Here is a 57,671-nt window from a genome sequence, read left to right as displayed (position 1 = left end):
GCAATTTATCCCCTCCAATGCAACTATACTCATTGTCGGCGGTGGCACCGGCCGCTTATTGGAAGAGATTGCCAAAATATACCCAAGCGGTTTAAACATTACTTACGTGGAGATATCTGCTAAGATGATGGCCATCGCAAAAAAGAAAAACCACGGTAATAACCGGGTAACCTTTATTAATGAGGCGGTTGAAAATGTACCCTTCAGTCTATCTTTTGATGTAGTGATAACGCCGTTTTTGTTCGATAATTTTACCGAGAAAACGCTTCAGACCGTATTCAATCACATTAATAGCTTGCTTAAAACCGATGGGATATGGCTCTGTAGCGATTTTCAAATAACGGGAGCATTGTGGCAACGCGCATTGCTCAAAACCATGTACATTTTCTTTAAGCTCCTTTGCAGGATAGAAACCACCACCATGCCCAACATCGAAGCGCAATTCAACGGCAAGGGGTACAAAAAAAAATCAGCGAAAACATTTTTCGCTGATTTTATAATCTCTACCGAATATCAAAAGTCTTGCCTCTTGATTCTTGCTTCTGATTTTTAGCTGCTGGTAAACTTATAACCAACCCCCCTTACGGTTTGCAGGTACAAAGGCGAATCGGGATTTACTTCTATCTTTTTACGCAGGCGCACAATGTGCATATCCAGCGTGCGGGTATTTACATCGGCATTATAACCCCAAACTTCCATCATCAGTTCGTCTCGGTTAATTACCTTGTTCTCGTTTTTAAGGAAGTACAACAAAATACGGTTCTCCAAAATGGTCAGCTCTACCCTTTTGCCATCGCGCAACAGCGTGTGGGTATTTGGGTGATGCTCCATATTGGCAAATTTGTATGATTCTGGCTTTTCGCTGTTGAGAGTAAATTTTATCTTATTGTCTATCATCGCCACCAGCACATCCATATTAAAAGGTTTGGTGATATAGTCGGACACGCCGAACTGGTAGGCCTCAATTTTATCGATGTCCTGTGCCTTGGCGGTCATCATAATCACCAGTTTATCAAAGCCTTTATCGCGGATGGCAGTACATACTTCCGATCCCTGCTTGCCGGGCAGCATCCAATCCAACAAAACAATATCGGGTTTTTCGTCGAGTATCATTTTTTCGGCGTCTTCGCCGTTCGATGCTTCCAATACTTTGTAACCTTCCAGTTCTAACCGTTCGGCAACTAAAAACCGCAGGTTTTCGTCATCTTCAACTAAGGCTATTTTAATTTCTTTGTTCATAATCGGTATCAATTAATATGGTAATACTATCTTAAATTCGGAGCCCTGGTTCAGTTTGCTCTTAACACTGATCTCGCCATTCATAAAATTAACCAGTTCTTTGCAAAAAGCCAAACCCAATCCCACGCTGCCATTCTGGTTATATTGGCTTTCTATCCTGTAAAACTTTTTAAATATGTTATCTATCTCATTTTTCGGAATGCCGATGCCTTTATCGGTAAACAAAAAAACGATGTCTTTTTTCGTACCCTCAATATCGATGTTCAGTTCTTTCCTGTCGGGCGGCGAATATTTATAGGCATTCTCGATCATGTTCTGAAAAATACTGCCCAATAGCACTGGGTCCGACTCGAACGAACCTACATTTTTTATCCTGCAAGTCAATTTAAACTTCGGATACTTAATTTTAAAGGTATCGATATATTTCTGAACAAATTCATCCAACACAATTTCTTCCTTTTTTATTTGTATCGATTTGTTTTCGAGTTGTGTAAACGAGAGCAGGCGGTTCATCAAGTCGTTCAGCTTATCAGCCTCTTCATCCAGTATTTTGCCGTAATGCCTTTGCTGCCTTTCGGTAATAGCAGTTTCGGCATTGCGCAAATTGGACCCGGCAATTTTTATCACGCTCACGGGCGTCTTAAACTCGTGTGTAAAGTTATTAATGAAATCGTACTGCAACTTAAACAGTTTATGGTTTACGTTCAGGTTACGGTAAATAAGCCAGCCGATGCAAACTATAAACAAATATACCACCAGCACGGCTGCCCCGATGGGCAAAAAGTTACGTATTACCTCGGCGGTAATAAAAGCTTTCGACGATTGAAAATACAGCTTATACTCTGAGAATGCACCGGGCAAGGGAATTTCACGGAATAAGTTTTGGTCATTGTCGTCCTGCAGGGGGTCGTAAATGATTTGCTTGATACTGATTTTTTGGTAAAGCTCGGGGCGGGTATTTCTGATAACCAGTTTATTGGGATCCAGGTAAAAGGTCATCATATCGTGCTGGTAAACAGACAATGTAGATGTATTTGATAGCAGGTCCTTCAATTCTTCGAGCCGCGGTATGTTGAGATAGCTTATTTTACCGGGTTTGATATCGTACGATATCCCGTAGGTTTCTTCGACCGAGTACAACCTTGAGGTATCCGCAGTTTTGATAAAACCACCCACTTTCGCCTTCATCAATTTAAAATCGTCGCTGCTTTTCGCTTCTACATTCGGACTGCTTTTTATCTTACCACCGCTATCAGGGCTAAAATGATAAGCCGAGCTTATCGCGATATCCTTCCCTTCCGCTTTTGCTGAATGGCCGTTGGTGTGGTTACTGATAGTGAAATGATAAAAGTCGACGCGTTTAACAAAAGGGTAATCGCTGAACACGGAATCAGCATACTCGGAAGCTGATTTTTTTGTAAAAAAACCTCGGTAGTTATTGATTTCGGGTATTTTATTTCTAAACAGGTCATCATATGGTCGCATAGTGCGCTCCATTACGGCGATGGTGCGGGTAGAAAATTCACTTTCTACAAATTTACGGGTAAGCCCAAAGGTAATGAGTAAGGCCGCAGCCAAAATACCCGACAATAGCACAATGAATGCAATAATCAGTAGAAGGTTTTTGCGGTATATATATTTTTGCTTGGTCATTCAGCAATATGCCTCACTTTTGGCCCAAGTTGGTTTCGAGGAATTTTTCTAGGTCCTTATACATATCAAGCCGGTGTTCGCGGGGTAAAAAGTTGCTGTCATTATTTTTTTTGCCGCTTATATCGGTTACATGCACACCATTCTTTTTCACTTCGCTGATAAAGGTAGCCAATTCATTGGCGTTAAGCTCTCGCGGGCCCGGAAAAACGATAAGCGGAACCTTGATTTTATTGGCATTAAAAATGGGGGATATGGCCCTAAACTGATCGGCATCCGTTTCGGGATTGCCCACCATTTCGTAAAGCATGCTCAACTTGGGTTTCAAAAAAGGCGGCACATCGCTAAAATAAGTGAACATATTAAGCAAAGGCGATTGTACCGCAACGCAAGCATACAAGCTTTGGTGGAAAGATGCGCCATACAATGCCGAAAATCCGCCAAAGCGTGAACCAAAAATGGCTATTTTTTTAGGATTGGCTATTTTTTGGGCAATAAGCCATTCTACGCCGTCGGTAATGTCATCCTGCATTTTACCTCCTACCTGTTTAAATCCGGCGCTATAAAATTCTTTACCATACCCGGTAGAGCCGCGATAGTTTACCTGGAAAACGGCATACCCTCGGTTGGCCAAAAATTGCACCTCTGCATTATAACCCCATTTGTTGCGGTTCCAAAAATCGCTGTGCGGCATTACCACCACCGGCAAGTTTACGGAGTCGGTGTTTTTTGGATAAGTCAAATACCCATTAATCAACGTTCCGTCGCCGGCCTTAAACGATATAGGCTTCATTTCGCACAGGTCGCCCTGGTTAATGCCCGGGTTCATATCGGCCAGTTTTACCAATTTTTTGGAGCCGGCGGTATAAAGATAAGTCGACCCCGGATTACGGTCGCTCGAGGTATTGATCAGGAAATTTTGTTCGGTTGTATCCCTGTCGGATATCCTGATCTCATCGCCGGGCAATTGCTGTTCCAGGTCCGCGTAGATGGCGTTCATCCGGGCATCTAAAATATGCCTTTTAGGTTTGGCCTCCTGCCAGGTAACCATTTCGAGTCGCTGTTTGTATTTCGAATAGCTCACCTCATCAATATCGGCCTTGTCGCTCGAGAATATCACTTTTTCCTCTTTCGCGTTATCGGCATTGATATCCACCAGGGCTATTTTATCACGGTTAACGTTTGATTTAGCGTAGAAATAATTGCCGACACCTGTAAAAGCTATCGGCTCAACCAGGTTCTTAAAATTATTACTTAAAATAGGTTTAAAATCACTATTGTCGTTCTGCCTGTACAAAATGGTTTCATTCACCCCATCTGATGATTTTTCGAGCCGTATGCCACCGTCCGGGTCGGTATAAAACTGGGTTACGTTACCGGGATTCTTGATATACATTTTCAACTCGCCGGTGGTGATATTCAAGCGGTAAACATCGAGGATGGTCGAATCGCGCTGATTCATAATGAACGTCAAAATATCGGGATGTTTAACACTACGGCCCAATAGCCTAAAACTTACCCGTTCATTATCAATGGAAAGTAGTGTGCGCGTTTTCAAAGTGGCCGCATCAATGGCAGATAGTTGAAAACCCCCGCGTTTGCGCGAGTATTTTGTGATGACGATTTGGTTATTGTAGGTCCAAAAGTGATCGCCGCGACTGCCCTGGTCAATAACCGACGTGTCTTCGACACCGGTAGCGATATTCCTTAAGATGAGGGTTTGCTTTTTTTTATCCCTTTTAAAATAAGAGATGTATTTACCGTTTGGCGAGATGTGAAAGTTGCTAACCTGCGCGTTAAAAAAAGCTTCAACAGGTATTTGTTCTTGCTTGCGATGGCACGAAAGTGCCGAGACGAGCATAACAGCAAACAATAAAATTTTAAACCGGTTTAACATCTTTGGTCAACAATCCCTCCTTGTAAAGTAGAATCAGGTTAAATTATGAAAACGTAGGTAATTAACAGCATTGTCACTACAATTTTACCAAGTCCCTTGATGATAAACGAAAGCATTAGGTCAGTTAATTCCACTTTAAATTTATAAAAATCGATGCATTATTGAAAACAGCTCATTCAAAAAAATTGCATTTAATATCATTTTTGGCAAAGTTAGCTTTGATAACGGCTAATGAGGCCGGCGAATTATCAATACCGACCCATTTCCTGACCAACTCATTGGCGATGTATAAAGTACTGCCCGACCCGGCAAAGCAATCTAATACCAGCGAACCGGGGTTTGAAGAATTAAGAATAATGCGCTTCAACAAATCGTGGTTTTTTTGTGTGGGATAGTCCACAAAGGAGAGCCCTTTATCTTTAAACTCCCATACGTCCTGTATTTTAATCCCTTTATGCTCTTTTGCCAACACAATTTTCCGTGGGTTACCTTTGTCAGACCATTCGATGAATCCCGATTCATTTAATCTCGTTAATTCCTCGCGACTATAGCGCCAGTGCCGGCCGGGCGGCGGCAACATACCGTTCCATTCTTTCCCGGTGTCGCCATCTAAAGTTACACCGGGGGCATGCAAGGGGTGAGTAGTGTATTGCCCGTGTACAGGGTGTGTTTTCGCGAATAGTTCGTCGCGTTTTTTATTTGTGAAATCGTCTTTCACATCGTTCCAAATATTTTGGTCCCTTTGCTTGGCGTAAAACAATATCATGTCCGAATAGTTGCCGTAGGCATTGCGGGCAAAGTTTTTAGGGTTACATTTTATACGGGTAATATCGTTGATAAAATTATCGAAGCCAAAAACCTCGTCCATTATAATTTTAACGTAGTGCCCTATTTTTTTATCAATATGGAGATAAATACTGCCCTTGTCCGACAAAAGTTCGCGCAGGATGATGAGCCTTTTCCGGATAAATTCTAAGAACTCGCCGTTCAATAATTTATCCGAGTAAGCGTGGTTTTGGTCGATACTGTTAAAATCCCTTCCGGTAGCAAATGGCGGGTCGATATAAATCAGGTCAACTTTGCCCTTTAGTTCAGGTAGCAGCGCGCGCGTCACTTCCAGGTTATCGCCAAAATAAACAGCATTGTACAGTTCATTGTGCGCATTAACAACTTGCTTTAACGCCGCATTAGCAGCCGTATTTAGTATTTCCTCTTCGGCATCCTTGTCGGGATACGTCAACGTGCAACCACGGGTCTCTTTCAAATAAGTATGGCTTAGGTCTTGCTTCGAAGAGTTTCGTTTAAAAAAATTCTCCAAAGCCTCACTTGGTATACGGTAACTTTTATTTATCTTGATGGCAACAATATCTTTGTTATTGATAAGTTTAGATAATGTTTGCCTTGTTATCTTTAAAGTTTGCGCTACTTCATCGATGGTGAGCAACTGATTCAATGGCATATAAGGATTTTTAACGCAAATTAACAAAAAACAACGAGTGACAAATGAAAATAGCGGCCACCATATTATTTGCGATACTATTTCATTTAACGGTTAGCGCCCAAACCGAAGACCTCCAACTTGCCCAACAGTTCTGCACCAACGGCGAGTACCAGAAAGCGGCTGACATTTATTTAAAGCTTTACAAGCAAAATAACGTGGCCTATTACAGTTTGTATGTAAAAAGCCTGCTCAACCTTAAAAAATTTGATGAGGCCGAAAGCATCAGCAAAAAAATGGTGAAGCAGCACCCGCATGAGTACCAGTACAATATTGCCCTTGCCCATGTTTATACCGAAAAAGGTGATAAGGACAAAGCCGAGGAAATTTACAACGACATTTTAAAAAACCTGCCGCCCGACCAAGGCGAAATCAGCAGTATTGCCACGCAGTTTTACCAATCGGAGAACCTCGACCTGGCCATAAAGGTATTTGAGCAAGGCCGCAAAACACTGCACAGCGATCAGGTTTTCAGCTCCGAACTCATCAGCCTTTATCGTTTTAAACACGACAAGGTGAATTTGGTAAACGAATACCTCAACTTGTTGCAAACCAATCCGGAGTATGTTTTCCAGGCAAAATCAATATTAGCCACTGTTTTTGAAAACGGCAACGATTACGATATGCTGAAAGTGGCTTTGCTAAAAGTAATACAGCAAAAACCGCAATTAACCGTATTTGCCGACCTGCTTACCTGGCAGTTTTTACAGCAAAAACAGTTCGACATGGCTCTAAACCAGGCCCTGGCATTGAGCCGCAGGCAAAATGATGGCGGCAACAGCATTTACGATCTGTGCCAAACCTTAACGGCTAATCAGGCTTATGATGAGGCCATCCGTGGTTACGAGTATATTGTAAACAAAGGCAAAGAACAGGACCTGTACATTCCCGCCAAGATGGCGCTGATAGATACCAAAGGACTCAAGATTACTTCGGGTAAATATGATCAGGCTGATTTGGTCGGGCTCGAAAAAAACTATACCGACTTGCTGGACGAAATTGGTCGTAACGAAAGCACAGCCTTTGCTATGGAAAAGCTGGCGAGGTTGCAGGCATTTAAACTCCACAAATTGGACGATGCGGAGAAACTATTGGAGCAAACCATCAACATACCGGGCCTTCGTTCCAATTTATTGGCCGAATGCAAACTTGACCTGGGCGATGTATACATGATGAACAATAAACCATGGGAAGCTACTTTGATTTACAGCCAGGTAGAAAAAGACAATATTGGCACCGCTATTGGTAACGATGCCCAGTACCGCAATGCAAAAATGGCTTACTATACCGGCGATTTTGTTTGGGCCAAAGGTCAGCTGGATGTATTGAAAGCGGCAACATCTGAACTGATAGCTAACGATGCATTAAACCTGTCGCTATTGATTTTCGACCATACCGCGAAAGATAGTGTGGGCAATCCGCTGAAAATGTATGCCCGTGCCGATTTGCTGATATTTAAAGAGGAGCCTGATAAAGCTATGATTACTCTCGATAGTATTGACAGGGTATACCCCGGCAACAATATGGTGAACGACATATTGATGGCCAAGGCCCGCATCATGATCCAAAAAAATGACTACGCGGGGGCTGTTATCGCCTTAAAGAAAATTGCCGAGGATGGTAAATTTGACCTTTGGGCCGATGATGCCGTGTTTATGTTGGGCGATATTTACGAAAAACACCTGGACGATAAAAAGCAAGCCCAAACTTACTACGAGAAAATAATTACCGATTACGCTTCGAGCTTGTGGATAAACGAAGCGCGTAAACGTTTTAGAACTTTACGGGGCGATTTGAAGCCGTCATCTTAAATAAATCGGTACTTTTGCCGCATGATCATTTTTAACGAAACCATCATTATCGACGAAAGTATAAACGATGAATGGCTTAACTGGATGAAAACCGTGCACATCCCGGCGGTTTTGGCTACGGGACACTTTAGCGATTACAGAATATTACATATTTTAAGTTCGCCAAACGAAGGGATTACGTACTGCGTACAATACACGGCCAATACCATGGAACACTACCAGGCTTTTGAAGCCAAACATTCGGTACATTTAAAAAATATCCATTTTAAAAAGTTTGAGAATAAATTTGTGGCGTTTGAAAGCGTTATGCAAACCATAGACTAACATGAAAGTAACCACACTGCCCATTGAAGGGCTATTATTGATAGAACCACGTATTTTCCCCGACGACCGCGGCTACTTTTACGAGAGCTATAGCGAAAAAAAATACCGCGATGCCGGTATTAATGTAACATTTGTTCAGGACAACCAATCCATGTCGTCAAAAGGCACCATGCGTGGCCTGCACGCGCAAGCGCCGCCATACGGGCAAGGCAAATTGGTACGGGTAACACAAGGCAGCGTGATCGATGTGGCGGTTGATATCCGCAAAGGCTCGCCAACATACGGGCAGCATTACGCCGTTGAACTGAGTGCCAAAAACCACCTGCAGTTTTGGATACCTGAAGGTTTTTTACACGGTTTTTTTACGCTGGAAGATGATACCGTTTTTGCCTACAAGATTACCAACTTTTATAATAAAGAATCGGAAATTGGAGCCAAGATAACCGACCCGTCATTTGGCTTTGTTTGGCCCGATTCGGCTAAGAATATTATCCTCTCGCCAAAAGATGAGGTATTACCCGATTTTAAAGATTTTGTGAGCCCGTACTAAGCAACCCGTAAATCTTTAGGCATACGGCCGTACAATAAGTATTTTGCCCAGTTATCGCTGCCATTGCTTTTAGCTGCTGCCGATGCGGCATGCCAGTCGTAAGTAACCAATACCTGCTCAATATTAATGTGGCTGCTTTCCGCAGTTACAATGGCGTATTTGGCGTGTGGCGTGTTCGATTCCATGGCAAAGCTGTATTCGCCTTTGTCCAAATAGGCCGGCAAGCCTACACTGCCCGGATTAAGGATGATCTTATCGTTCGATAGGTAAACCACCCTGTTTACATGCGAGTGCCCGCACAAAATAACGCGCTCTGCAATATGACGAGTCTTCTTAACCAGTTCCTCATCATTATGCACAAATACACCATGTGGGGTAACCTTTTCCAACAGGTACTCATTATCGCTTTCGGGTGTGCCGTGGCAAACAAAAAAAAAGTCGTCAACAGTTAGTGTTTGGGGCAGATTTCTCAGCCATTCAATAGTCTCGTCACACAACTGGCTTTTAACCCTTTCCATATTTTCCTTTTGGGATATTTGCCCAAGGCTTTCCAAAATCTCCCGGTCGGTATTGCCGCTAATACACAGCATCGGGTTTTCGCGAATGATCTCGGCAACACCTTCGGGCTCCAGCGCTCCAAAAAGATGGTCGCCCAGGTTAATAACGATGTCTATCCCGCGCGACTTGATATCTTTTAATACCGCAAGCAGTGCCAGCAAATTGCCATGTATATCCGAAATGACAGCGTAGGTTTTCATATCAGCATTAAATATCTCAATAACAAAAGAGCTCCCCGATAGTTCTCGGGGAGCTCTTAAATTTATTTTGAAATGAGGTTATACAACTCGTCGAGCTTTGGCGAGAGCACAATCTCTATCCTCCGGTTTTTGGCAAGGGCATCTGCCGTGGTTCCGGTATCTATTGGCTGATACTGCCCTTTGCCCGTTGCGGTTAAACGCTCGGGGGCGACATTCTCCACCTCGGTTAGGTAACGTGTTACTGAGGTAGCGCGCAATACGCTCAAATCCCAGTTATCTTTTATCTGACCAAGGCTCACCACCTTTTTATTGTCGGTATGCCCCTCTACCGAAATATTGATGTCAGTTTCCTTATTGAGCACCACAGCCAGTTGTTTGAGTGCGGCTTTGCCTTTCTCGTCGATGGTTATACTACCTGATGGGAACAACAGCTTATCGGTCAACGAAACATACACCTTTCCGTTACGGATATCCACCGTTAAGCCTTTTTCCTGGAAGCCTAACAAGGCTGCCTGTAGTTTTTCTTTTAACGCATTGGTCGCCTCATCGCGTTTACGCAAAATCTCTTCCACTTCCTTTAAACGGGCTTCGCGCTTTTGCAGGTCGCTGGATAGCTGACTCACTTTGCTGGTGGTAGTATTATAGGTGCTGTTCAGATCGGTGTATTTTTTGTCTAAGTCGGCGTATTTGGCATTTTGGTCGGCTATCTTTCCGTTCAGCGCATCAATATTGCCTTTCAGGTCAGCTATCTGCCGGTGTAGCCTGGCGGTGTCGGCCTGTAGTTTTGCCACCTGGTCTTCTAAGGAAACGGTGCGGTTACGCAGCGAATCTTGTGTGGCAAGCAGCGCTTTATATTTTTTGTTGGATAGTATCTGGCAAGAGTGTAAAGTGGCGCAGAGGAGCGCTAAAAGTAATACGTGTTTAAATTTCATATACTGTTAATATTGTGTGCCGTTTAAAAATTAACATCTTTAGGCGGCGATGGTTTTAGTTGACACTAAAGTTAAACAATTGCACTATTTAAAAACACCGTTAGCGGATAAATATTAGCTAACACGCCAGCCACCAGCTTTGGCGAATCCTTTTTCATCATATCTTCATCCGAAATTATATGTAATGCTGCAAAGCTTTTTAATTTTAGCAGGCTGATATTTTCGTTATCGGCATCATAGTCACGGGGCAAGGTCTTTAACTGCTCCTGATCGCGAAACTCACCAAACAGTTTTTTAAACGCGGGCGCATCGATTATTTTTTTTAGCTCTTCGGCATTATAATCAATTTCCTGCCTGATGGCTTTGAGATCGGCAGCTTCCGGCATCCAATATCCACCACCAGCCAGGCAGCGGCCGGGTTGTACTTGTACATAAAAGCCGATGTTTTCGCTTTTATTGCCCGGTTGAAGTTTGCCTATCCCGAAGTTGTTTTTGTAGGGTGTTTTATCGAGACTGAACCGGATGTCGCGGTATATCCGCATCACACATTTTTTGGGGTCGATGTCTGTAGATAAAGCCGGATTGATCGCTTTTAGTTCTTTGATCAGCTCGGCTGTAAAGTCAACAACATTGTCTTTGGCTTTATCAAACCGGGCTTTATTATCGGCAAACCACTCGCGGTTATTATTCTCGGCCAGATCTTTTAAAAAATCAAGTGTGGCTGATTGAATCATCGGTATCTAAACTTGGGTTATAGTGCACTTTGGGCGATAGCCAGTATAACAAAAACACCCGCGAATACCTGAACGAAACAGGGGCCAATATAAAACATCCACCCAAAATTACACCGATGTACAACCAGGGCGAAGTGGTGTTATGGGTTATCTGGTAGGTAAGCGTCCATAATATTCCGGCATACATTACATTCAGCGCGTAGCTTACATACATAGCTGCGTAAAAATAGCCCGGCTCAATCTCGAACTTCATGTTGCAATGCGGGCAGTTCTCGTTTATTTTATTGGTGCCGAAACTGTACATGCCGCCCTTAAACATATCGCCGCGGCGGCAGCGGGGGCATTTGCAATGGAGCATAGCCCATGATTTCGGAGTTTGGGGCATTTTATATGTATTACTGTCCGGGGTATACCGGGATGTTTTAATTCAGATGTATCTTGTCGTTGCGCATGTTAAGGCTCACATTTTTACGGCGGTATTTTTTGTACCATAAAAAGCCAATAGCACCTACTGCAAGGTAAGGTGCCGCAAGCAGGTAAACAATACCATTGTTTAAGCCTTTAGTTGTGTTAGCGCCGCTATGAGCGTTGGTAGCCACATTGGTTGAGCATACCGAACACTGCGCCATTGCAGGTAAAGCGCCCGATACCACAATGGCGAATACTACAAAAAGCACCAATATCCTTAGCAATTTCATAGGGCAAATTTACTCAAATTAAAGTTAAAAATGATAATAGGGTGATATCATCAGATACACAATTACACCAGTTACGGTAACATACAACCAAATGGGATATGCCCAATGCACCAGCTTTTTATGCTTTTCTACCTGCATTTGCAGACCGCGATAAAAGCTCAGTAAAATCAAAGGCAATACGGCGGCAGCCAGTATGATGTGTGAAATGAGGATAACATAATAAAAATATCGCATAAACCCTGCCGCATCAATCTCGGAGGCCGATAACACGCCATCACCGTCCAGGTCACCATATCTGGTTTCGGGGGCCAGGTAATGGAAAAGAATGTACGATACCAGAAACAACGACGACAAGATAAAAGCCAATATATTTACCCGTTTGTGCATGGCAATGTTTTTCTGCATGATAAAATAGAGCGATATCAGCAATAAAATACTGCAGGTACCATTCAATATGGCATTGAGTTTGGGCAAAAAGTAGGTAAACGAAGGCAACACCGCCGGTGCGGGGATGATTTTACGGTTCAATATTAAAACCACTAAAAAAACGAAGACGGATATGCCCGCCACAAAACGAAAAATAAATTTATCTGTCATAAAAAAATTGTAAACGTGTCTATTACATTTCGGGGGCTTTCACCTTCCGCAACTCTTCGGCTATTTGCACTTTTATTTCGTCGCTGAGCCGCAGCATGTCGGTTATCGATGTGCCCGAATAATAACCTCTAATCCGTCTGTCGGCATCAACTAACACCACTTTATCGCTATATATAAAATCGTCGCCCGTTTTAAATTCATTCACTAATAAACCGTTGCGTGCCAGGTTATAAACCTGTGTTGTATCGCCGGTTAAAAACTTCCAATGCTCCGGGTCGGCTTTTAAACGGGTGGCGTAATTACTGATTACCGGCACACCATCGCGTAGCGGGTCGATGGTGATGGATACAAAGCGCAGCAATTTGTTTTTCGCGTAATCCTTTGTCAGTGAATCGATGTTCCGGTTCACATTATCACACATCTGCGGGCCATGCGTATAAAAAAAGCTCACCACAAGTATCTTACCTTTCAGAGTTTCAAAGTTAACCTTTTTACCGTTTTGGTCTGTCAGCGTAAAATCAGGAATGGTGTGGTAAATGGTATCGTATATTACCTGCCCGTGAAATTTGTGAAAGGTTTTAGCCACCGCTTTTGGCCCGTAAACAGGCAGCGGTTTATAGCGGTTTTTACCTTTAACGGTGAGTAAATAATATAAAAATGCCGGTACTGCTAATATCAATACCAGGACTATAATCTTTTTTAGCGCAGCAATTGCCCGCGATGGTTTCATTGATTAACCAATTATGGCCTCCAAACGTCTATCCAATGATGGCTTTCGTTGGTCAATACCAAAATCAAACCGATAATGAACAGTATCGGTACGATGATGGTATAGATGAGCGCTACTTTTTCGAATTTTAAGTGCATAAAGTAGGCTACAATAAAAAACGCTTTAGCTAATGTTAAAACAATATAGATAGGGTTAGCGGCATGGTATGTAAAAATACCGTGCGGCACCAGGTACAAAGCGATGATAAACTCTACCGCCGTAATACCCAATAAGATGAAGAATACATTCCAAATTTTTGATTTGGTCATTGTTTCTTCGTGAACTTCGCCCTCGGCGTGTGTATGTGCTGCTTCTGATGACATAAATAAAATCAGATTAATAAATTAAACTAAATAGAAGAATGTAAATACGAATACCCAAACAAGATCTACAAAGTGCCAGTACAAGCCCACTTTTTCGACCATCAAGTAGCTCCCGCGTTTTTCATATGTGCCTTTTAACACATTGATAAGGATAACGATATTGATGATAACCCCGCTAAATACGTGGAAACCATGGAAACCTGTGATGGTGAAGAATAAGTTTGCAAATTGTTGCGAATAAGCAGTAGAAACAACCGCCTGCCCTTCAAAAAACTCTTTCAGTTTTTCCATATTAGGGATACTTCCCCACCAAAACCCTTCGCCATGTAGGTGCGTCCATTCGGCAGCCTGGCACCCCAGAAACATAAAACCACCAATGATGGTTGCCACCATCCACCAGGCTACTTCTTTCTTGGCATTACGGTGGCCGGCTTCAACGGCTAATACCATGGTTACCGAGCTCATGATGAGGATAAACGTCATGATACCAACAAAAACCAGCGGATAGCCTTTGTCAACTACAAAAGGTACAGATTGGAAAATTTTATCGGCAGCAGGCCACGCGTTCGAACTGAAACGTAGCGCACCGTATGCTATTAATAGCGACGAAAAGGTAAAGGCATCTGATAACAGGAAAAACCACATCATGATCTTTCCGTATTCCACGTTAAACGGAGAATGTCCGCCGGCCCATGGAGTTGTTTTAACTTCGTCGATTTCTGAAACTGCTGTACTCATTGCAATTAGTTTGTAATTTTTAGTATTGGTTCAAAAGTAAAAAAACATAGAGATAAATCCATATAATATCAATAAAATGCCAAAAAATACCGGCAAACTCCATGCGGAACAGATTTTTAACCTGCGGAATGTTCTTATAACTCCCCGAAAGGGCACGAAACAACAAACCAAGGCCTGCAATAACATGCAAAAGGTGCATCCCTGTAAACATGTAAATAAAGCTTTGCGAGGCATTGCTGTTTACCAGGTATACCTTCATATTCACCAAAAGAACCCATGCGTATATCTGTATGGCCAAAAAAGCGATGCCCAATATAGCCGTTAGCCATAAAAAGAGCCGTTGCTTTTCAAACTGCAATTGTTTGGCTGCCCGCGATGCAATGAACAACGTAACACTGCTGATAATGATGACGGCGGTGCTATACATAAAGGCATGAGGCAGGATAATTTTGATCCCCTTGCCCGACCCGCCCGAGTAAACGATAAAGCCGCTGGTTAAGGCCGCAAAAAACATAAATGAGGTGAAGATGAATAACCACATGTTAAATTTTTTGGGCGCAAGGTCAAGCTTGTCTTCTTGTTGTATTTGAGCCATAATCATGATTTAATTTTCCCCATAAAATCGAACAGTAAAACCAGTTGTACCAACGGTAAATAGAAGAATGAACCGTACATCAGTTTTTTTGCCGATTGGATTTCCAAAGTGCGCATTAAATTAAACGCGAGGTATAAAAATAGCAAACTGCTTATCAGCGAAACACCGCCTATTACATAACCGCCGAATCCCATGAACGTTGGCAACAGGCTTACCGGCACCAAAATTACGGTAATTATAAAAGTTATTATAGCGCTCACCAGGTTTCTTTTACCTGTTGGCAACAACCTGAACCCGGCCAGTTTATAATCATCGTCCAGCACCCAGGCAATAGCCCAAAAATGCGGGAACTGCCATACAAACTGTATACCGAACAATACCAGTGCTATCTCATCAATTTTTGGATGGGCGGCAACATAACCAATTAGTGGCGGTAATGCGCCGGGTATTGCGCCAACAAACACTGCGATAGGCGATTTACGTTTTAAAGGGGTATAAGCAAAGGCATATAAAAATATCGAAAAGATAGCCAAGTACCCTGCGGTTGGGTTGAGGTTGAACAACATTGCCGTGCCAGATATACCCATCAGCAAACCTAAGACCAATGCCTGCCCGGTCATCATGCGGCCGGAAGGGAGGGGCCTGTCGGCGGTGCGTTTCATCAGCTTGTCGAGGTCTTTTTCTATCATCTCGTTAAAACAATTGGCAGCGGCTGTAACCAAAAAACCTCCGGCAATCAACATACCCCAGCTTTTCCATTCGATAACGCCGTTTACTTTGCTTCCTATCAAAAAGGATATAGATGCCGAAAAGACCACCAAAAAGGTCAACCGGAATTTAATGAGTTTAGAAAAATCGCTCAACTTCATGCCGGTTCCCCCCAAACTTTAGCGCTGCGCCATAAATTAAGCAACAGGTAAAACTGCGCCCCAAAAAGCAAGCTTGCCAAAATAATATGTATGGCTTGCGCAGCGGGCGGCAAACTGAGGTGCTCCAAAACAACACCCGATACAATTTGCAACATAATAGCTAAAAAGCTGAAACTCATTACCTGTTGCTGCACCGAATGGCGACTAAAACCCCGGCGTATCAAAGCATACAACACCACATTGGCTATCATTACCCAAATGGCCAAATTGCGGTGGTTGTTAAAAATATTTCCGGCTTCGGTTATCCAGGTATCGCGACCCTGACCTTGCAGCCTGCCCGAAACAGTATCAATTACCTCGCGCACACCCGTGCCGATGGTGATTTGCACAATGCTTAATAGCAACACGATCACTGCCACAAAACGTACTATACCTTGAGTTTTAACAGGCACACTGTTACCCGCAATGTTTGCGGCATAGTAGGTGTATATGCTTAAAGCCAGTATAGCCAAAGCAAGCAGCATATGCACGGTAACTATCCACTCCACCAAGTTGGTAGATACCACGATACCACCCAGCCATCCCTGAAAACCAACAAGGAAGATATTGCCGACGCTGGCAAAAACGATGCGTTTTTTTTGTTTAAAATATGTGAACGAGAAATAGGCCGTAAGCAATAAAAATATACCCGATGTTACGCCCATCAAGCGGTTGATGTACTCGGTCCAGGTGCGGGCAGCGTTAAAATCTTCGGGTACTAAAATTGATTTGTCGTTACGGATACGAAGGGCCAAATCGGTAAAGCCAAATACATCGAGCGTATGCGCAAAACGCAGGTTTTTAGCTACCCTTTTTGCTACGTATTTCTCCTTGTAATCTTTGGGTATTTGCGATGCATCGGTTGGTGGTACGTATTGGTCAAAGCACTTCGGCCAATCGGGGCAGCCCATTCCCGAACCTGTACTTCGTACTACACCGCCTGCAAGTATCAATACAAACAGCGATAAAATAGTGAGCAGATTGACTTTTTGAAACCTCTTTTTCTCGGGCGATATATTCATCAGGTCCTTTCTAAAAATTTGGGGTACCTGTTCAGGAAATACATCCTTGGCCAGATACCCCAAAAAATCAGATTATTGTTATGTTATTTTACTTCTTCGCGGGGCGGATTGGCTATTTGCCATTTTTTGAATGCCTCCAGACCGGCCTCGTTATCCTCAAAATCGTGCGACAAATTCGAACTCATTGTTTCCGAATAGGGTACGGTTTGAGGGATAAAATCTTCATGATGTCCCGGCTTGCTGTAATCGTAAGGCCAACGGTAAACGGTTGGTATTTCGCCCGGCCAGTTCCCATGTAAATGCTCTACAGGGGCTGTCCATTCCAAAGTATTCGAACCCCATGGGTTTTGCGTTGTTTTTTTACCCCAGAATATCGAATAAACAAAGTTGAACAGGAAAGCTATTTGTGCCACTCCCGACATGATTGCTGCCCATGTGATAAATACGTTAACCGACAACCAGCGTGCCATCGACGGGAACTCCGTAAAGGCATAATATCTACGTGGCACGCCATCAAGGCCCATAAAGTGCATCGGGAAGAACACCAGGTAAGCACCTATAAAGGTTAACCAGAAGTGCAGGTATCCCAATTTTTCGTCCATTAAACGACCAAACATTTTAGGGAACCAATGGTAAACACCGGCCAACATACCAAATATAGCAGCCGAACCCATTACCAGGTGGAAGTGGGCAACCACAAAGTAAGTATCGTGCAGGTTAATGTCCAAAGCGGCGTTACCTAAAAACAGACCGGTTAAACCACCGGATATAAAGAATGACACCAAACCGATTGCGAATAGCATGGCAGGCGTAAACCTGATGTTACCGCGCCACAGGGTAGCCAAATAGTTGAATGTTTTTACAGCCGATGGTACCGCGATGATCAGGGTCGTTATCATGAACACACCGCCCAGGAACGGGTTCATACCCGTAACAAACATGTGGTGCCCCCATACTATGAACGATAGAACCGATATACCGATCAACGAGTAAACCATGGCATGATAACCAAAAATCGGCTTACGCGAGTTGGTCGAGATAATTTCGGATGATATACCCAATGCAGGCATAATTACGATGTATACTTCGGGGTGGCCCAGGAACCAGAATAAGTGTTCGAACAATATCGGACTACCACCTTCGAAAGGCATTACCTGCCCTTGAACAACAATTTCGGACAGGTAGAAACTTGTACCAAAACTACGGTCGAATATCAGCAATACTACACCAGCAACCAATACCGGGAAAGACAATACTCCTAATATAGCTGTTAAAAAGAACGCCCAGATGGTCAATGGCATTTTCCAAAGGTCCATGCCTTTGGTACGCATGTTCAATACAGTACTTACATAGTTGATACCACCCATTAGCGATGATGCTACGAACAATACCATACTGATGAGCCATAGGGTCATACCTTCGCCCGAACCCGGCATAGCTTTTGGCAATGCTGATAAGGGAGGATAAATAGTCCAGCCACCGCTTGCAGGACCTTTTTGTACAAAGAATGAGGATAGCATGATCACACTGGCCAAAAAGAACGCCCAGTACGAAAGCATGTTTAAAAATGGCGATGCCATATCCCTTGCGCCTAATTGCAATGGGATGAGCAGGTTACTAAAAGTACCGCTCAAACCGGCCGTTAATACAAAGAACACCATGATGGTACCGTGTATGGTAACCAGCGACATGTAAAAGTTAGGGTCGATGCGGCCTTCCGGAGCAAAACGCCCCAACAGGGTGTGCAATAAAGGGAATGTTTTATCGGGATAAGCCAACTGTATACGGAAGAGGATAGACAATGTCATCGCAATAAACGCCATGGTAATCCCTGTAATCAGGAATTGTTTGGCGATCATTTTATGATCCTGACTAAATACGTATTTAGTTAAAAAAGTATCGTGGTGATGATGTTCGTGATCGTGATCATGACTTTCAACCCCATGATCGTGAACTGCTAATGTTGACATAATCGCTATCTTAGTATATTAATTATTTAATGCTAATCTGTTTTGGGCCGGTGCTTGTGGTTGGTTTGCATCCACCATCTTTAGTTCCTTTTTCAAAGCATCGTTCAAATAAGGTTTTTGATGGGCAAGCCACGCTTCGTATTCCGACTCGGTAACCACACGCACAATTTTTTGCATGTTATAGTGGGCGCCTCCGCAAATTTTGTTGCAATATAAAAGGTACTCAAATTTACCGTCATCTAACCTGCTGCGCATATCCATTGTGGTAATGGTTGGTGTAAATTTAAAGTAGGTAGGCAAGCCCGGTACCGCGTTGATCTGCACGCGGAAGTGCGGCATGTACACGCTATGTATCACATCCTGCGCAATAATGTTTAACCTTACCGGCCTGTTAACGGGCAATACAATGGTATCGGCAACCAAATCGTCAAAGCTGGCCTGATCTTTAAAATCAACACCAATTTTGTTCGTGGCTGTAGTAAGTTTGTAATCCTTTGCACCCAATTTGCCATCCTTGCCGGGATAACGTATTTCCCATGCAAACTGATGGCCGGTAATATCAATGTTCATGGCGGGCATATCACCTTTTACATCATTGCTGTTGGTAATGGTTTTCCAGGTAAAAAAGCCGGTAATCACCAACACGGTCAAAACGATGGCCGGTATAACGGTCCATATTTTTTCGATGGTGTTGTTATGGGGGTAAAAGTAGGCTTTACGTTTATCCGACCCGCGGTAAATGAAAGCAAAACCGAACAGACATATCTGGGTAAGTACAAAAACGATTACCGTAATACCAAAGGTTACCATAAACATGTTATCGATATCAACACCGTGTTTAGATGCTGCTTCGGGCAATGTCATGGTGCCTTGTACGGTAAACTCCCAATATGCACCATAAAGCCCTGCTATCAGGAACACTATGAACAGGATGCCCATTATATTGTTCCAGTTGATCGGCTTTTTACCTTGTATTTGTGATGTTAAATCGTAAACACGCAGTATTTTACCTACAATGCCAACAATAATGGCTACCAGTACAAAAAGCAGCACATAGTAACCTACACCAATCCACATGGCACTGTCGCCATCTGCTGCGGCGGGAGCGGCAGGCGCAGTTTGTGCCATCGCGGTAGCTGTACCAAACAAAAGCATTGCAGCTGCAGCTGATAATGTTTTAAACCTGAATATATTTTTGAATGCCATTCTATCGTTTTTTTGGTATCCTGATATGTATAACCTTTAATTAAATGTGGTGATGAAGACTCTCTTGTAAAAAAGGGTGCTTTTTGGGTATAGTTGATTGGAACTTGCTCAGCGCGTTCAACATCAGGAAGGTGAACAAACCAGCGAAGCCCAATGCGATTCCGATTTCTTCTACACCAAAGCTACGGCCCTGGGCACCTACTGTACCCGGCATAATCATCATATAATAATCTAACCAGTGACCGCACAACAGCAATATACAAACATATTTTACACGCGGTATCATGCGTTTGTAATCCCTTGCCATCAACAATAATATCGGGGCCAGGAAGTTGATGATAATATTTAACCAGAACCATGGTTTAAACTCAGGCTCCCAGCGTTTGTAAAAATAAACAGCTTCTTCGGGTAAGTTGGCGTAGTAAATCAACAGGAACTGCGCGAACCATACGTACGTCCAGAAGATAGAGAAACCGAATATCAATTGGCCTAAGTTGTGGATATGGTCTTCGCTTACCCAGCTAAAGTAGCCCTTTTGTTTTAACAAGATGAGCACCAAGGTTATGGCGCACAAACCGCTCACCCACATGGCCGCAAAGTTATACCAGCCAAACATGGTAGAGAACCAACGCGCTTCTAACGACATAATGGTATCAAAAGCGAAAATCGGGGTGGTAAAACCAAATATCACCAAAAATATACAAGCCATTTTAAAGCTCTTGTTGTAGTTAAACATACCGCCCAACGTGTCTTCGTTGTTCGAGTATTTTACCAGCAACCAACCAAAAATGCTATATACGCCCAGAAATACTATTAAACGACCAAAAAAGAAAGGGATATTTAAGAACGATGATTTACCGGCAATAATTTTATCGTAAACCTCGCTGTGCGGATCTGTTACCCCTTTTGCAGCCCATATTTTATATAGGTATGGCACGATAACCGTTTTGCCTTCTTCGTTAACAAAAGGATGGGTAAAATATAAACCTGCGGCGGCTATCAATATCAATACCAAAGCCGCTATAGGCAATACCTTGGCAAATGCCTGCGGAACACGCAACAACGATGCCGACCAACCGGCCTGCGCAACATACTGTACAGCGCAAAAGAACACGCCGGCCATACAAACGCAGGCAAAGTAATAACCCATTAATAACAGGTTGGAAAACGTACGTTCGGTATGTCCCATGAAAAAACCATAAGCTATGGCAACAATGCCTATGGCAATACCTATTAAGCTCAAGTTTTTGGCCCTGCCTCCAAATTCGAACTTTTCGTCAAAACTACTATGATGAGTTCCCATTAATATAAATAATCTTATAAAGTTTGTAAATGATGAACATACATGATCACTTTCCAACGCTCGTCGGGGTTTAGCTGCGAAGCGTACGACCCCATTGCATTAACACCATAAGTAACTGTATGGTAAATTTTCCCATCGGTAAGGTCTTTCATAGCACCACCACGCGATGACATACCTTTTGAATACGATGGCGGCGGCGGAAAGCCATGTTGTGTTACTATACCATCGCCTTGTCCGTTCTCGCCGTGGCAAGGTGAACAAAATGTAATGAACAACTCTTTACCATCGGCAAAATTTTGCGCGGTTTGCGGCAATGGGCTTTTAACCTCGGTGCCGGCCAACTCGTACCCATCTTTGGTATTCGGGTAATCAAACCTTACAAAACCAACTGGGGTTGTACCAGCCGGCGGCAATTGCGCGGTTTTACCATCCTTAAAGTTTGGATTTTTTTGGTCAGGGTCGTATGCAATGTGTTCATACATATTAGGGGCATATTCCCATCCCGTGCTCCGTTTATCTTTACACGAGGTAACAAACAACGAAACGGTAACAGTAATGACCGCTGCACCCAATATTTTAATTTTATTCATAGCTAACATATTTTCTGTCGTTGTGCTTAACTTCTACAGCACCTGCTTCTTTTAATATATTCGTAATATCCTCGTGGGGGATGTTTCCTTTAGCATCTATCGCAATCACAAACCTGTCGTTGGTTGCCCTTAGGTCCATTACCCTCGGCGTGCGGCCCGGGAACAGGTGCGTTGCGTAAAAAAACGTGGCCACCATACCAAAGGCGGTAAACAATACGGTCCACTCGAAAGTGATTGGAACAAAATCCGGAATAGCGAAGTGTGGCTTACCGCCGATGTTTTGAGGCCAATCGTGCACCAGCATGTAATACAACATACTGAAAGCTACCGTACCGCCGGTACAGCCAAACATAAATGCCGCATAACCTAAACGCGAGTCTTTGATACCCAATTTAGCGTCGATACCGTGGATAGGCATTGGCGTATAAACATCGTAAATAGGGACGCTGTTTTCCTGTAATTTATGGATCCCGTTCATCATTTCGTCGGGATCATCAAAAAGGCCTAATATAAATTTTGTACTACTCATGCTTATACTTTTTGGTAATCTGCCATTTCCACACTATCAAACTTCTCTAACGATTCTTTGTAAAATTGAACCTGTTCAGCGTCCTGGTGCCCATCGGTCAGGATTTTCTTTTTGGCTTGCTCGCTCGATGATTTGAGCAGCAATTTAACTTCAGCCATAGCTACAGAGGGCAGCACACGGATAAACAACAGGAACAAGGTAAAGAACACACCGATAGAACCGATGAAAATACTTACCTCAACCCATGTTGGATGGAACATTGCCCAGCTCGATGGGATATAATCGCGGTGCAGCGAGGTTACGATAATTACGAAACGCTCGAACCACATACCAATGTTTACCACGATAGATAATACCCACGAGAACGGAATGCTGGTACGCCATTTTTTTACCCAGAACAACTGCGGCGATATCACGTTACAGCTCATCATACTCCAGTATGCCCACCAGTACGGACCCGTAGCACGGTTGATGAACGCGTATTGCTCATATTCCACACCCGAATACCAGGCGATGAAGAACTCTGTTAAATAAGCCACACCTACTATCGAACCGGTCAGGATGATGATCTTGTTCATCGACTCGATGTGGAACATGGTGATATAGTTTTCTAATCCTAATACTTTACGTGTTACCAATAACAGCGTTTGCACCATGGCAAAACCCGAAAAGATAGCACCCGCAACGAAGTATGGCGGGAAAATAGTGGTATGCCAGCCCGGCTCCAACGATGTGGCAAAGTCCATCGATACAATAGTGTGAACAGAAAGTACAAGCGGTGTTGATATACCGGCCAAAATCAACGACACGGTTTCGAAACGTTGCCATGTTTTTACCGAACCTGTCCAACCGAAAGACAAGGTAGAATAAATTTTTTGGCGCCAGCCTTTTGCACGGTCGCGGATGGTAGCGATATCTGGCAATAAACCGGTGTACCAGAATACTAATGATACAGAGAAGTATGTCGAGATAGCGAATACGTCCCAAATCAATGGTGAGTTAAAGTTTACCCAAAGCGAACCATATTGGTTGGGCAATGGTAACGAATAAACAGCCATCCACGGGCGGCCCATGTGCGCTACGATATAAGTAGCCGCGCAAATAACCGCGAAGATGGTCATCGCCTCGGCCGAGCGGTTAATGGAGTTACGCCAGTTTTGACGGAAGAGCAATAACACGGCCGAAATCAAGGTTCCGGCGTGGCCGATACCTACCCACCACACGAAACCGGTGATATCCCAGGCCCAGCCTACTGTTTTGTTCAAACCCCATTCGCCGATACCGAACCAAAATGTCCAGCTTACAGCAAACACCCACAGCGATGCTGCTATTGATGAGATGATAAAGCCAATCCACCAGGCTTTGGTAGGTGTATTTTCAACCGGGGCCAATACATCGTCAGTTATCTTGGCATAGGTTATATCTGTGCCGGTAATTAACGGTTCCCTGATTATCGATTCGCTATGAGATGCCATATATATTTATCTCTTTGTATTGATGTATAAATTAAGCTTCAGTTTCTTTGGTATTCCTTACCTTAACCTGGTAACCAATACCCGGCTGTACGTTTAGTTCTTCCAATACGTAATAAGTCCTTTCGCTCTTCAATGCACGGGCAACTTCCGATGTTTCATCGTTCAGGTTACCAAACACGATAGCGTTTGTTGGGCAGGTTTGCTGGCAAGCCATTTTGATGTCGCCATCCTTAACGGGGCGTTTTTCAATTTTAGCTTTCAATTTGCCGGCTTGTATACGTTGGATACACATAGAGCATTTTTCCATTACCCCACGGAAACGTGTTACCACATCCGGGTTTAATACCAATTGTGTATGCTCGTTGTTCAGGTAGTTGTCAAAGCGACTGTCGTTCCAGTAGTTGAACCAGTTAAAACGGCGCACTTTGTACGGGCAGTTGTTAGCGCAGTAACGTGTACCTACGCAACGGTTATAGGCCATGTGGTTGATACCTTCGCTCGAGTGAACGGTTGCCAATACCGGGCAAACAGTTTCGCAAGGTGCATGGTCGCAATGTTGGCACAGCATGGGTTGGTAAACAACCGATACATGGTCAAGGTTATCTAATTTATCGATTTCCTTTTCCTTAGTTACGTTCTCGTTAAAGCTGTAGTAACGGTCAATACGTATCCAGTGCATTTCGCGGCGGCGACGAACTTCGTCTTTACCTACAACAGGCACGTTGTTTTCGGCGTTACAAGCAACCACGCAGGCACCGCAACCGGTACAGGCGTTCAGGTCGATAGCCATTACCCAGTTGTATTGCGGGCGTTCGTACTCATCCCATAAGGTATAAGTTTTATGCTCGCGTTCGCTTCGGTTGCCCGATGAAGCGTCTTTCACATATTTATCGAAAGTAGTTTCCTGTATAACAGTACGGCCTTCGTATGAGTGGTGCGTTTGTGTTTGAGCGAGCGTATAAACGTCGCCTGTTTTTTCTATCGAAGCAACAGCGGCAGTTTGCATAGTGCCGTTACGGTACGAATAGAAAGGGAATGCGTTTTGACCCGCGCCGTTACCTACCGGACCAGCCAATGTGCGGCCATAACCCACAGCTACCGAAACAGTACCTTGAGCCTGTCCCGGCTGGAACAATATAGGCAATGTAACCGAGTAACCATTAACAGTAACCTTTAATACATCACCTTCTTTATAACCTAATTTCTCGCCAAATTTTGGTGCGATGGCTGCGTAGTTTTCCCAGGTAACTTTCGATACCGGGTCAGGCAGTTCCTGCAACCAGGGGTTATTTGCTTTTTTACCATCGCGCATTACCGAGCTTTGGTAAACCTGCAACTCCACTTTATCGCCATCGGCGGTAACTTCTTTGCTATGGTCTAATACTTTTTGAACTACGGCAGTCAGGTCTTTGCTAAAGGTATAGCTTGATGCTGTTTTCTCTGCGGCTTTAACAGAACCGGTTTGTAACAAAGTTTCCCAACCCTTTTGGCCTGATAAACCACCTTTTGCCAATAATTCCTTATCCCATACATTGCGCACGTAGGTATAGTAATCTTTAACCGGTGCATCGCTCCAAATCAATAAGCTTTGCTCGGCCTGGCGGGTATTATAAACCGGGTTAATGGCGGGTTGTACAATGGTATAGTAACCTTCCAGTACGTTTTCATCACCCCACGATTCGAGGTAGTGATGGTTTGGAGCGATAACGTTACACAATGAAGATGTTTCATCTCCTAATGTGCTCACACCTTCGCCGTTGTTACCGTGGTCGGAGAAGGAAACTTTCAATTTTACTTTTGCCAAAGCATCTTTAAAATCTTTAGCTAAATAATAATCATAAGCCGGGTTAGCGTTTAAGAAGAAGATGGCATCAACAGCGCCGCTCTTCATTTCGGTAACCAGGTCGGCCATTTCATGGTCGTTACCTGCAAATTGGTTCGAAGTGTTATCCAGATCGATAGTAGTGCCATAGCTGCCTAAAAGCGAGTTGATAGCATTAACTAATACTTGTGTAGCAACATCGTTTGAACCGGCAACCACCAGGGCTTTTCCTTTTGCTGCCTGTAACTCTTTAGCTGCAATCATAATCGATTTCTCAGCTACGTCGTTATTCAGTTTTTGGGTGCCCGGTAAGGTTGTGCCCGATATGGCATTATATAAAGCGATAAGCGCGATACCTTCTTCGGATGGTTTGATAGGAATACGTACGTCAGCGTTTGAGCCTGTTACGCTCATACCTGTTTCAAACTGTATATGTCGCGACATTTTTTTGCCTGCCAGCGATTTTGAGTTACGGTTTGAAACATATTGTTTCATAAACTCGGCTTGCGATATCCATGAGCCTAAAAAGTCGGCACCAAAACTTACAATTACATCGGCTTTATCAAAACGGTAGTGCGGCAATACTGCTTTACCAAAACTGTTTTGGTTGGCCTGTATGATACCGGTATACGATACGGCATCGTAGTTAAAATGTTTAGCTGTAGGATAAGCCTTTATAAAATCGGCAATAACAGCCAAAGTTGAAGGGCTGTTAACGGTTGAAGATACGATACGTATTTGTTTGCCGGCTGCCTTTATGGTTGCCAATTGCGATTTAACAAAGTAATCGACGGCATCCCAAGAAGTTTGTTCACCGTCCTTTACAGGGTTTTGTAGACGGTTAACATCATACAATTCCAAAACGGATGCCTGCGCCTGCGCGGTCAAACCACCACCCGCTAAAATGTCTGTCGGGTTACCTTCTACTTTAATAGGACGACCTTCGCGGGTTTTCACCAAAATGGCGTGCCCGTCAAAACTCGAGGTATAGTAGTTGGCTATGCCCGGGGTAATTTCTTCAGGTTTTATTAAGTATGGGATAGATTTATGCACCGGCACTTTTTCGCATGCTGCCAGCGATACGGCACCCACGCCAAAACCTAATGCCTTTAAGAAATTACGGCGCGGTGTTTTGGTCATTAAACCTGTTCCGCTCAATATTTCTTCGATAGGTATAGGCTCAGCAAATTCGTTTTTGTTTAATTCAACAAATTCGGGGCTATTGTTCAGCTCTTCTAAACCTTTCCAGTATTTTTTGTTGCTTTCCATTTAAGCTATCTAACTGTGATCGTGTTTTAAATTCTTATTATTAATAGTGGCACTTACCGCACTCGATACCGCCCAATGATGCCGCAGTAACTTTTTCGCCGCGTTTTATCTTATCGTGTACAACAATCATATTGTCGTAATAAGCGTTGCCTTTGTAGTTAACCTCGGTGCGTTTGTGGCACTGGATACACCATTTCATGGTAAGCGGAGAGTATTGATAAACTTCGCTCATGGTTTCAACCGGACCGTGGCAGGTTTGGCATTTTATGCCGGCAACCTTTACGTGTTGCGAGTGCGGGAAAAAAGCCAGATCGGGCAGGTTGTGAACGCGTACCCATTGTATAGGTGTTGCCTTGGTGCTGTCGTATTTTGAAGTTTGCGGATCGTAACCCAATGCGGTGTAAATCTTAGCGATTTCAGTCGATGGCTCTTTCGCGCCCAAACGCCTGTCGACCGCTTTGTGGCAGTTCATACAAACGTTTAACGAAGGGATGGTAGCATTTTTAGACTTGTATGCACCCGCGTGGCAATATTGGCATTGTATCTTCATTACACCGGCATGCAAATCATGCGGGAACTTGATAGGTTGCACCGGCTGATAGCCTTGGTGAACATTGGTGTTCCACAAGGTAACCCATTGCCATGTACCGCCGCATAAAACGGCACAAACCACAAAGAAACCTACCAAACGCTTGTTTTTAAGCAGCTTTTTAAATTCGGCTTTGCGGGCTGCCGATTTATCTTCTGATGGCTCAACTTCTTCAGCCGGAATATCTTTCCGGTTCAATAACAGGCGCTCTAAAGTGCCTATCACCTTATTCAATATCAGGATAACCAGAAACGCGATGATGATAACGGCTATCAAACCAAAAATTACCAGATTGCTTGGGCCCGATTCAGCAGCAGTTCCACCAGCAACTGATGCAACGGGCGTTTGGTCTTTCTTCCATTCGGCGCGTACATAAGTTAAAATATTACCTACGTCGGCATCGCTCAAGCTGGCAAAAACCGTCATGGCTTGTTGGCCATTGTCGTTAAACACCTTCATCGCTTTGGCATCTTTAGTTGCCATCAATGCCTGATTGTTTTGCACCCATTTGTACAACCACTTGTCGTCAGTTTCGGCAGTAACCACAGGTCCTAATGCAGGCCCCACCAATTTCTGATCTACCTTATGGCAAGCTGTACAATTGGCTTTAAACAGCGCTTCGCCTTTCGCGGCATCAGTTTGTGCATAAACTGCAGAACCAAGCAATGCAAACCCTATAGCAAGTAGTACAGACCTGGAAAATTGTTTTAAAATGAATGAGATATTTCTCATAAAGTATATGTATGCTGAATAATGTTTAGTTAACCGATATCAATAATTGCGAAATTGACAACAATCGCGCTATTACAGTCCACAAAAGTATAATTTATTAGACAACCGCTGACAATTTAATGACAGCAATCTATAATTTATAATCATTCTAAACTATCATTAAAAATGCCTTTATTTTATTGTTAACAGGCTTTTTTTTGAACGGCGATTGTGATTTTCGTCATATTTGTGCAAACTGGCACAAAAATTTATGCGGCCAAATTTGCAAGTTGATTATTGTTTTAGCAACCATGCGAATATCAACGGCACCACGATGGTAGCGTCGGACTCAACGATGAACTTAGGCGTATGGATATCTAATTTACCCCAGGTAATCTTCTCGTTAGGTACCGCGCCCGAATAGGAACCGTAAGAGGTAGTGGAATCGGAGATCTGACAGAAATAACTCCAAAAGGGTATTTCCGGCATTTCCATATCCTGATAAAGCATCGGCACCACGCATATTGGGAAGTCCCCGGCTATGCCCCCACCTATTTGGAAAAAGCCAACACCTTTGCCACCCGAATTTTTAGGGTACCAATCGGCCAGCCAGGCCATGTATTCTATACCGCTTTTCATGGTGGATGCTTTTATTTGGCCTTTAATAACGTATGAGGCAAAGATGTTGCCCATGGTGCTGTCTTCCCAACCCGGTACTACAATAGGCAGGTTCCGCTCGGCCGCAGCCAGCATCCACGAGTTTTTGGGGTCAATTTCATAGTACTGTTCTAATACACCGCTCAGCAGCATTTTGTACATATACTCATGCGGAAAATAACGTTCGCCTTTTTCGTCGGCATCTTTCCATATTTTATGGATGTGTTTTTGCAAGCGACGGAAAGCTTCTTCTTCGGGGATACAGGTATCGGTAACGCGGTTGTAGTGGTTTTCCAACAGGTCCCACTCGTCCTGCGGGCTCAGGTCGCGGTAATGCGGTACGCGTTTATAGTGTGAGTGTGCTACCAGGTTCATAATGTCTTCTTCGAGATTGGCACCTGTGCAGCTGATGATATCGATTTTGCCCTGGCGTATCATTTCGGCCAAACTTATGCCCAGTTCGGCAGTGCTCATGGCACCGGCAAGGGTAACCATCATTTTGCCGCCCTCCAGCAGGTGGGTTTCATACCCTTTAGCGGCATCCATTAAAGCCGCGGCATTAAAGTGCAGGTAATTTTTTTCGATAAACTGTGATATTGGTCCCCGGGTAACGCTCATGTCTGTGTTGATTTTGTGGGGCAAAAGTAAGGAAAATACGTAAATGTGCGAATGAGCAAATGTGCGGATGCGCAAATACTATGATGTCGCCATAATTCTCATTTGCACATATACAAATCTACACATTTGCACATTTACATTATATTTGTCAATTCCTTATTATGCTAAAACGTTTACTTTTTATATTATTTATTTGTTTATCGGACGTACAAACCGGTTTTGGCCAGGCAAAATACCTGCCTAAGTTTATGCGTAAAATGCTGTTTGAAACCGACAGCAGCCGCGCGGCAAGTATCATCCCCTTACCCGTTTTAAACTCGGCGCCCGAAACAGGTATCGAGTTTGGCGGGTCCATACTGTACTCCTTTTATACCGACACCATCCATCGCGATACCCATGTATCTAACGCCTTTGCTTTTGCAACCATCACCACCAAAGGGCAAAACCGCTTTGGTTTAAGCACCAGCCGCTGGCTATCGCAAAACCTTTATCATTACTCAGCGTCGTTGGGGTATATCAACTTCCCCTCGGATTTTTACGGCATTGGCAATGCCACACACCTTGCCGACGCCGAACGGATAGGCGAAAAGCGGGTCAAACTAAACTTTGGTGCCGAAAAGCTGGTAACCAAAGATATCTATGTTGGCTTCGTAGTGGGCGCGCTCACTTACCGCAGCAGCAGCGAGGAAACCAACGGCATTTTTGAAACCGACCCCCTGATACAAAACCGCGAAGGCGGCGATAACCTGTTTATAGGCCCGAGCTTTATTTTTGACAGCCGCGACAACAATACCTATACCAACACAGGCTTCCAGTTGTTAAGCAGCTATGCTTTTTACAAAGGCATATTTGGCAACAACGGTTATGACGGCGGGCTGTTCGCAATTGAAATGATGCAGTATAACCGGCTGAGTAAAAAATTAAACCTGGCCTTTGATGTATACGATACCAACCTCATCGGCACACAGGAGCCTTTTTACCTGCTGCCTGCTTTAGGCAGCGACGAGCTGATGCGCGGCTATTATAATGGCCGCTACCGCGATAAAAACTACGTGGCCTGTCAGGCCGAACTGCGCTACCGCATTACCCAACGCGTAGGCCTCAACTTTTTTGGCGGCACGGGTACGGTCTTCCACGACGTATTCACCTTCAACGAGCTGAAACCCAATTACGGTGGCGGCCTTCGCTACTTTTTTGATGTGGAAAAAGGCCTGGACGTACGCATGGATTATGCCTTTGGCGAGCAGCGCCCCGGCGAACCACGCCAAAGTGGCTTTTACATAGGCCTGGGCGAAGCTTTTTGATTTCGGCTTTGCCAATGAGGCTTGTCGGTTGATCAAAGCCTTCCATACCAAACTATAAACACTTTAGCGGCTTTTGTGGATAAATAATACATAGTTGGCACTCAAATTTTATCAATTTTGCAACAGCGTTTAATATGTCTTGAAATGGCTTTAAACGCTTTAATCCCCGTAATTAGTAGACTATGTATCGCGATAAGCTTAAGTATTATGTATTGGTTATTGGGAAAAGCGAATCGGATTATAAGCTGATCGAACAATACCTCAACGTGAAAATGTTGGGGCCAAGCGTCTATCATCTCACAGATTTTCAGGATGCAAAAACCAACACCAAAATTTTAAGTACCCGCTTTGATGCCATCGTGCTCGACCTTGTTTTACCCGACCTCGGTGCCGAAGACCTGATAAAGGAAGTTGTAGCATTTGCCAACAATGCAGCCGTTATTATACTAACCGATTACGCCAACATGGAGTTCAGCATACGCTCGGTATCGTTGGGCATAGCCGACTACCTGCTGAAAGACGACGTGAACGCCACGCTGCTATACAAAAGCATTGTATTTAACATCGAGCGCAAACGGCTCAACAGCGCCATCCGCGAAAGCGAAGAAAAATACAAGTTCCTGTTCCAGAACAGCCCGAGCCCCATGCTGATTTGGGATATCGAAACCCTCAGCATATTAGACAGCAATGAGGAAGCCGAAAAAAAATTCGGTTATTCAAGAGCCGAGTTCCTGACCCTCACTATTGCCAACCTGCGGCCCGCCGAAGACATAGCCAAAATGGCCACCGCTTTTCAAAACGTCGAAGCCGGCGTTAAGGTTTTTAAGAAGGCCTGGCGCCAACTCAAAAAAACCGGCGAAATGATGTTTATGGATGTTACCGGCCGACAGGTTGACTATCATGGTAAAGCGGTAATTATAGCTCAGCTTACCGACATTACCGAAAAACTGAAGTATGTGAGCCTGGTTGAGGAACAAAACTTTAACCTCCGCGAGATAGCCTGGACCCAAAGCCACATGGTACGCGCTCCCCTGGTTCGCATTATGGGGCTCACATCCATTATGAGGAACTACAAAAACATCAGCCCCGAAGTAACAGAGCTCATCGAGTTTTTGGAAATATCCTCCAATGAACTGGATATGGTTACCCGCGATATTATTGATCTGACGAAGATGCAGGAATGATCGTTCATTGTTGATGTTTCATGGCGGGGATATTTTATCTTTACAGAAACAATACAAAATCAATATGAACCTGGCCAGTATATTAAAACCTGCAACCTTGTTGTTATTGTTAGTAGCCGCCTCGCATACCTTCGCTCAAAGCAGGAGGTGGTGGGACGATACCTCGATGATAAGCAACAAACAGACCTTGCAAAAGGACGGGCTGACCTTGTTTTATTATGATAACTCCGAAAATTTCGACCCGCAGGTAAAACAACACCTTATTGATGCTTTTTTTACCGTTTACCCGGCCGAGCGCAAGCGCTTTAACATGCAGGCATCGGCAACGGTGGTATTTGTTATCGACACGGGCTACCATGGGGTGGCGGCTACGTCGGGGCATATTGTACGCTTTAACCCCGATTGGTTTAAAAAGCATCCCGAAGATATTGACGTGGTAACCCATGAAGTAATGCATATTGTACAAAGCTATGGCGACAACCATGTGCCGGGCTGGCTTACCGAGGGCATTGCCGATTATGTGCGCTATAAATTTGGCATAAACAATGATGCGTCGGGCTGGAAACTGACCGACTTTAAACCCACCCAAAGCTATACCAATGCCTACCGCATTACCGCCCACTTTTTGGTTTGGGCCGAAAAACATAAAAACCCCGGCCTGGTAGACACGCTGGACGGTGCCATGAGGCAGGGCATCTACACGTCAGAACTATGGCAACAACTTACCGGTAAGAACGTTGACGAGCTTTGGGCGGAGTATAGCGCAAATCCGGAGATATAAAGACCTTAGTGGGGAGTGCAATTATGCTTGCTGCAGGTGCAGACTATACTCATATCCGTCCGTACACTCTGTCTACGGACACCAGTATAAGATAAATATTATCCACTCTTGTTTTCTTGTCAATCCTGCCAAAATTCCATATAATGCATATCACCGAAAATGTAAAACATTAAAGGCAGCAGGATGGCTCGTACTTTGAAATTGTTCTTACTTCCACCCCACCCCTGTTACTTGGCCTTGGCGGCAATTTCGGTGATGGCGCGGACGAGTTTGTCGAGGTCGGGCAGGGTGGTGTATACGTGCGGGGTAATGCGCACGCAGCTGATGTTTTCAATGACGATTCCGACTGTATGTATCTTGTATTGGTTAAACAATGCACCATCTACTTCGCCGGGCGTCATACCATCAATGCTCACGCCACAAATGGCGCAGCTGTACTCGGGTTTTAGCGAGGTGTGGAGCTTAACTTTGGGGATGTGCTGTACCTTTTCGGCCCAGTAGTTTTTGAGGTAGCGGATGCGCTCTTCTTTGCGTTTACTGCCTATAGCCAGCTGGAAGTTAACGGCTTCCCCAATGCCTTGCTCAATAGGGAAACTACGGGTGCCTATGTTCTCGAACTTGCGGATATCGGGGCCCTGCGGGTTATCGTCGCACAACAGTGGCATTACTTTGCTGATGTGCTCCTTTTTTATCCAGAGCATACCGCTGCCAATAGGTGCCGAAAGGAACTTGTGCAGGCTGGTGCCAAAGTAGTCGCAGCCCAGGTCGGGTATGTTATAGTCGAGCAGGCCAAAGCTGTGGGCGCCGTCGCATATCACCTCGATGCCCCGGGCGTGGGCCATATCGGCAATTTTGCGTACCGGCATAATTTGCCCTACCCAATTGATGACATGGGTAACGTGGATGAGTTTGGTTTTTGGCGTAATGGCATCGCGATAAGCTTTAACAATCATCTCGTCGTCTTCAATGGGGAAGTCGAAGCTGATTTGCTTGTATACTACGCCTTCGCGCAGGGCACGCTGCTTGTAAGCCTGCATCATGTGGGGGTAGTCTTGTTTGGTGCCAATCACCTCATCGCCGGCTTTTAGCGGCAGGCCGTAGATGATGGTGTTGAGGGCTTCGGTGGCGTTACGGTCGACGGCGATTTCGTCGGGCAGGGCGCCGGCGAGCAAGGCGAGTTTTTCGCGCAGGGGCTCGCGGCCCTGGTCGAGTATACGCCACATGTAGTAGCTCGGCCCCTGGTTGCTCAATTGGTTATAGCGCTCAACCGCCTGTTGCACTACCAATGGCGATGGCGATACGCCGCCGTTGTTGAGGATGATGATATCGGGGTTAACGGTATATGAGCGTTGTATGGTAGCCCAAAAGTCTTCGTCCATTGCGGCCTGTGCGGGGGTGAGGTGGGCGATGCGTTTTTCGGCGATGCGCCATTCTTCGGCATGGGCCTGGTTAAACAAACTGGTAGCACTAAAGGCGCCGGTAAGCACCGCGGCCTGTTTGATGAATGTCCTTCGGTTATTAGCTGTCATGATAGAACGAATTTAGTGTATTATCCGGCCAAAAACAATAATGCTCATCCGATGTTGCTAAGCCAGGATCGTAACTTGTATCAAATAGGAGATAATTTACTTTTTAATATTTCTATATTTACATTTGTCTGGTTTAGTAAACACTATTATTACTATTATTTTTATACCACCCATTCCAAAAAAAGGTAAAATGCCTTCAAACCAATATTCCGAAAACGGCGAGCAACAACACACAACCAACCAGGAATGGATGAAGTTTTTTGATGCGATGGACGAGGTTTTCTTTTCGTACGATTGGGTAAATACGAAACTCATACAGGTATCGCACGGCTGCGAAATACTGTACGGTTACAAAGCTGCCGACTTTTTTGCCAACGACGGGCTGTGGTTGGAGCTGATACACCCCGATGACCGGCATATTGTGGCGGGCGAGGATGAAAGATTAAAGCAAGGCAATCAGGTAGTCAACCAATTACGCATTATCCGTAAAGATGGAACCGTGCGATGGGTTGAGCGGAAGATAGTACCCACGTTGGACGAGGCCGGTAAGCTGATACGTACCGATGGCATAGTAAGGGATATCACCAATCGCAAAGAGTCGGATGAAAAACACGTGCAAAGCGACTCGTTTTACCGCCGGATAGTTGAGATAGCGCAAGAGGGTATCTGGATAATGAACGAAAATGATATTACCACTTTTGTGAACCAGAAGTTGGCGGATATTTTAGGATACACCGTGGACGAGATTATAGGTAAAACTCCCTATGATTTTATGAGCCCGGCAGAACAAGCCCGGGCCAAGGTACGTATTGGCGAGAGAAAGCAGGGCCATAAAGCCATTACCGACGCCATTTATGTGGCAAAAAACGGGAAGGAAGTTTTGACCAATTTATCGGCCAACCCCATTTTGGATGATAACGGACAATACAAAGGCGCATTGGCCATGATAACCGATATTACCCAACAAAGACTGGATGAGGAGTCGTTGCGGAAATCGGAAGCCAACCTGCGTACCATATTCGATAATACCGATACCTCGTATGTGCTGATCAACGATGATATGACCATCCTTTCGTTTAATGGTTTGGCCCAAAAGTATTCGCAGGCCCAAAACGGGAAAGATCTGGTAATAAACCAATCGGTAAGGGATTATTTTTTGCCCGAAAGGCTGCCGTATATATTGGAGATACTTGAAAAAGTAAAGCGCGACGGAATAGCTGATTATGAGCTCACGTTTACAAAAAGCGATGGCACTGTAAAATGGCACAACGTTAGGTGGCTTATTGTAAAAAACAACGAAGGCCAACACTGCGGGTATATATTGTCTAATAAGGACATAACGGAAGCTAAACTGGCCGCGCTTGAACGGGAACGCATTACAACCGACCTGATACAACACAACAAAGACCTGGAGCAGTTTACATATATCATTTCGCACAACCTGCGGGCACCGGTTGCTAATATCATCGGGCTTACCGAAATATTGAGCGAACCCGTATTGGACGCTGAAATGAAGCACGAAATTGCCCAACGTATATCGCTATCGATTAAGAGTGTTGATGCAGTGATCAGCGATTTGAACCACATTCTACAGGCTCGCAAACCAGGGCGCGAAGTAAAGGAAAGTGTTGTTTTTGAAGACATTTGCACCGATATCAAGCAAAGCATCTCGGATGTTATACGCAGGGAAAAAGTGCAGATAATTTGCTCGTTTGAAGAAGTTGGCGACATCTATACCATCAGGAGCTATATGTACAGTATATTTTATAACCTGGTTACCAACAGTATAAAGTATTGCATTCCGGGTACGGCCCCTTTTATCACCATAAAAAGTTTTAAGTTACAGAACAAAATCGAGTTGCGTTTTAAAGACAATGGTAAAGGGATAGATTTACAAAAGAACGGGCATAACCTGTTTGGCCTTTACAAACGTTTTGATACTACCGTAGAAGGCAAGGGCATGGGTTTGTTTATGGTGAAAACCCAGGTGGAGGCTTTGGGCGGAACGATACGGATTGATAGTAAGCTCGGCGAAGGGACAGAGTTCATCATGCAGTTCAGCGTTTAGGGAGCGTTAATATTTAGCGCATAGTTTTTAGTTTTTTGAAAGCTTGTAGATTTATTGGATTAGGTAAACTATCATTTTTAATAATGACGACCGTCATTTATCGGGTGGATTTATCATCGCACCTTTACTCTATCTAAATTATCTCCTATTAAAAACCAAAAATTATGGAAACATTAGTGCACCCGGGTGAAACCATCCCGGAAAAGAATTTACCTGCTTTAGGGACAATGAAGGCCCTTGTATTTCACGGGCCGGGGAAAAAATCGTTTGAAGATAAACCTATCCCGACCATTAAAGCACCAACGGACGCTATTGTTAAGATATTAAAAACGACGATTTGCGGCACCGACCTGCATATTATGAAGGGCGATGTACCAACAGTTACCGACGGACGAATTATAGGCCACGAAGGTGTGGGTATTATTGACCAGGTGGGAAGTGGTGTTACAAACTTTAAAAATGGCGACCATGTCATCATTTCGTGCATCACATCGTGCGGCAAATGCGAGTATTGCAAAAGGGGTATGTACTCGCACTGTACTGATGGCGGATGGATATTGGGCAATACCATAGATGGTACCCAGGCTGAGTATGTGCGCATACCACATGCCGACAACAGCTTGTACCCAATACCCGCCGGTGCCGATGAAGAAGCACTGGTAATGCTGAGCGATATTTTACCTACCGGCTATGAATGTGGCGTGTTGAATGGTCAGGTAAAACCCGGCGACGTTGTTGCTATTGTTGGCGCAGGCCCTGTTGGTTTGGCCGCTTTGCTAACCGCGCAATTTTACTCGCCTGCCGAAATCATCATGATTGATCAGGACGACAACCGGTTGGAAGTAGCCAAAAAGTTTGGCGCTACAAAAACCGTGAACAGTGCTACGGTAAACGGCGTGGAAACCGTAATGGTACTCACCGATGGCAAAGGCGTTGACGTAGCCATTGAAGCTGTAGGTATTCCGGCTACTTTTGACATGTGCCAATCCATTATTGCTCCGGGTGGCCACATAGCCAATATAGGTGTACACGGCAAAAGTGTAACGTTGCATTTGGAAACCTTGTGGTCGCAAAACGTAACTATTACCACGCGTTTGGTGGATACGGTGACTACTCCATTGCTGTTGAAAACTGTGCAGTCCAAAAAAATAGAGCCCAATAACCTGATCACCCACCATTTCAGGTTAGATCAGGTAATGGAAGCTTACGAAACTTTTGGGAACGCGGCTAAAGAAAGAGCGTTAAAGGTTATTATGACGGCCTGAGGAATGTTTATAAAGTACACGCAGGCCTCTACAGCAGCAGGTGGCGTATGCTTTATTACACATTACTTTGTCAGATGTATCAGGCAGTACGCGACAATAGTGCACGCTATACCCGCTACAACTGACGTCGATAGCTCACTAACCCTCATCTCCAATCAACAAAAAAGCCACTCAGAAATTTCTAAGTGGCTTTTTAAGTGCTCCTGAGGCTGGGCTCGAACCAGCGACCCTCTGATTAACAGTCAGATGCTCTAACCGGCTGAGCTACTCAGGAGTGTTTTCCGGTTTGGAGTGTGCAAAAGTATGACTTTTGTGTTTATTTCGCAACGTTTGTTTTAAAATTTTCATAAAACATTGACAATGATTGTTCTATAAGGTTATTTTATCCTAACCGGGGTATCTAATTCGAAGTTTTTCTGTTATTTCCGGGTATTCGTTTAACGACCGATAATATTTTGTCGACCTCATTTTTTTAAGATGCGATTCTATATTAACCGCTTGCTTCCTGCTAATGCATTCAATAACATAGTATATTTCCCAGGGTATTCCGGCCTTTGTTGCCGAATTGGCAAATGTTGCTGAATTGTGCTTTTCCAAACGCTGATCCAAATTCCCGGTTTGCCCGACATAATATTTGCCGGAGGTTGGCGAGTATAGTATGTAAACATAAAAAGTCATTGATTATGAAATCGAAGATAGATAAGTTTCGCAGCGACCTTCTGATTAACAGTCAGATGCTCCCCCGATAGCTATCGGGGCCGGCTGAGCTACTCAGGAGTGTTTTCCGGTTTGGAGTGTGCAAAAGTATGATTATCCAGCTAAATTCACAATATTTGCCAAGAAATTTTTTTAAGACATATTTTATGAGTTTAGTTGTTATTGGAACCGTTGCTTTTGATGCCATTGAGACCCCTTTTGGTAAAACTGATAAGATAGTAGGCGGTGCCGCCACCTACGCCAGTTTGGCCGCTTCTTACTTTTACGACGAGGTAAAAATAGTCGCCGTTGTTGGCGACGATTTCCCGCAGGCCGAAATCAGGAACCTCAACAACCACCACATCAATACCGAAGGCCTGCAGATAAAGCAGGGCGAAAAGTCCTTCTTTTGGGCCGGTAAGTACCATAACGACATGAACAGCCGCGATACTTTGGTAACCGAACTCAACGTATTGGCCGATTTCGACCCCATCATACCCGAATCGTATCAGGACTGCGAATACCTCATGCTGGGCAACCTCACACCCAAAATACAGCAAACGGTCATCAACCGCATGCACAAGCGCCCTAAACTCATCGTGATGGACACCATGAACTTTTGGATGGACATTGCCATGGACGACCTGCTCCAGACCCTTAAAATGGTGGACGTGCTGGCCATTAACGACAGCGAGGCCCGCCAACTATCCGGCGAATACTCGCTGGTAAAGGCTGCCGACAAAATTTTGACCATGGGCCCAAAATACCTCATCATCAAAAAAGGCGAACACGGCGCGCTGCTGTTCAGCAATGGGCAAATCTTCTCGGCACCGGCATTGCCGTTGGCCGAAGTGTTCGACCCGACAGGTGCCGGCGATACCTTTGCGGGCGGCTTTATCGGTTACCTGGCCAAGGTGGGCACCATCAACTTCAACAATATGAAGAACGCCATCATTTACGGCTCGGCACTGGCATCGTTCTGTGTGGAGAAGTTTGGCACCGAGCGTTTGCTCAACCTAACCCCTCAGGATGTGTCGGCCCGTATCGGCGAGTTTGTCAAACTGTCCAAGTTCGAAATCCTTTAATACCCCATTACCGCTACCATGAAGTACAGGCAATTAGGCAATACCGGCGAACAGCTTTCGGCCATTGGCCTGGGCTGCATGACCATGTCGCACGGCTATGGTGGGTACGACGATGTGGAGTCCATCAAAACCCTGCACCTCTCGCTCGACCTCGGCATCAACTTTTGGGACACCGCCGATATTTACGGCCCGCAAACCAACGAGTTGCTCGTATCAAAAGTGTTGGCGCCCAACCGTGATAAGATATTCCTGGCCACCAAGTTTGGCTTTCAGCACCTGGGGGTAAACACCCGCGGGTTCGACGGTTCGCCCGCCTATGCAAAAAAAGCCATCGAAGCCAGCCTTAAGCGCCTCAATACCGACCATATCGACCTTTACTACGCCCACCGCATCGACCCGAACGTACCCGTGGAAGAAATGGTAGGCGGCATGGCCCAACTGGTTAAAGAAGGCAAGGTACGTTACCTCGGCCTGTCCGAAGCATCGGCACAGAGCCTTAGGCGCGCCTGCACCGTACACCCCATTGCCGCCCTGCAAAGCGAGTACTCGCTCATCACCCGCGACCCGGAAGGCCCTATCCTCGAAACCTGCCGTGAACTGGGCATCGGCTTTATCCCTTTCAGCCCGCTATCGCGCGGCCTGTTTGCCAATACGCCCATTACCTTTGCCGAGCACGACTTCCGCCTTACCATACCCCGTTTTCAGGGCGAATACTACCAAAACAACGTAGCCCTTGCCGCCGCGCTGGCCCAATTGGCAGCCGATAAAGGCTACACCGCCGCCCAACTGGCACTGGCTTGGGTGCTGGCACAAGGCGAAGACATGATACCCATCCCCGGCACCAAAAGGCAGCACTACCTGCGCGAAGACGTGGCCGCCGCCAACATCAACCTAACACCAACCGACCTCGCCGACATCGACGCCCTATTGGCCCGCTACCCCAACACCGGCCCACGCTACACCCCCGCCGGCATGACCATGGTGAACAGGTAACCTGAACGCTATGGGTATTTATGGGTGTTATATTTTTTGTCATTGCGAGCGCAGCGCGGCAATCTCAAAGGATAGGTAGCTGACATGCGCGGTTCGAGACCTTTCTCTGAGATTGCTTCGTACCTCGCAATGACATTTTTAAAAATATTGGTAAATATGGGTGTTCTTCAAAAAAAAATCTATTTGTTACCAATACCCAACATCTCTCTTGCTCCTTTATATGGCATTAAATCCCCGCTTTCTACTTGCTGTAACGACTTCTTAACACCATTGATAACATACGCAGGATACACGTCGGTTTGTTTCCGCAGGGCACCAACATATGGATAAATAAGGGTGTTCTTCAAAACATTTTCCATCTTACATCATAGCCTATGGGTAAATATGGGTATCTTGATAAACTGTTCCAACCTTACAAATTACAAAAGCCAATACTAAAACCACAACCATAAAGATAACGAAAATCCCGCAAAAGCGCAAGTTTCGGCTACACTTTCAAACTCGTGCCAGGTGGGGTCAAGGTCATCATCAAAGGTGGCGGGTATCAGGCTCGGCATACCAAAATCTTTCACGTAAAAATAGTTTTCATCAATCAGTTTAGACCGGATAAGTGCTTCAACTTCCGCTAATTCTAAATGGCCGGGATTGTCAAAAACCACCTCACCAAAAGTTTTGTAATTGCCGCTATCACGATAGAGGTAGCTAAATTTGATGTTGGGCATTGGGGGAAAAGCTTATTTGGAGCGGGAGTATCAGATAGTAATCGTTTTTTTCGACGGGAAGTAAATCGAATAAGGTATTGTTCATTAAAAACTCATGATGGCCTTTAAGATAAAAAGCCATGTAGTCGTTACCATTCCAAATTGTATGAGTTTTCATTCCAGAAAGCAACGCCGTAAAAAGCCTAATCAATCTGCTTTCGTAAAATAAATGCCCGTGACTTAAATCAAAGTTGTGCGGGTTGATTTCCTTTAAAACCTTCAAGAGTTCCGAAACTTTTGACATGCCTGTTTGATATTGATAGTACAGAGTAAATGCAAGCAGTTCGGGCAAATGTGACTCAAGATTCCTCAACTTAACCTCGAAACATTCCGACAGTATGCCCAAAAATTTCACTTCGCGTTTGCGCTGATAAACAAACTTTGTACTCTCTTCTGCATTTAATATCGGTTTCGAAAAGTCGATAAGGTTTTTCACGCATTTTGGTTTGAGTAAGCAAAAGTACGTGGGTGGAAAATTTTGTCAATCGGATATAAGTGAACTTTAGGATTTAAAGCACTCTTGATTATGAATTTTTAGGAACTCAATATCAGGCGAGAACTTTTTAGGCGTTATCAGTTCATTCCCATCAAAATCAATAAAATTACGCTTGATACTCTCAATAGCTTTTTGCTTGAGCAAGATGGGCGAAATCTTGATTCTATAATCTTCGGTAACAGTAATTAATCCTCTGTCAAAAGCTTTATCGTGTAGAGCATTTAACGCCAATCCATTTTTAGGATTTAGTTGATTATCCTTGCTTTTACTCCACGGTAAAATATGGCTTGCTACTAAAAGCTCGGCAACGTTAATGCCCGTTATACAACATTTGCTGTCAAAATTTGTGAGTACCAATTTTCTGAAAATGGATTGATTTAATCTAACATTCACTTAGCGCTGCGTTTGCCTGCCCTCGGTTTCCGCAATGTTATCTAAATCTGCATTGTATAATCGCTCAACAGTAGTGTTCTTTTTTTGAGCAAGCAATTTTTCACTTTCAATAAATTGTCCATCCCAATCTTGCATATACTCATCCCAAACTTCTTTGTCAATTTTGCTATGATTAGGAAGTCCGCCAACACCTCTCTTTCTTAAATTCTCGTCAAAACTTGCAAGGTTGCCCAATTTGCGAACCACTGCACCCGGCGTTCTGCCAATTAAAACCGCAAGTTCGATAACATCTGGATTTGTACTGTGCATTTTCCCAAATGGTATTTTGGAGTACAGATTAACTGCTAAAATGCACTGCTCTTTAGTCCATAGGGTTTGGCCTTCTTTCATTCGTTGGGTTTAGAAACACTAATCTAAGTCTTCTTGCTCAATAAATAGGTATTTGCACTCCCAATTTAAACATTCTTCTATCTTTCCTTTAAAATTCGTATGCGCAAAATCAGCAACTAAATCTGTGCGGGTGAGGCAAATGGGGCATTGGGTCGGCTGTTCCGACATAATGAATATGAGTAGATTGTCCGACATCCAATAAAGATATTGGACTTAAATAGATTAGTCAATCGGATATAGGTGAACTTTTAGAATGTGCAGAAACCTGCGCACCAGCATTTCGGGTTTGGTATTCTTACCCTTAATCCGCGACATGTTGTAACTTCTAACCGCCTTGCTGTGTACATCTGCCATATACAAAGCTACAAATAGCGGGCTTCAAATATTTCAAAACTAAATTTGAAAATTAAAATTAGCCGCTCTCTTATTTTAGTTTTTAGCAAAAATCTAAAATAATAATGCCCACTATTTTAGTTTTTAGCAAAAATCTAAAATAAGCATTACCTTTGTTTTAATTATAACCACATGAAAACATTTAAATCGGGTGTTTATATTAATCAGGGTTACTACAAAAGTTTTCAGCCAAACTTTATTAATAAGGAGTGGCAGCTTGATGATATGGAAGTGATAAACCTGTTAGGTCAGGCTGATAGACAACTGGGCAGACTTGATATGTATTCAGAGTATATACCCAATATTGAACTTTTCATTAGTATGCACATCGCTAAAGAAGCCACACAATCCAGTAAGATAGAAGGGACTCATACTAACGTTGAAGAAGCATTTTTAGACAGAGAGGAAATTTCGCAAGAGAAGAGAGACGATTGGGAAGAAGTACAAAACTATATTCAAGCAATGAATACGGCGATCTCTCTACTTGACGATCTTCCTTTTTCCTCACGACTAATAAGAGAGACCCATAAAATACTGCTACAAGGAGTACGGGGGGAGCATAAACAGCCAGGAAACTTTAGGACGAGCCAAAATTGGATCGGCGGTGCATCTATAAGTGATGCGACTTTTATCCCACCTGTTCACACATCGATACCCGAATTGATGTCGGACATGGAGAAATTTGCAAACGATGAGTTAAACAAATTTCCTGAACTACTAAAAATTGCTCTGCTTCATTATCAATTCGAAACGGTACACCCCTTTTTAGATGGGAACGGCCGGGTAGGAAGATTAATGATAACGCTTTATTTGGTAAGTAAAAATATTTTGAAAAAACCCATTCTATACCTTTCAGACTTTTTAGAAAGAAATAGAAGCCTTTATTATGATAACTTAATGTTGGTAAGAGAAAAAGGAAATTTAAATCAATGGTTTAAGTTTTTTTTGGTGGGAGTTATTGAAACAGCAAAAAGCAGTATTAAAACATTTGATGGTATTCTTCAATTGCAAAAACAAGTTGATACTAAACTTCAATTATTGGGTAGCAGGGCTGTAAATGCTCAAAAAATAATGCATCATTTATACCAAAGACCTGTAATTCAGGGACAAAAAATAGCTGAGATTACAGGGCTGTCTACTGCAACAGGTTATAAACTTTTAGGAGATTTAGAAGCACTTGAAATACTTGTAGAAGTAACCGGAGCCCAAAGAGGCAAGTTATATGTATTTAAAGACTATGTTGAATATTTTAAATAATCACCCCCTCAGACCTCCAAAACCCCCTCAAACACCTTCACAGCCGGGCCTTCCAGATAGATATCGGTAAACCGGGCACCATCGTAGTTGAAGCAGATGGACAGGTTGCCGCCTAATACATTTATCGGTGTAACTATATGCCCTGTTTGTTGGTTATGTTGCGCCATGGCGAGGGCTACGGCGGTAACGCCGGTCCCGCAGGCGTAGGTTTCGTTTTCGACCCCGCGCTCAAAGGTGCGCACAAAATAGCCGTCGGCATCGGGTTCCACAAAGTTTACGTTGATGCCTTGGGCTTTATAAGTGGGGTTATTGCGTATGGCATGGCCATCGTGGTATACGTCTTTATTGGCAAGGCCGGTAGTGAGGGCTACGTAATGCGGCGAGCCGGTGTTGAGTACGTAGGCCTCGCCGTCGCGGGTAATGTGGTCAACGTTTATCATCTGCAGGCTTACCCAGTCGCCGCTTTCTGCAATTTTGGCATAATGCGGACCATCAACCGCCAAAAAGTTAGTTTCGGTGTCAATCACGCCTAACATCTTCGCGAAAGCAACTATACAGCGCCCGCCATTGCCGCACATGCTGCTGGGGCGGCCATCGGCGTTGTAGTATACCATTTCGAAATCAAAGCCTTCGTGGCTTTGCAAAAACATCATGCCATCGGCACCCACGCCAAAGCGGCGGTCGCATATTTTGGCTATGCGGTCGGGGTTTTGATGGTCGAAATAGTCCCGATAGCTATCGGGACGGTTATCCACCAACACAAAATCGTTGCCCGCGCCCTGGTATTTGTAAAACTTTGTTTTCACGCTGCAATATTAGTATCTTTAATGTTAAATGCCGTAATTTAAGGGTAAAATATCGACTCACCCGGTCTTCGCTACGCTTGACCACCCTCTCTTCGCCTGCGGCGGAAAGAGGGTTAAGCCCATTTTCGTACCCTCTTTCCGCGAAACGGAGAGAGGGTCAACCAGCGTAGCGCAGTTGGGGTGAGTCAATGCGCATAGGCTGCAAAAAGGCAGTTTTTAACATTTTAACATTTTTTAACAAAACCCGGGGTAATTAAGTATTGACAAATTCGTCTATATGGTATTATTTTTGAGATAGCAAAAGAACAGGAGAAAAAGACTATGAATATGAAAAATTTTGGATTGACCGTATTGACCGCGATTATCGGTGGCGCAATAGCCATTGGCGGTTATAAAATTTTTGAAAAGAACGTAAACCCCATGTCGTTCGAAGACCAGCAGAAAGTGTATTTCGCCAGTAACCACTTGCCGCCCGTAATGGCATCGAGCACAGGCGACCTCGACTTTACCGAAGCCGCGGCTATTGTAACCCCGGCTGTAGTGTACATCCGTACCACTTATGCCGCAGCCGATAACGGCCAGCAAGACCAAATGGAGCAAATGTTTGGCCAAATGTTCGGTCAGCGTATGCGCCCGCAAGGCCCGCAACGCGCGTCGGGTTCGGGAGTGATCATTTCGCCCGATGGTTATATTGTAACCAATAACCACGTAGTGGACAAAGCCGACAAAATCGAAATCACCACCAACGACAAGCACACTTACCTGGCCAAGGTAATCGGCACCGACCCTAATACGGATTTGGCCCTCATCAAAATCAACGCCACTAACCTGCCTATTGTAAAATTGGGCAACAGCGATAACGCCCGTGTTGGCGAATGGGTATTGGCCGTAGGTAACCCTTTTAACTTAACATCAACCGTAACAGCCGGTATCATCAGCGCCAAAGGTCGTCAAATCGGCATTATCGGCAGCGAAAACAACGATGACAGCGGCGATGCAAGTCCTTTTGGCAATATGCGCAGGCAGCAACAACAAACAGCGCCAATAGCCAATAAAGCTATAGAATCGTTTATACAAACTGACGCGGCTATTAACCCCGGTAACAGCGGTGGTGCATTGGTAAACACCAAAGGCGAGCTGATCGGCATTAATGCAGCCATCGCATCGCAAACAGGTTCGTACGAAGGTTATGGCTTTGCCATCCCGGTTAATCTGGCTAAAAAGGTGTTGAACGATATTCAAAAATACGGAACCGTAAAACGCGCTTTTGTAGGTGTTAGCTTCCGCGAACTGAACCCGGATTTGGCGCAAGAATTAAAAATTGATGCCAATACCAATGGTTTATATGTTGACCAATTGGTTGAAGGCGGTGGCGCCGAACAAGCCGGTATTAAACAAGGCGACATTATCACCAAAGTGAACGGTAAGACCATCACCGAATCGTCGGATCTGCAGGAAACTGTGGGTAGGTTAACCCCCGGCGACAAAATCAACCTGACCGTATTGCGTGGCGGAAGCGAGAAAAATTACGAAGTAACTTTAAAAGGTGAGAGCGCTCCAAAAGCTTTGGTAAGTACCAAAACCGCCGAAGAGATATACAATAAATTAGGCGCCAGCTTCCAGCCATTGAGCGCCAGCCAAAAAGCCAAGTTCGGTGTAAAATCGGGCGTGGTGGTTACGCAGGTGCGTGCAGGTAAAATGTTTGATGAACTGGGCATAGAAACCGGTTCGGTGATTACCAGCATCAATTATGTAGCCGTTAACAGCTCGGCCGATATTGACGGCGCTATTGCCAAAACAAAAGACGGTAACCTGCGCATATCGGGCATCGACCCACAAGGCGGAACCTTTAATAACGTATATGGCGGCATAGCCGTAAAATAATAAGGTAAAGCATTTACCAATAAAAAACCCCGGCAAATATTGTCGGGGTTTTTTGTTTGAGACTTTTGACTTTTTACGCAACCAACATGGCCACAATCATCTCGGTAGATAGTTTCTCCTGATCGCCGGTGTGCATGTTTTTGAGGGTGAGCAGTCCGCTTTCCATTTCATCGCTGCCAATTACTACTACGTAAGGTATTTGCTTGTTATTGGCGTAATCCAGTTGCTTTTTCATTTTGGCACCTGCGGGGTAAAGCTCGGCACTGATGTTGCGGCCGCGCAGTTCCTGCAAAAAGGGCAGGGCATATTTTTCACCATGTTTGTCGAAGCAGCAAATCAACACCTGGGTGGTTTGCACCGCTGTTTCGGGGAATAGTTTCAGTTCTTCCAGTACGTCGTATATCCTGTCGGCACCGAAGGAAATACCGCAACCTGTAATGCCTTTTAGCCCGAACATGCCGGTGAGGTCGTCGTAACGCCCGCCGCCGCCAATACTGCCCATGGCTGCCTGGTTGGTCTTCACTTCGAATATAGCGCCTGTATAATAATTGAGTCCGCGGGCCAGGGTAATATCCAGTTCGAGGGTAGCTTTTGTTTCGTGCAGGTGTTTCAGGTAGTTGAAAATTTCTTCAATTTCATCGCAACCCTTCAAGCCAATTTCCGAATGTTTCAAAGCTTTGCGAAGGCTATCCAACTTTTCTTCGTTGCTGCCTTGCAGTAAAATAACCGGGCGCAATTTCTCAATATCGTGTTCGGTAAAGCCTTTTTCAAGCAGTTCTTTTATCACACCATCCAAGCCAATTTTGTCCAGCTTATCAATAGCTACGGTGAGGTCGATGATGTCATCAGCTTTGTCTATAACTTCTGCAATTCCGGATAGTATTTTTCTATTATTGATTTTTATGGTAAAATCATCCAATCCGAGGGCACTCAACGCTTCATCGTAAATCAATACAAACTCGGCCTCGTTTAGTAACGAATCGGAACCAACTACATCGGCATCGCATTGGTAAAACTCGCGGTAACGGCCTTTTTGCGGCCTGTCGGCGCGCCATACGGGCTGTACCTGGAAGCGTTTGAAGGGGAAGGTAATTTCGTTTTGGTGCATCACCACGTAGCGCGCGAAGGGCACGGTGAGGTCGTAGCGGAGTGCTTTTTCGGAGATCTCTTGAGTGATGAGTTGCGGGTTGCGGGTTGCGAGTTTTTCTTCGCTTATGCCGGATAAGTAATCGCCGCTGTTTAGTATCTTAAATATCAGTTTATCGCCTTCATCGCCATATTTGCCCATCAGGGTGGACAGGTTTTCCATAGCCGGCGTTTCAATTTGCTGGTAGCCGTATTTGCGGAATACCCCTTTTATGGTATCGAAAATATAATTGCGCTTCGCCATTTCGGTGGGCGAAAAATCACGTGTTCCCCGCGGGGTGGATGGTTTGATGGATGCCATTCGGCAAAGGTAAGTATTTACTAGTATTTGGATGAATGCAATAAGCCGCTTGGCTTTTTATTGCTCATGAGCAGGCAAAAAACAATAAAAGCTATGGAAGTACCAAATGGAAAATACCATAGCGTGAGTACGCAAACGGCTAAGCCAATGAGAAATGCACTGGGTTCCCTTTTCCATAATAAAGATACAAAGTATAGCCATGCGCCACCATAAACCAGAAAAAACGGACCGAGCGCAAATGCGCTAATACCAAAGCTGCTTACCATATCAACCCAGGGCCGAGGTATAAATGAGCCGAAGTATTCGCCGGTCAGCAACTCATACGTGCCGTTAAACAGCATGAAGCCGCCGAGAATTGAACCTAATATGATAGACAGTATACGTAACAAAACATTCAACTTTGGGGAGCGCAAATATAGCGATTATTTGCGTATTTTTGAAATATGCCCGTTATTACCAGCACCCCACGCGTTATTATCCGCGAATTTTTACCGGAAGAAGAGGAATTGTTGATTGGCCTGTTGACCGACCAACGCATTAACGCCGACCTGCCCAAACGTACCGTGGACCAAATGCGCGAAGTGTTCCGCGAAACCATTGCCGATTATTTGCAAGGCATCAAGCTGACACGCTGGGCCATTGTTGATGCCCTTAACGGGGATTTTATAGGCCTGGCGCTTTTAAAATATGTTGCCGACGAGCCGCATAAAGCCGAATTGGGCTATGTGCTGCACCTGGCGCATCACGGAAAGGGCATTGCCACAGAACTATCAAAAGCTTTGGTGGTATATGGTTTTGAAAAGGCAGGCCTTGCCGAAATATTCGCGGTAACTACACATCGTAATACCCCTTCGCAAAATGTGTTGTTGAAAGCCGGGCTGGTGCAGGGCGAGCATGTTTTCAGGCATGACCAGGAGTTGTCATTTTTTAAGCTGACGCGGGAGGAATACTATAAATCCTGAAAAGCTTAACTACCGATATATTTAGCCAACAGGTCTTTACATCCCTGCTCCACCAAATTAAACACCGGCGCGAACTGGGTATCATCGTGATATGGGTCGGGGACTTCTTTGTCGCCGAGGAGCATGATTACTTTGGCTTTGTCCTGCTCGTTGCGGGCAAGGTTTAATACGTCGGTGCGGTTGCTGCGGTCCATCACCACGATGAGGTCGAAATCATCAAAATCGCGAATGCGGAACTGGCGGCATATTTGATTGCTGATATCGATACCATGTTTCAGGGCTTCGCGGGTGGAGCGGCGGTCGGGACCCTGACCGATGTGCCAGTTACCGGTACCGGCCGAGTCGACCTGCCAATCGAGGCCGCGCTCTTTTACCAATTGTTCCATTACCCCGTGCGCCAGCGGCGAGCGGCATATATTGCCAAGGCAAACCATGAGTATCTTCATAAAAACTTATAAGGGTTTGGGTACACAGCTTGTTCTTTTTATCAATTTTAGTTTAAACGGCAAAGTGCCCGACAGCGGCTGTAGTTGCAATACAGAATCGCCTTTGGGGCTGATCTTGAAACTCTCGGCATAGGGGCCTGTGTTAAAACAACCTGCAGTAACTTTCAAGGTATAGTCGGCGTTGCAATAGTAGCCGTTAATGCGCAGGGTATCGTGACTTTGCGTGTAGGTGGCGCGGGCATATTCGAACCAGTGGCCATTGCGCATACAGGTATCGGCACCGTAATTTACTTTGCTAAAGTTCTCCATACGGATAAAAACAGAATCGCAGCTGAAACGGAAACCGTACAGCGCATAATTGACGAGTTGTTTGCTGTTGGCGAGCGAGTCCTGCTGCCAGGTGCCTTGTATGGCGGCTTCGCCTTTGCCTTGCAGGGATGGGTTGAAGGAACAGGAAAAGGAGCATAAAGCTAAAAGCAAAAAGCAGAAAGCTTTTTGGAAGCTTAAAGCGGAAAGCTTAAAGCAGAAAGCTTTTTTAAAATTCATCACTAAAAGTGTAAAAAGTTTCTGCATTACGGTAATCAAAAGCCCTCCCTTCCGGGGAGGGTTGGGAGGGGCTGGTTAGTTGTGTTGGGGCCCTTATTTCAAACCGCCTATCATATCTTCGGGTTTTACCCACTCGTCGAACTGCTCATTGGTGAGGAGGCCTAAGCCTACTGCTGCCTGGCGTAGGGAAAGGTTTTCCTTCAGGGCCTTTTTGGCGATTTTGGCGGCGTTTTCATAACCGATATGCGGGTTAAGCGCGGTTACCAGCATCAGCGAGTTTTCGAGGTGTTTTTTGATGCCTTCGTAGTTGGGCTCGATGCCAACGGCGCAATGGTCGTTAAAGGATACGCAAGCGTCACCTATCAGGCGGGCCGATTGTAAAAAGTTGGCGGCCATTACCGGTTTGAACACGTTCAGCTCGTAGTGGCCGTTGGAACCGGCGATAGAGATGGTAACATCATTACCCATTACCTGCGCGGCAACCATGGTTACGGCTTCGTTTTGGGTAGGGTTAACCTTGCCCGGCATGATGGACGAACCAGGCTCATTATCCGGAATATGTATTTCGCCGATGCCCGAGCGCGGACCTGAGGCCAGCATGCGGATATCGTTAGCTATTTTCATTAAGGACACCGCGATCTGTTTTAGCGCGCCATGTGTTTCTACGATGGCATCGTGCGCGGCCAGGGCCTCAAATTTGTTATCCGCAGTGCGGAAAGGGATGCCGGTAAATTTGGCAATGTACTCGGCTACCTTTACATCGTAACCTTTGGGGGTATTGATGCCGGTACCTACAGCCGTCCCGCCAAGGGCAAGCTCGCTTAGGTGGTCGAGGGTATTTCTTAAAGCTTTTAAACCATGGTCGAGTTGGGATACATAGCCGGAGAACTCTTGTCCGAGTGTTAAAGGTGTGGCGTCCATCAGGTGGGTACGGCCGATTTTTACTACCGATTTAAACGCTTCGGACTTTGCTTTTAGTGTATCGCGCAGTTTTTCGATGCCGGGGATGGTTGTTTCCACCACCATTTTGTAGGCCGCGATGTGCATGGCCGTTGGGTAAGTATCGTTGGATGATTGCGATTTGTTCACGTCATCGTTCGGGTGGATAAAGGTTTTACCTTCGCCCAGTTTATTGCCCGCTACCACGTGTGCGCGGTTGGCAATTACCTCGTTCACGTTCATGTTTGATTGTGTGCCCGAACCGGTTTGCCATATCACCAGGGGGAACTCGGATGCCAAGCCACCTGCCAGTATCTCATCGCAAACGGCGGCAATCTGGTCGCGTTTTTCGGCGGGGAGTACACCGCAATCGGTATTGGTGTAGGCGGCGGCTTTCTTTAAATAAGCAAAAGCGGCGATGATCTCCTTTGGCATGGATGCCTCGGGGCCAATTTTAAAGTTATTGCGCGAGCGTTCTGTTTGCGCGCCCCAGTACTTGTCGGCAGGTACCTGTACCTCGCCCATGGTATCGTGTTCGGTCCTAAAACTCATGGTGTTAAATTTGCGCCAAATATAGGGGGATTTCACACATTTTCACATTAAAAACTGTCATTTCGAACGAGGTACGAGGAGAAAACTTCGCGGACTACACCAGCTTGCGGAGTCCGCTTTGCGAAGATTTCTCTCTATCGTTCGAAATGACAAGGAATGGTTGAAAAACTTATATTTGTAAAAACTGCCCTCCAATCACATGAAAAAAATAACCGCCTTTTTGCTGCTATGCTTTGGCATACAAACCGCCTTTGCGCAACTTACGCCATTCGAACTACATAAAGACAAAAACTATACGGCTACTTATGCCGAAGTCATCAGCTATTACCAAAAACTGGTGAAAGGGAAGGATCAGGTGAAGCTCATTAACTACGGCATGACGGATATCGGCAAACCGCTTACCCTCATTGTGCTTTCGCGGGATAAGGTGTTTAATCCGGAGCAGATCAAAAAGCAGCATAAAACGGTTGTGCTCATCAATAACGGCATACACCCGGGCGAGCCGGAAGGTATTGATGCCAGTATGATGCTGGTGCGCGATATGCTGAAAAAGAACAGTCTGCCGAAAAACTTAGTCATTTGTATGGTGGCGGTTTATAATATTGATGGTTGTATGAACCGCGGCCTTTCGCGCATTACGCAAAACGGGCCCGAGGCTTATGGCTTCCGCGGGAATTACCGCAATCTGGATTTGAACCGCGATTTTATTAAGGCCGACAGCCGCAATGCCCTTGCTTTTATGCAGATACTCAATACCTGGCAGCCGCAGGTTTTTGTGGACAACCATACCAGCGACGGTGCCGATTACCAATATGTGATGACGCTCATCGAGACCCAAAAGGATAAACAAAACCCTATACTGGCTAAATATACCAGCAATACGCTAAGCCCTGAGCTGTACAAACGCATGAAAAAGAGCGGGTATGAAATGACGCCTTATGTAGAAAGCATGCGCGGCGGCAGTTTGGATTCGGGCATTGTGGGGTATTTGGAAACGCCGCGCTACTCCACCGGGTATACGGTTCAGCATAACATCATCAGCTATGTTACCGAAACGCATATGTTAAAACCTTTTGCCCCGCGGGTGTATGCCACTTACGACTTTATGCAAAACCTTTTTGATATTTGCGAGCGCGACGCGGCGCTTATCCGCAACCTGCAGCATGATGCCGATGAGCAGGTAAAACAACAGAAAACTTTCGCGCTGAACTGGCGGCTTGACCCGACGACTTTTGATACCATCACCTTTAAAGGTTTTGCCGCCGCGCATAAGCCCAGCGAAGTGAGCGGCCTGCCCCGTTTGTATTACGACCGCAGCAAGCCCTACACACATACCATCCGCTATTATAACAATTACGTGGTTAGCGCTACGGCAGATAAACCGGTGGCCTATGTGATACCACAGGCCTGGAGCAAGGTGATTGAGCTGTTTAAGCTGAACAAGGTGGCCATGAAACAGCTAAGCCACGATACCACGCTGAACCTGCAGATGTATTATATCGGCGATATGCGCACGCCCACACGCCCTTACGAAGGCCATTACCTGCATAGCAACGTGCAGCTAAAACCTACCGATATGCCCATTAAATTTTACGCCGGCGATTACGTGGTGTACACCAACCAGGCCATTAACCGCTATATTGTGGAGACGCTGGAACCGCAGGGCGTGGACTCGTTTTTTGCGTGGAACTTTTTTGATTCGATGTTAACGGAGAAGGAGCATTTTTCGGACTATGTGTTTGAGGATATTGCCGCGGACCTGCTGAAAAAAGACCCGGAACTGAAAAAGAAAATGGACGAGCAAAGCGCCAAAGACCCCAACTTTATTAAAAGCGCCAACGCGCAACTGGAGTTTATTTACCAAAACTCGCCCTACCACGAGAAGGAGGGTAACCGCTACCCGGTGGGCAGGTTGATGACTGATGTGAAGTTGGATTTGAGGTAGTGTCTTGTCCTAAAATAGGTTTACGTAAAGTAAACTAAAATGAAAGAAACAAAGACAAAACCTGGGCGCCTCCCTGCACAAATTTTTAATGAGGCTTTTAAGCGAAAAGTATGTGATGAATATTTACGTACAGGTGTGGCCAAAACCAGTTTATTGGCGAAGTATAATATCAAATATCGCAGTGCGATTCAAACTTGGCTAAAGCAATTAGGCTATGTGGATATTTACCAGAAAGTGGCATATTTGGATATCAAAAACCAATTCACTTTGGCTACAAAGAAAACCACTAAAAGAATATCACCATCAGACCAAACGCTCGAAAGCCGTGTAAAGGAATTAGAACGCTTACTGGAAGATGAACAATTACGTTCAGATGCCTATAAAAGGATGATCGATATTGCTGAAAAGGAACTGAACATACCTATCAGAAAAAAGTAGGTTACCAGGTAATCCATGAGATGAAAGACAGTTACGGCAAGGTAAGCCTTGTTCGGCTCTGTCGGTTACTTGGTATCACGCGTCAGGCCTATTATCAGCACTTTTGGCATCAGGAAGCTGTGAACTTAGAAGAACGCCTTGTTATAGCGCAGGTATTGCAAATTCGTAAACAACACCGATGCATGGGTGGCAGGAAACTATACGAATTGCTCCAGCCCTTTTTACTCGAACACGGGATCAAGATGGGTAGAGACGCATTATTTGACCTGTTAGCTGCAAACGGCTTGCTTATTAAGAAAAGACGCAGGTATGCGGTCACCACTTTTTCAAATCACTGGCTAAAGAAATGGCCCAATCTGATCAGGGAGAAAGAGTTTAATAATGTAAACGAGTTATGGGTAAGCGATATAACTTATTGGAAGATTGGTGGGCGACACGCCTATGTTAGTTTTATTACTGATGTCTATTCACATAAGATCGTAGGCTATCATGTTGCTGAAACATTGGAAAGTATAGAAACCATAAAAGCTTTAAAAATGGCATTAAAAGGTGTAGCCGGAAAGAACCTCAAACCATTGATCCATCACTCAGACCGGGGTGTGCAATATTGTGCCGCTGATTATGTAAAGCTATTGCAGGATAAAAGCATCCAGATCAGCATGACCGAGAATGGCGATCCGTTAGAAAATGCAGTAGCCGAAAAAGTCAACGGAATCCTTAAAAACGAATATCTAAAACACTATCAGGTCAATGATATTAAAGAAGCCAAAACGAAATTAGACAGAGCTGTCGCTTTATATAATGATCAAAGGCCTCATTTAAGTATTGGAATGTTAACCCCTACAGCCGTTCACGAAAACAATCTAAAAACAGATAAACTATGGAAAAACTATTATGATAAAAACCGTAAAATTGTAAACGTATTTCAGGACACAAATCAACCTGTAAACCTATTACAGGATTAATCTAAAAACTGTAAACTTTTTTAGGACGAGACAGGGGGAATCGAACAGCGGGGGATACAAAAAGCCTGTGGTGCGGATAACACCGACCACAGGCTGTACCATTTAGAACCTGAACCAATGCCCCGCGCCATCGCTCATTAGTTTAAAGAAGATAAGTCCGGTCTCCGAAGTTTGTCCAAAGTTGCCCGTAATCGTATCATTTATCTTATCACTGCCTTGTCTTGATATGCCGATACCACCAGCTAAAGTGGTAGAACCATCGAACAGATAAATGACTTGGCCTTTTGTACTGGCAACTGCTAATGGAAGAGTCACGTTAACGCCATCGGTAACGTTGTAAACTTGCATAGTAGCTCCGGCTGAAATTGCGCCAGCGGTAGTAATAGTGCCCATAGTAAGGTTGGTGTTGCTTTGCGTTGGTGCCCATGTGGGCGTACCGCTGCCATTGGTAGTTAAAACCTGGCCGCTGGTGCCATCTGTATTTGGGTAAGTAACCGCGCCCGCGGTTATGGTACCGCTGGTGCTAACATTGGTTACCGATGTATTACCCAATTGTATGGTATTGTTTGCCGCTACTTTGGCACCGTAACCAATTGCGGTGGCGTTGCTTAATGCACTTGTTGCCACATCGGCTAAGGTGCCCAATGCCGTATTAAAGCCCCCTGTAGTATTTGTTTGTAACGCTTGGGACCCAAACGCAGTATTAAAACCGCCGGTTGTGTTTGAACTCATTACGCCATTACCGATTGCTGTGTTATATTGCCCGGTTGTATTTGAATACAACGCCTGGAATCCGGCTGCGGTATTGGCACCACCTGTTAAATTATTTGACAAAACAAAAGAACCGAGGGCTGTATTTTGAGCGTTTTGGCCATTGCCCAATCCTATTGTTAAACCATTCACCGTCAAATCGTGAGCACCTAAATTGACCGCGCCGGTAGCACCGGTGTAAGGTACGCCGGTGGCTACTACCGGTTGCCATGTAGGCGTACCGCTGCCGTTGGTAGTTAACACCTGGCCGCTGGTACCATCCGTATTTGGATAGGTAACCGCGCCTGCAGTAACTGTACCGCTCGTTTTTACGTTAGTTACAAATCCATTACCTAATTGTATGGTATTGGTTGCGTTAACGGTGGCCCCAAAACCAATTGCCGTGGCATTAGATAAATTACTAGTTCCAACATTGGCGCTCGCCCCTATTGCTGTATTTTGGGAGCCGGTTGTATTTGAATATAAAGCTGAGTTGCCAATACCGGTATTGTCGCTCCCGGTTGTGTTTGCAACCAATGAATTTACGCCACTCGCTGTATTGGTATTACCCGTTGTGTTTGAATTCATCGAGCCTTGTCCACTGGCTGTGTTGTTATTACCTATGGTGTTACTAGCCAATGCGGTACCACCGGTAGCAACGTTGCTGCTTCCTGTGGTGTTTGCCGCCAGTGCCCCAAAGCCTGTGGCAGTGTTGAAACTGGCTGTTGTATTTGAATTTAACGCAGTGGTTCCGACCGCTGTATTAAAGGCCCCGGTTGTATTTGCACTTAACGTACTTGCTCCAATTGCTGTATTACGGGCCCCGGTTGTATTAAATGATAAAGTGGAAGACCCGACAGCGGTACTTAAAAAACCGCTGCTGTTGCTGCCAAGCGCTTGTACGCCGAGTGCTACGTTGTTTGTCTGCGCCCCTGCGCCTAAACCAACGGTTACGCCATGCACGGTAAGGTCGTAAGCGCCTAAATTTACCGCACCTGTAGCACCGGTATAAGGTATGCCACCGCCATATTGTGGGATATTTAAAGTACCACTGCTATAAGTTGCCGCCCCACTTGAGCCTGTTGTGGTTAAGGTAAAGTTTGGTCCAGTAGCTCCTGTTGCACCAGTAGCTCCTGTTGCACGGGTAGAACCTGTAATACCTTGCGCACCGGTTGCACCGTTAGAACCGGTAGCACCTGTTGCTCCGGTCGCTCCTGCTAAGCCTGTCGCTCCTGTAGAACCCGTGGCACCTGTCGAACCTGTGGCGCCTGCCAAACCTGTCGCACCTATAGAACCCGTTGCACCTGTGGCACCTGTCGAACCTGTTGCGCCCGCTAAACCTTGAATACCTTGAGCACCAGTTGTGCCTGTGGCACCTGTCGAACCTGTTGCGCCTGCTAAACCTTGAATACCTTGAGCTCCAGTTGCGCCTGTGGCACCAGTGGCCCCTGTTGCGCCGTTTGCACCCGCCAAACCTTGTGTACCTTGTATACCTTGAGCACCGGTTGCACCTGTAGCTCCAGTGGCACCAGTAACACCTGCCAGACCGGTAGCGCCGGTAGCACCTGTTATACCTTGTATACCAGTAGCACCAGTAGCACCGGTTACACCATT

56 protein-coding genes and 1 tRNA gene (1 of these 57 running past the window's edge) are annotated in these 57,671 nt (G+C 44.9%); 17 read left to right on the top strand and 40 right to left on the bottom strand.

All coding sequences use genetic code 11. The features are described from left to right. Positions 1-553 carry the 3' portion of a class I SAM-dependent methyltransferase gene (locus tag QZX97_RS10750; protein ID WP_295649854.1) on the top strand. It extends 95 nt beyond the left edge of the window, so only the last 553 of its 648 coding nucleotides appear in the window; its start codon lies off the left edge, out of view; it ends in the stop codon at positions 551-553. On the opposite strand, the gene QZX97_RS10745 is transcribed toward QZX97_RS10750, so the two are convergent. The 4 genes from QZX97_RS10745 to QZX97_RS10730 form a co-directional block, all read right to left on the bottom strand. Further along, positions 550-1,239, bottom strand: a complete 690-nt coding sequence (locus QZX97_RS10745; RefSeq protein ID WP_295649856.1) for a response regulator transcription factor — start codon at positions 1,237-1,239, stop codon at positions 550-552. The genes QZX97_RS10750 and QZX97_RS10745 overlap by 4 nt on opposite strands. Positions 1,240-1,251: 12 nt before the next feature. Then, positions 1,252-2,892 (bottom strand): HAMP domain-containing sensor histidine kinase, encoded by a 1,641-nt coding sequence (locus QZX97_RS10740; RefSeq protein ID WP_295649859.1) that lies wholly within the window; start codon positions 2,890-2,892, stop codon positions 1,252-1,254. A gap of 13 nt (positions 2,893-2,905) precedes the next feature. After that, complete coding sequence (locus QZX97_RS10735) at positions 2,906-4,750, bottom strand: prolyl oligopeptidase family serine peptidase (RefSeq protein ID WP_295649862.1); 1,845 nt, start codon at positions 4,748-4,750, stop codon at positions 2,906-2,908. A gap of 208 nt (positions 4,751-4,958) precedes the next feature. Then, on the bottom strand, positions 4,959-6,245 hold the full coding sequence (locus QZX97_RS10730; protein ID WP_295649864.1) for a DNA methyltransferase: 1,287 nt from the start codon (positions 6,243-6,245) through the stop codon (positions 4,959-4,961). 44 nt (positions 6,246-6,289) lie between these two features. Between QZX97_RS10730 and QZX97_RS10725 the strand changes: the two genes are divergently transcribed. Genes QZX97_RS10725 through rfbC form a run of 3 tightly spaced genes read left to right on the top strand, consistent with a single transcriptional unit; the run spans position 6,290 to position 8,969 of the window. Next, the gene (locus QZX97_RS10725; RefSeq protein WP_295649865.1) at positions 6,290-8,095 is read left to right on the top strand and encodes a tetratricopeptide repeat protein; all 1,806 of its coding nucleotides are present in this window, start codon (positions 6,290-6,292) and stop codon (positions 8,093-8,095) included. Positions 8,096-8,116: 21 nt separating this feature from the next. After that, positions 8,117-8,419 (top strand): DUF4286 family protein, encoded by a 303-nt coding sequence (locus QZX97_RS10720; RefSeq protein WP_295649867.1) that lies wholly within the window; start codon positions 8,117-8,119, stop codon positions 8,417-8,419. 1 nt (position 8,420) lies between these two features. After that, entirely contained in the window at positions 8,421-8,969 is a 549-nt protein-coding gene (rfbC, locus tag QZX97_RS10715; protein ID WP_295649869.1) for a dTDP-4-dehydrorhamnose 3,5-epimerase, read from the top strand. On the opposite strand, the gene QZX97_RS10710 is transcribed toward rfbC, so the two are convergent. The 21 genes from QZX97_RS10710 to QZX97_RS10610 form a co-directional block, all read right to left on the bottom strand. Then, positions 8,966-9,727 carry a metallophosphoesterase family protein gene (locus QZX97_RS10710; protein ID WP_295649870.1) on the bottom strand — a complete coding sequence of 254 codons (762 nt, stop codon included), beginning with the start codon at positions 9,725-9,727 and terminating at the stop codon, positions 8,966-8,968. The genes rfbC and QZX97_RS10710 overlap by 4 nt on opposite strands. Before the next feature lie 62 nt (positions 9,728-9,789). Next, positions 9,790-10,659 (bottom strand): OmpA family protein, encoded by an 870-nt coding sequence (locus QZX97_RS10705; RefSeq protein WP_295649872.1) that lies wholly within the window; start codon positions 10,657-10,659, stop codon positions 9,790-9,792. Positions 10,660-10,730: 71 nt separating this feature from the next. Beyond that, positions 10,731-11,393, bottom strand: coding sequence for a DUF2461 domain-containing protein (locus QZX97_RS10700; protein ID WP_295649874.1), 663 nt, complete (start codon positions 11,391-11,393; stop codon positions 10,731-10,733). Next, complete coding sequence (locus QZX97_RS10695) at positions 11,371-11,778, bottom strand: DUF983 domain-containing protein (RefSeq protein ID WP_295649876.1); 408 nt, start codon at positions 11,776-11,778, stop codon at positions 11,371-11,373. The genes QZX97_RS10700 and QZX97_RS10695 overlap by 23 nt, the downstream gene beginning before the upstream one ends. 37 nt (positions 11,779-11,815) lie before the next feature. Further along, entirely contained in the window at positions 11,816-12,091 is a 276-nt protein-coding gene (locus tag QZX97_RS10690) for a hypothetical protein (RefSeq protein ID WP_295649878.1), read from the bottom strand. A 24-nt stretch (positions 12,092-12,115) separates the two neighbouring features. Further along, positions 12,116-12,688, bottom strand: a complete 573-nt coding sequence (locus QZX97_RS10685; RefSeq protein ID WP_295649881.1) for a DUF420 domain-containing protein — start codon at positions 12,686-12,688, stop codon at positions 12,116-12,118. Positions 12,689-12,710: 22 nt separating this feature from the next. Then, entirely contained in the window at positions 12,711-13,418 is a 708-nt protein-coding gene (locus QZX97_RS10680) for an SCO family protein (RefSeq protein WP_295649884.1), read from the bottom strand. Positions 13,419-13,429: 11 nt separating this feature from the next. Further along, positions 13,430-13,780, bottom strand: coding sequence for a cytochrome C oxidase subunit IV family protein (locus tag QZX97_RS10675; protein WP_295649885.1), 351 nt, complete (start codon positions 13,778-13,780; stop codon positions 13,430-13,432). Positions 13,781-13,801: 21 nt separating this feature from the next. Continuing rightward, positions 13,802-14,518: a cytochrome c oxidase subunit 3 gene (locus QZX97_RS10670; protein WP_295649887.1), complete on the bottom strand. Its 717-nt coding sequence runs from the start codon at positions 14,516-14,518 to the stop codon at positions 13,802-13,804. Positions 14,519-14,537: 19 nt separating this feature from the next. Next, a complete protein-coding gene (locus QZX97_RS10665; protein WP_295649890.1) occupies positions 14,538-15,113 on the bottom strand; it encodes a cytochrome c oxidase subunit 3 in 576 nt (191 codons plus the stop codon). Positions 15,114-15,115: 2 nt separating this feature from the next. Continuing rightward, a complete protein-coding gene (gene cyoE, locus QZX97_RS10660) occupies positions 15,116-15,982 on the bottom strand; it encodes a heme o synthase (protein ID WP_295649893.1) in 867 nt (288 codons plus the stop codon). Next, positions 15,979-17,106, bottom strand: a complete 1,128-nt coding sequence (locus tag QZX97_RS10655) for a COX15/CtaA family protein (protein ID WP_363152344.1) — start codon at positions 17,104-17,106, stop codon at positions 15,979-15,981. Before QZX97_RS10655 ends, cyoE begins: the two co-directional genes overlap by 4 nt. A 20-nt stretch (positions 17,107-17,126) precedes the next feature. Beyond that, positions 17,127-19,013: a cbb3-type cytochrome c oxidase subunit I gene (locus tag QZX97_RS10650; RefSeq protein ID WP_295649896.1), complete on the bottom strand. Its 1,887-nt coding sequence runs from the start codon at positions 19,011-19,013 to the stop codon at positions 17,127-17,129. Between the two features lie 18 nt (positions 19,014-19,031). Further along, positions 19,032-20,219, bottom strand: coding sequence for a cytochrome c oxidase subunit II (locus tag QZX97_RS10645; protein WP_295649899.1), 1,188 nt, complete (start codon positions 20,217-20,219; stop codon positions 19,032-19,034). A gap of 40 nt (positions 20,220-20,259) precedes the next feature. Then, positions 20,260-21,522, bottom strand: coding sequence for a quinol:cytochrome C oxidoreductase (locus QZX97_RS10640; RefSeq protein ID WP_295649902.1), 1,263 nt, complete (start codon positions 21,520-21,522; stop codon positions 20,260-20,262). A gap of 14 nt (positions 21,523-21,536) precedes the next feature. Then, the gene (locus QZX97_RS10635; protein ID WP_295649905.1) at positions 21,537-22,121 is read right to left on the bottom strand and encodes a cytochrome c; all 585 of its coding nucleotides are present in this window, start codon (positions 22,119-22,121) and stop codon (positions 21,537-21,539) included. Continuing rightward, a complete protein-coding gene (locus QZX97_RS10630; protein ID WP_295649907.1) occupies positions 22,105-22,641 on the bottom strand; it encodes a DUF3341 domain-containing protein in 537 nt (178 codons plus the stop codon). The genes QZX97_RS10635 and QZX97_RS10630 overlap by 17 nt, the downstream gene beginning before the upstream one ends. 2 nt (positions 22,642-22,643) lie before the next feature. Next, the gene (gene nrfD / locus QZX97_RS10625) at positions 22,644-24,116 is read right to left on the bottom strand and encodes an NrfD/PsrC family molybdoenzyme membrane anchor subunit (RefSeq protein WP_295649910.1); all 1,473 of its coding nucleotides are present in this window, start codon (positions 24,114-24,116) and stop codon (positions 22,644-22,646) included. A gap of 31 nt (positions 24,117-24,147) precedes the next feature. Further along, positions 24,148-27,207: a TAT-variant-translocated molybdopterin oxidoreductase gene (locus QZX97_RS10620; protein WP_295649912.1), complete on the bottom strand. Its 3,060-nt coding sequence runs from the start codon at positions 27,205-27,207 to the stop codon at positions 24,148-24,150. A gap of 40 nt (positions 27,208-27,247) precedes the next feature. Then, a complete protein-coding gene (locus QZX97_RS10615; protein WP_363152340.1) occupies positions 27,248-28,462 on the bottom strand; it encodes a cytochrome c3 family protein in 1,215 nt (404 codons plus the stop codon). A 339-nt stretch (positions 28,463-28,801) separates the two neighbouring features. Continuing rightward, positions 28,802-29,782 (bottom strand): deoxyhypusine synthase family protein, encoded by a 981-nt coding sequence (locus tag QZX97_RS10610; RefSeq protein WP_295649918.1) that lies wholly within the window; start codon positions 29,780-29,782, stop codon positions 28,802-28,804. Positions 29,783-29,943: 161 nt separating this feature from the next. Here QZX97_RS10610 and QZX97_RS10605 point away from each other — a divergent pair, with 161 nt between their 5' ends. The 3 genes from QZX97_RS10605 to QZX97_RS10595 all read left to right on the top strand — a co-directional run bounded on the left by QZX97_RS10605 (position 29,944) and on the right by QZX97_RS10595 (position 33,051). Then, positions 29,944-31,086, top strand: coding sequence for a polymerase (locus QZX97_RS10605; RefSeq protein WP_295649921.1), 1,143 nt, complete (start codon positions 29,944-29,946; stop codon positions 31,084-31,086). Between the two features lie 182 nt (positions 31,087-31,268). Continuing rightward, the gene (locus QZX97_RS10600; RefSeq protein ID WP_295649924.1) at positions 31,269-32,270 is read left to right on the top strand and encodes a PAS domain S-box protein; all 1,002 of its coding nucleotides are present in this window, start codon (positions 31,269-31,271) and stop codon (positions 32,268-32,270) included. Between the two features lie 64 nt (positions 32,271-32,334). Beyond that, positions 32,335-33,051 (top strand): basic secretory protein-like protein, encoded by a 717-nt coding sequence (locus QZX97_RS10595; protein WP_295649927.1) that lies wholly within the window; start codon positions 32,335-32,337, stop codon positions 33,049-33,051. 227 nt (positions 33,052-33,278) lie between these two features. Here QZX97_RS10595 and QZX97_RS10590 read toward each other — a convergent pair whose 3' ends face one another. Next, complete coding sequence (locus tag QZX97_RS10590; protein WP_295649930.1) at positions 33,279-34,580, bottom strand: aminotransferase class V-fold PLP-dependent enzyme; 1,302 nt, start codon at positions 34,578-34,580, stop codon at positions 33,279-33,281. A 190-nt stretch (positions 34,581-34,770) separates the two neighbouring features. Here QZX97_RS10590 and QZX97_RS10585 point away from each other — a divergent pair, with 190 nt between their 5' ends. Together QZX97_RS10585 and QZX97_RS10580 are read left to right on the top strand one after the other, a co-directional pair. Beyond that, positions 34,771-36,648 (top strand): PAS domain-containing sensor histidine kinase, encoded by a 1,878-nt coding sequence (locus QZX97_RS10585; RefSeq protein WP_295649933.1) that lies wholly within the window; start codon positions 34,771-34,773, stop codon positions 36,646-36,648. 164 nt (positions 36,649-36,812) lie between these two features. Further along, positions 36,813-37,913: a zinc-dependent alcohol dehydrogenase family protein gene (locus QZX97_RS10580; protein ID WP_295649935.1), complete on the top strand. Its 1,101-nt coding sequence runs from the start codon at positions 36,813-36,815 to the stop codon at positions 37,911-37,913. A 200-nt stretch (positions 37,914-38,113) separates the two neighbouring features. Here QZX97_RS10580 and QZX97_RS10575 read toward each other — a convergent pair. Together QZX97_RS10575 and QZX97_RS19100 are read right to left on the bottom strand one after the other, a co-directional pair. Continuing rightward, a tRNA-Asn gene (locus QZX97_RS10575) sits at positions 38,114-38,187 on the bottom strand. A 113-nt stretch (positions 38,188-38,300) separates the two neighbouring features. Beyond that, positions 38,301-38,591, bottom strand: coding sequence for a GIY-YIG nuclease family protein (locus tag QZX97_RS19100; protein WP_363152335.1), 291 nt, complete (start codon positions 38,589-38,591; stop codon positions 38,301-38,303). 185 nt (positions 38,592-38,776) lie between these two features. Here QZX97_RS19100 and QZX97_RS10570 point away from each other — a divergent pair, with 185 nt between their 5' ends. Both QZX97_RS10570 and QZX97_RS10565 read left to right on the top strand, forming a co-directional pair. After that, on the top strand, positions 38,777-39,694 hold the full coding sequence (locus QZX97_RS10570) for a PfkB family carbohydrate kinase (RefSeq protein WP_295649938.1): 918 nt from the start codon (positions 38,777-38,779) through the stop codon (positions 39,692-39,694). Positions 39,695-39,712: 18 nt separating this feature from the next. After that, on the top strand, positions 39,713-40,687 hold the full coding sequence (locus QZX97_RS10565) for an aldo/keto reductase (protein ID WP_295649940.1): 975 nt from the start codon (positions 39,713-39,715) through the stop codon (positions 40,685-40,687). Between the two features lie 434 nt (positions 40,688-41,121). On the opposite strand, the gene QZX97_RS10560 is transcribed toward QZX97_RS10565, so the two are convergent. The 5 genes from QZX97_RS10560 to QZX97_RS10540 form a co-directional block, all read right to left on the bottom strand. Further along, a complete protein-coding gene (locus QZX97_RS10560) occupies positions 41,122-41,409 on the bottom strand; it encodes a hypothetical protein (RefSeq protein WP_295649945.1) in 288 nt (95 codons plus the stop codon). Beyond that, positions 41,390-41,884 carry an HpaII family restriction endonuclease gene (locus QZX97_RS10555; protein ID WP_295649947.1) on the bottom strand — a complete coding sequence of 165 codons (495 nt, stop codon included), beginning with the start codon at positions 41,882-41,884 and terminating at the stop codon, positions 41,390-41,392. The genes QZX97_RS10560 and QZX97_RS10555 overlap by 20 nt, the downstream gene beginning before the upstream one ends. Positions 41,885-41,950: 66 nt before the next feature. Continuing rightward, the gene (locus QZX97_RS10550) at positions 41,951-42,301 is read right to left on the bottom strand and encodes an HNH endonuclease (protein ID WP_295664644.1); all 351 of its coding nucleotides are present in this window, start codon (positions 42,299-42,301) and stop codon (positions 41,951-41,953) included. 36 nt (positions 42,302-42,337) lie between these two features. Beyond that, the gene (locus tag QZX97_RS10545; RefSeq protein WP_295649952.1) at positions 42,338-42,727 is read right to left on the bottom strand and encodes a hypothetical protein; all 390 of its coding nucleotides are present in this window, start codon (positions 42,725-42,727) and stop codon (positions 42,338-42,340) included. A 222-nt stretch (positions 42,728-42,949) separates the two neighbouring features. Beyond that, positions 42,950-43,081 (bottom strand): hypothetical protein, encoded by a 132-nt coding sequence (locus tag QZX97_RS10540; protein ID WP_295649955.1) that lies wholly within the window; start codon positions 43,079-43,081, stop codon positions 42,950-42,952. Positions 43,082-43,252: 171 nt separating this feature from the next. On the opposite strand from QZX97_RS10540, the gene QZX97_RS10535 reads away from it, so the two are divergent. Continuing rightward, positions 43,253-44,377 (top strand): Fic family protein, encoded by a 1,125-nt coding sequence (locus QZX97_RS10535; RefSeq protein ID WP_295649957.1) that lies wholly within the window; start codon positions 43,253-43,255, stop codon positions 44,375-44,377. An 8-nt stretch (positions 44,378-44,385) separates the two neighbouring features. Here QZX97_RS10535 and dapF read toward each other — a convergent pair whose 3' ends face one another. Continuing rightward, entirely contained in the window at positions 44,386-45,183 is a 798-nt protein-coding gene (gene dapF / locus QZX97_RS10530; protein ID WP_295649959.1) for a diaminopimelate epimerase, read from the bottom strand. 327 nt (positions 45,184-45,510) lie between these two features. On the opposite strand from dapF, the gene QZX97_RS10525 reads away from it, so the two are divergent. Further along, a complete protein-coding gene (locus QZX97_RS10525; protein WP_295649985.1) occupies positions 45,511-47,067 on the top strand; it encodes a trypsin-like peptidase domain-containing protein in 1,557 nt (518 codons plus the stop codon). A 73-nt stretch (positions 47,068-47,140) separates the two neighbouring features. Here QZX97_RS10525 and hisS read toward each other — a convergent pair whose 3' ends face one another. Beyond that, positions 47,141-48,514: a histidine--tRNA ligase gene (gene hisS / locus QZX97_RS10520; protein ID WP_295649962.1), complete on the bottom strand. Its 1,374-nt coding sequence runs from the start codon at positions 48,512-48,514 to the stop codon at positions 47,141-47,143. A 20-nt stretch (positions 48,515-48,534) separates the two neighbouring features. Further along, entirely contained in the window at positions 48,535-48,903 is a 369-nt protein-coding gene (locus tag QZX97_RS10515; RefSeq protein WP_295664643.1) for a hypothetical protein, read from the bottom strand. 54 nt (positions 48,904-48,957) lie between these two features. On the opposite strand from QZX97_RS10515, the gene QZX97_RS10510 reads away from it, so the two are divergent. Continuing rightward, positions 48,958-49,476: a GNAT family N-acetyltransferase gene (locus tag QZX97_RS10510; RefSeq protein ID WP_295649966.1), complete on the top strand. Its 519-nt coding sequence runs from the start codon at positions 48,958-48,960 to the stop codon at positions 49,474-49,476. 5 nt (positions 49,477-49,481) lie between these two features. Here QZX97_RS10510 and QZX97_RS10505 read toward each other — a convergent pair whose 3' ends face one another. The 3 genes from QZX97_RS10505 to fumC all read right to left on the bottom strand — a co-directional run bounded on the left by QZX97_RS10505 (position 49,482) and on the right by fumC (position 51,959). Beyond that, positions 49,482-49,922 carry a low molecular weight protein-tyrosine-phosphatase gene (locus QZX97_RS10505; RefSeq protein ID WP_295649969.1) on the bottom strand — a complete coding sequence of 147 codons (441 nt, stop codon included), beginning with the start codon at positions 49,920-49,922 and terminating at the stop codon, positions 49,482-49,484. A gap of 6 nt (positions 49,923-49,928) precedes the next feature. Continuing rightward, positions 49,929-50,468 carry a fumarate hydratase gene (locus tag QZX97_RS10500; protein WP_295649972.1) on the bottom strand — a complete coding sequence of 180 codons (540 nt, stop codon included), beginning with the start codon at positions 50,466-50,468 and terminating at the stop codon, positions 49,929-49,931. A gap of 93 nt (positions 50,469-50,561) precedes the next feature. After that, the gene (gene fumC / locus QZX97_RS10495; protein WP_295649975.1) at positions 50,562-51,959 is read right to left on the bottom strand and encodes a class II fumarate hydratase; all 1,398 of its coding nucleotides are present in this window, start codon (positions 51,957-51,959) and stop codon (positions 50,562-50,564) included. Positions 51,960-52,158: 199 nt separating this feature from the next. Here fumC and QZX97_RS10490 point away from each other — a divergent pair, with 199 nt between their 5' ends. From QZX97_RS10490 to QZX97_RS10480, 3 genes are read left to right on the top strand one after another with little or no spacing between them, the layout of a single operon-like run. Further along, positions 52,159-53,904: a M14 family zinc carboxypeptidase gene (locus QZX97_RS10490; protein WP_295649979.1), complete on the top strand. Its 1,746-nt coding sequence runs from the start codon at positions 52,159-52,161 to the stop codon at positions 53,902-53,904. Between the two features lie 39 nt (positions 53,905-53,943). Beyond that, positions 53,944-54,342, top strand: a complete 399-nt coding sequence (locus QZX97_RS10485; protein ID WP_295649981.1) for a hypothetical protein — start codon at positions 53,944-53,946, stop codon at positions 54,340-54,342. Between the two features lie 20 nt (positions 54,343-54,362). Beyond that, positions 54,363-55,307, top strand: coding sequence for an IS3 family transposase (locus tag QZX97_RS10480; protein ID WP_295664642.1), 945 nt, complete (start codon positions 54,363-54,365; stop codon positions 55,305-55,307). Between the two features lie 102 nt (positions 55,308-55,409). Here QZX97_RS10480 and QZX97_RS10475 read toward each other — a convergent pair. After that, positions 55,410-57,671 (bottom strand): hypothetical protein (locus tag QZX97_RS10475; RefSeq protein ID WP_295664641.1); only part of this gene is annotated, 2,262 nt, incomplete at its 5' end.

It is taken from the genome of uncultured Mucilaginibacter sp., from assembly GCF_903893715.1.
Classification (GTDB): domain Bacteria; phylum Bacteroidota; class Bacteroidia; order Sphingobacteriales; family Sphingobacteriaceae; genus Mucilaginibacter.
Note: the sequence above shows the minus strand (reverse complement) of the source record. Positions and strands in the feature narration are given on the sequence as shown.

Bases quoted from the DNA above. Each gene is read 5' to 3' on its own strand.
- QZX97_RS10710 (WP_295649870.1), bottom strand. From the start codon at position 9,727: ATGAAAACCTACGCTGTCATTTCGGATATACATGGCAATTTGCTGGCA.
- QZX97_RS10560 (WP_295649945.1), bottom strand. From the start codon at position 41,409: ATGCCCAACATCAAATTTAGCTACCTCTATCGTGATAGCGGCAATTAC.
- QZX97_RS10725 (WP_295649865.1), top strand. From the start codon at position 6,290: ATGAAAATAGCGGCCACCATATTATTTGCGATACTATTTCATTTAACG.
- QZX97_RS10705 (WP_295649872.1), bottom strand. From the start codon at position 10,659: ATGAAATTTAAACACGTATTACTTTTAGCGCTCCTCTGCGCCACTTTA.
- QZX97_RS10570 (WP_295649938.1), top strand. From the start codon at position 38,777: ATGAGTTTAGTTGTTATTGGAACCGTTGCTTTTGATGCCATTGAGACC.
- QZX97_RS10645 (WP_295649899.1), bottom strand. From the start codon at position 20,219: ATGGCATTCAAAAATATATTCAGGTTTAAAACATTATCAGCTGCAGCT.
- QZX97_RS10490 (WP_295649979.1), top strand. From the start codon at position 52,159: ATGAAAAAAATAACCGCCTTTTTGCTGCTATGCTTTGGCATACAAACC.
- QZX97_RS10480 (WP_295664642.1), top strand. From the start codon at position 54,363: ATGAAAGACAGTTACGGCAAGGTAAGCCTTGTTCGGCTCTGTCGGTTA.
- QZX97_RS10545 (WP_295649952.1), bottom strand. From the start codon at position 42,727: ATGAAAGAAGGCCAAACCCTATGGACTAAAGAGCAGTGCATTTTAGCA.
- QZX97_RS10485 (WP_295649981.1), top strand. From the start codon at position 53,944: ATGAAAGAAACAAAGACAAAACCTGGGCGCCTCCCTGCACAAATTTTT.
- QZX97_RS10620 (WP_295649912.1), bottom strand. From the start codon at position 27,207: ATGGAAAGCAACAAAAAATACTGGAAAGGTTTAGAAGAGCTGAACAAT.
- QZX97_RS10700 (WP_295649874.1), bottom strand. From the start codon at position 11,393: ATGATTCAATCAGCCACACTTGATTTTTTAAAAGATCTGGCCGAGAAT.
- QZX97_RS10745 (WP_295649856.1), bottom strand. From the start codon at position 1,239: ATGAACAAAGAAATTAAAATAGCCTTAGTTGAAGATGACGAAAACCTG.
- QZX97_RS10565 (WP_295649940.1), top strand. From the start codon at position 39,713: ATGAAGTACAGGCAATTAGGCAATACCGGCGAACAGCTTTCGGCCATT.
- QZX97_RS10580 (WP_295649935.1), top strand. From the start codon at position 36,813: ATGGAAACATTAGTGCACCCGGGTGAAACCATCCCGGAAAAGAATTTA.
- QZX97_RS19100 (WP_363152335.1), bottom strand. From the start codon at position 38,591: ATGACTTTTTATGTTTACATACTATACTCGCCAACCTCCGGCAAATAT.
- QZX97_RS10540 (WP_295649955.1), bottom strand. From the start codon at position 43,081: ATGGCAGATGTACACAGCAAGGCGGTTAGAAGTTACAACATGTCGCGG.
- QZX97_RS10500 (WP_295649972.1), bottom strand. From the start codon at position 50,468: ATGAATTTTAAAAAAGCTTTCTGCTTTAAGCTTTCCGCTTTAAGCTTC.
- rfbC (WP_295649869.1), top strand. From the start codon at position 8,421: ATGAAAGTAACCACACTGCCCATTGAAGGGCTATTATTGATAGAACCA.
- cyoE (WP_295649893.1), bottom strand. From the start codon at position 15,982: ATGAAGTTGAGCGATTTTTCTAAACTCATTAAATTCCGGTTGACCTTT.
- QZX97_RS10730 (WP_295649864.1), bottom strand. From the start codon at position 6,245: ATGCCATTGAATCAGTTGCTCACCATCGATGAAGTAGCGCAAACTTTA.
- QZX97_RS10650 (WP_295649896.1), bottom strand. From the start codon at position 19,013: ATGTCAACATTAGCAGTTCACGATCATGGGGTTGAAAGTCATGATCAC.
- QZX97_RS10670 (WP_295649887.1), bottom strand. From the start codon at position 14,518: ATGAGTACAGCAGTTTCAGAAATCGACGAAGTTAAAACAACTCCATGG.
- QZX97_RS10525 (WP_295649985.1), top strand. From the start codon at position 45,511: ATGAAAAATTTTGGATTGACCGTATTGACCGCGATTATCGGTGGCGCA.
- QZX97_RS10690 (WP_295649878.1), bottom strand. From the start codon at position 12,091: ATGAAATTGCTAAGGATATTGGTGCTTTTTGTAGTATTCGCCATTGTG.
- QZX97_RS10720 (WP_295649867.1), top strand. From the start codon at position 8,117: ATGATCATTTTTAACGAAACCATCATTATCGACGAAAGTATAAACGAT.
- QZX97_RS10740 (WP_295649859.1), bottom strand. From the start codon at position 2,892: ATGACCAAGCAAAAATATATATACCGCAAAAACCTTCTACTGATTATT.
- QZX97_RS10680 (WP_295649884.1), bottom strand. From the start codon at position 13,418: ATGAAACCATCGCGGGCAATTGCTGCGCTAAAAAAGATTATAGTCCTG.
- QZX97_RS10665 (WP_295649890.1), bottom strand. From the start codon at position 15,113: ATGGCTCAAATACAACAAGAAGACAAGCTTGACCTTGCGCCCAAAAAA.
- QZX97_RS10535 (WP_295649957.1), top strand. From the start codon at position 43,253: ATGAAAACATTTAAATCGGGTGTTTATATTAATCAGGGTTACTACAAA.
- QZX97_RS10695 (WP_295649876.1), bottom strand. From the start codon at position 11,778: ATGCCCCAAACTCCGAAATCATGGGCTATGCTCCATTGCAAATGCCCC.
- QZX97_RS10590 (WP_295649930.1), bottom strand. From the start codon at position 34,580: ATGACAGCTAATAACCGAAGGACATTCATCAAACAGGCCGCGGTGCTT.
- QZX97_RS10605 (WP_295649921.1), top strand. From the start codon at position 29,944: ATGCTAAAACGTTTACTTTTTATATTATTTATTTGTTTATCGGACGTA.
- QZX97_RS10595 (WP_295649927.1), top strand. From the start codon at position 32,335: ATGAACCTGGCCAGTATATTAAAACCTGCAACCTTGTTGTTATTGTTA.
- hisS (WP_295649962.1), bottom strand. From the start codon at position 48,514: ATGGCATCCATCAAACCATCCACCCCGCGGGGAACACGTGATTTTTCG.
- QZX97_RS10640 (WP_295649902.1), bottom strand. From the start codon at position 21,522: ATGGGAACTCATCATAGTAGTTTTGACGAAAAGTTCGAATTTGGAGGC.
- QZX97_RS10510 (WP_295649966.1), top strand. From the start codon at position 48,958: ATGCCCGTTATTACCAGCACCCCACGCGTTATTATCCGCGAATTTTTA.
- QZX97_RS10585 (WP_295649933.1), top strand. From the start codon at position 34,771: ATGCCTTCAAACCAATATTCCGAAAACGGCGAGCAACAACACACAACC.
- QZX97_RS10685 (WP_295649881.1), bottom strand. From the start codon at position 12,688: ATGACAGATAAATTTATTTTTCGTTTTGTGGCGGGCATATCCGTCTTC.
- QZX97_RS10600 (WP_295649924.1), top strand. From the start codon at position 31,269: ATGTATCGCGATAAGCTTAAGTATTATGTATTGGTTATTGGGAAAAGC.
- QZX97_RS10630 (WP_295649907.1), bottom strand. From the start codon at position 22,641: ATGAGTAGTACAAAATTTATATTAGGCCTTTTTGATGATCCCGACGAA.
- QZX97_RS10610 (WP_295649918.1), bottom strand. From the start codon at position 29,782: ATGAGCGTTACCCGGGGACCAATATCACAGTTTATCGAAAAAAATTAC.
- nrfD (WP_295649910.1), bottom strand. From the start codon at position 24,116: ATGGCATCTCATAGCGAATCGATAATCAGGGAACCGTTAATTACCGGC.
- QZX97_RS10735 (WP_295649862.1), bottom strand. From the start codon at position 4,750: ATGCTCGTCTCGGCACTTTCGTGCCATCGCAAGCAAGAACAAATACCT.
- QZX97_RS10675 (WP_295649885.1), bottom strand. From the start codon at position 13,780: ATGTCATCAGAAGCAGCACATACACACGCCGAGGGCGAAGTTCACGAA.
- QZX97_RS10505 (WP_295649969.1), bottom strand. From the start codon at position 49,922: ATGAAGATACTCATGGTTTGCCTTGGCAATATATGCCGCTCGCCGCTG.
- QZX97_RS10635 (WP_295649905.1), bottom strand. From the start codon at position 22,121: ATGTTAGCTATGAATAAAATTAAAATATTGGGTGCAGCGGTCATTACT.
- fumC (WP_295649975.1), bottom strand. From the start codon at position 51,959: ATGAGTTTTAGGACCGAACACGATACCATGGGCGAGGTACAGGTACCT.